The organism is Actinosynnema sp. NPDC020468 (genome assembly GCF_040642015.1).
In the GTDB taxonomy this organism is placed as follows: domain Bacteria; phylum Actinomycetota; class Actinomycetes; order Mycobacteriales; family Pseudonocardiaceae; genus Actinosynnema.
Genome location: NZ_JBFAEO010000024.1, coordinates 1 through 54583 on the forward strand (window position 1 = coordinate 1; position 54583 = coordinate 54583).

Sequence of the window (54583 nt, forward strand, 5' to 3'; positions counted from 1 at the left end):
CCTCCGGCAGGCCATACGGGGAGAACACGACGCCCTTCACCTCCTTGGTGGTCAGCCCGTCCGGCGAGGACGCCCTAAACGCAGGCCAACGCCCACCCACACCCACCCCACGTGCCCCCCACCCCACGTGCCCCCACCCCCACCCTCCACGCGCCCCCTCAAGACGAAATGAACCATCCCGACCCCACACACGTGTCGGTGAACGTCCGCAGTTGTGCAAGAGAGGTCAACGCCGATGATCACCAAGCGCAACCCGTCACCGCTGGGCCACACCCCCCGCGGCTGAGTGGGAAGACCCCGTCCATGCCGGATCCCATCCTCGACCAGGCGCTCTCCCGGGTCCGGGCCGAACAGGCCCGAACCCGCCGCCAACGCCGAACAACCACCACCGCGACGGCAACAGCCCTCACCGCCACCCTCCTGGCGACAGGCATCCACCTGGGCCGCACCACCCCCCAGACCCCCACAGTGCTGACCGCGACCACGGAATCCGGCCTACACCTGACCACCACGATCACCCCGGCCACCGGCTGGATCCGCCTACAAACAACCCTCACCGGCCTCACCACCCCACAGCCATGCCGCCTGGTGGTCACCGACACCACCAACACCCCCTACACAGCCGCGAGCTGGCTCTCCCAAGCCACCACCCCCGACACCCGGATCAACGGCACGGCCATGGTCGACATCACCGACCTCGTCAAGATCACCGTGATCACCACCGACGGGAGAATCCTGATCTCCGCATCCACCTGATCAGCCGGCAAGCTAACCCGGGTGAGGCGGTTGCTACCGCTGCTCCTGGTCCTGTCCCTGACCGGTTGCGGCGCGGGAAACAGGTACGCGGACCCGGACGACATGCCGACCCGTCCCCCACCGGCGAGCCCGGGCCAGGACGCGTCGACCGGCGACTTCACCGTCCCCTGCGGCCGCAACGAGGAACGCCACCTCAACGCCGACAACATCGTGTCCGCGCCGGGCCAACCGTTCGGCGCGCACCACACCCACGAGTACGTCGGCAACCGCGACACCGACGCGTTCTCGACCGACGCGACCCTGGCCACCGCCGCCACCACCTGCGCGCACGACGACCGCTCGACCTACTACTGGCCCGTGCTGCGGCTGACCGACCGCACGGGCGCCGACGCGCACGCCCAGGGCGGCGGCGTGCACGGCAACACCGGCGAGGTCCTGCCCCCGGCCGACGTCGCGATCACCTACACCGGCAACCCGCAGAGCCACGTCGTCCCGCCGCCGAGATTCCTGCGGATGATCACCGGCGACCCGGCCGCGTTCACCAACGGCGGCGGCCGGGCGCGCTGGTCGTGCGAGGGTCGCGAGGACCGGGTCACCGACCGCTACCCGAGGTGCGACGACGCCCGCACGGTCCGCGAGTTCGAGTTCCCGAGCTGCTGGGACGGCCGCAACACCGACAGCACCTCGCACCGCGCCCACGTCGTGTTCCCGGCCGACAACGGCGTCTGCCGCCCCGGCACGTTCCCGATCCCGAAGCTGAAGATCCGCACCTCCTACGCCGTCCCGCCGGGGGAGGAGTACGCGATCGACAGCTTCCCCGAGCAGTTCCGCGACCCCGGAACCGACCACGCGATGGTCGTGGAGGTCATGCCGGACGCGCTGACGGCCACCCTGGTCGACTGCCTGAACGCCGGCCGCTCCTGCCGGTGAGGGAAGAACTTCGCCGACCGCTTGAACCGCCGGCGCGCCACGCCCGTGTCCTCGGTGACGAGTGGCACGAGAGGAGTGGGGTGGATGGCGGCTTTGTGGTCCCGGAAACGGGAGACCGCGGCCGACGAGGCGCTGGTCCGATCCCTCTACGAGGAACACGGCCGGGCGCTCCTCGCCTACGCGACGCGGTTGACCGGTGACAGGGCGGCGGCCGAGGACGTCGTCCAGGAGACGCTCGTGCGGGCGTGGCGGCACCCCGAGGCGTTGACCAACGGCAAGGGCTCGGTGCGCGGCTGGCTGCTGACCGTGGCGCGCAACATCGTCACGGACCGGGTCAGGGCGCGCGCGGCCCGACCGCAGGAGGTCGCCGAGTCGCCGACGACACCGCCGGTGCAGCGCGACCACGCGGACTCCGTGGTGGACTCGGTGGTGGTGCTCGAAGCGCTCGACCGGCTCTCCTCCGACCACCGCGACGTGCTGCTGGAGATCTACTTCCGCGGCCGGAGCGTGACCGAGGCGGCCCAGGCGCTCGGCGTTCCGCCCGGCACGGTGAAATCGAGATCGCACTACGCGCTCAGGGCGCTCCGCGAGACGTTCGCGGGCCAACAGGTCGCGCTGAAGGGGGTGGCCGGATGACCAACCACGACCCACAACTGCTCGGCGCGTACGTGCTGGGCGCACTCGATCCGCGGGAGGGACGTGCGGTGGAGGAGCACTTGGCCACCTGCCCGCGCTGCCGGTCCGAACTGGCCGAGCTGCGGGCCATGGAGGAGGCGATGGGAGGCGTTCCGCCCGAGGCGCTGCTCGACGGACCGCCCGAGGGCGGCGACCTGCTGCTCCAGCGCACGTTGCGCCAGGTCCGGCGGGAACGCGGTGCGCAGCTGACCCGACGCCGGGTGGGTGTCGGGGTGGCGGCCGCGGCCGTGGTCGCCGTCGTGCTGGGCGGCGGTTTCGCGGTCGGCCGGGGCACCGCTCCGGAGCCGGTCGCCCAACCGGGCACGTCCGTGCCGGCACCGCCCAGCGGCACCAAGGTCGGCTCCACGACCGACCCGACGACCGGCGCCCGGATGACCGTCCAGGTCAGGCCGGCGGCGGGCTGGGTCCGGGTGAACGCCTCCGTCGGCGGCATCGGGCAGGGCCGGAAGTGCCGACTGGTCGTCGTGGGCAAGGACGGCAGCCGGCAGGAGGCGGGCAGCTGGCTCGTGTCGCAGCTCGGCGAGAAGGAGGGCACGAACCTGGACGGCTCGGCCCTGATCGCGCCGGACGACGTGGCGGCCGTGGAGGTCGTCGACTTCGACGGTCGGCTGCTGGTCACCGTACCGGTGTAGGACGCACCCCGTCCCGAGGCCTTCGGTTCGCGGCCCTCGGGACGGGGTGGTTCCGTCACGGCTCCAGCACGACCTTCCCGACCGTGTCCCGGTTCTGCAACGCGGTGTGCGCGCGAGCCGTCCCGGCCAACGGGAACACCGTCGTGAGCGGCGTCAGCAGGCCCTCGTCCAGCGCGGCGAGGGCCTGCTCCTCCAGATCCCGCAACGTCACGCCCTTGAGCAGCCGCGGCCCGACCGCGACCGCCGCGGTGAGCCCGCGCGAGTACAGGTCGAGCGTCTCGATCCGGGTGTGCGTGCCGGAACTCCACCCGTACAACACGATCCGCCCGCCGACCCCGAGCAGCTCCAACGCCTGCCGGCCCGCGTCACCCCCGACGCCGTCGAGCACCGCGGTGACCTCGCCGACCCGCGCGCGCACCTCGTCGGCCCAGTCCGGAAGCGTGTAGTCGACCGCGTGGTCCGCCGCGACCCGGTCCAACTTCGCCCCGCTCGCCACCCCGACCACGGTCGCGCCGACCGCCTTGGCGGCCTGGACGAACAACGCACCGAGCCCACCGGCCGCCGCGGTCACCAACACGACGTCCCCCCGCTCCAGCCGCGCCTGCCGCAACACCCCGACCGCGGTCCGCCCGGTCCCGATCATGGCCACCGCCTGGGCGTCGGTGACGTGCCCGGGCACCTCGTGCAGGCTCGCCACGTTCACCGCGGCGAGTTCCGCGTAGCCCCCGTGCGCGCCGCCGAGGTGCGCGGTGACCCGCTTGCCGAGCCACCGTGCGTCGACGTCGGCACCCACCGCGTCCACCACCCCCGCCACTTCACGCCCGGGCGTGTACGGCAAGGGCGGCAACGGAAACGGCCCACCCTCGGCCCCTTCGCGCAACGACGTGTCGAGCAAGTGCACCCCGGCCGCCCGCACGGCGACCCTCACCTGCCCCACCCCGGGCACCACGTCCGGAACCTCTTCGTAGCGCAGGACGTCCGCGCCGCCGAACTCGTGCTGGCGGATGGCGTGCATGTTTCCCCCTCGGTTCTGGTGAAACGAACCTAAAACCTCAGCCTTACTGGAGGTCAACAAAACGCCCCGCCCGGCCCTGCCCGCCCGGCCTGGCCCCGCCGCTCGTCGACGACCAGACCATGGTGCGCCAGAGCTTCCACCGCCCGGCCCTGCCCGCCCGGCTTGGCCCCGCCGCCCTGCCCTCCGGCCCGCCGCCGAATCCGCCCTGCCCTTGTCCGGACCCGCTCCCTTCCGCCCCGCCCGATTCGGCCCAGCCCCTCCACCCCGCCTCCACCCCGCCCCAACCGGCACGTGCAAGCCACACCTCCAGGCCAACGCCCTCACCCGCCACGCGTCCACCGAACGTGAAGCACTTCGACCACAACGCCCACTACCACGACCTCCTGCTGTCCCACGTCCCTCCGACCGCCCGCACCGCGCTCGACCTCGGCTCCGGCCACGGCGCCTTCGCCCGCCGCCTGGTCGCGCACGGCCTCGCCGTCACCGCCGTCGACCAGGCCGTCGACCTCGACGCACCCGGTGTCGACTTCCGCCGCGTCGACGCGATGACCGGCGACCTCGGCGGTCCGTACGACTACGTCTCCTGCGTCGCCACCCTCCACCACCTCCCGTGCGAGGCCGCGTTGGCGCGGATGCGGGACGTGCTCGCGCCCGGCGGCGTGCTCGCGGTGCTCGGACTGGCCAAGGAGGAGAGCCCGCTCGACTGGGCGTTCAGCCTGACCTCCGTGCCGCTGAACCTCGTCCGCCGCCTCCGGCACGACGACCCGCCCCAGGGCGCACCCGTCGCCGCCTGGTCGATGTCGCTGCGCGAGATCGCCGAATCCGCCGAACGGGTCATCCCGGGCGCCCGGATCCGGCGGCACCTGTACTGGCGCTACTCGCTGTCGTGGACCCGCCGGTAAAGCACCGGAAAAGCGCCGAAAATCCTTTGACGAGAAGGGGGTCCGGTCGCGATAGTCGTTCTCGACACCGAGGAGGGAAAGTGCTCGACAGCACCTGGAACGGCTCGCCCACGTTCGCGTTCCTCCCCCTTGTGACCTGCGCGTAGTCCGTAGTGGTCACGGGGCGGGGTATCCTGCCACGGGCTATTCGGAAATGTGATCCGCGTTATCAGGTCCGGTGATCCGCGCATTCGCGCCACCAGACGTCCCGACCTTCATGGGGTGGGTCGGGGTGACCTCGGCACGGCGGGGTTCTCGACTCCTGTCGCACCGGGTGCGGGTCCGTGCGCCCGTGCCCTCGTTTACCCGATGTGGTGAAGGGGTAGCCGGGTGTGCACCGGAGCCCGAAAAAGACGGGCTCGTGGTCCTCCTGGAGGGCGTGATGACCCACCCGACCACTCGCGGTCGCGTCAAGGTCGCGGGGCTTCAGCCCGCCCAGGTCCTCGCGGGCCTGGTCGGCTTGGCGTTCCTCGTCGCCGGTGTCGCGGGCTTCGTGCGCACCGGGTTCGGCGACTTCGCCGGCGAGCAGCACGCGCTGCTGCTCGGCTTCTCGGTGAACCCGCTGCACAACGTGATCCACCTGGCGCTCGGCGTTCTCGGCCTGCTGATGGCCACCGGCTCCGGGCTGTCCAGGCTGTACGGCTGGATCGTCTTCCTCGGCTACGCCGCCGCGCTGGTGTGGGGCCTGATGATCATCGGCGTGGTCTCGGTGAACCCGGTGGCCTCGCTGGGCAACCCGCTGGCGCTCACCGTGAACGACAACTGGCTGCACCTCGGCCTCGCCGCCGTCGGCCTGCTGATCGCGGTCCTGCCCGCACGCCGCCGCGTCGTGGTCCCGGACACCAGCCTCGCGCCCGTCGCGCCGCCGGAGTCCGTCGAGCCGCCCCGCGAGGAGACGATCCGCTCCCCGCGTCGCGAGTCCGACCCGAGGGACCGCGAGCCGGACATGCCGACCCAGCGCACCGCCGAGTTCCCGACCCCCGTCTCCACCCGTCCGACCCAGCCGGTCGACCCGGCCGTCGCCGAACAGCAGAAGGCGCGCCACGCCCGCTGACTCCCACCACACACCGCGGCCCGGTCCACTTCGGACCGGGCCGCGGTCGTGCGAGGCCGCGAAAGCCCGAGTCCCACCAAGCCGAGGAGTGCCACCCCGCGCGCCTGGCATGCTGGTGGTGATGTCGACATTCGCGCAGTGGGCTCCCGCCGCGCTCGCGCTGGTCCTCGTGATCAGCCCGGGCGTGTGGCGGTTGAGCCGGAACGTGATCACGATCGCCCACGAGGGCGGGCACGCGCTCGTCGCGCTGCTCACCGGGCGCAGGCTCAGCGGCATCAAGCTGCACTCCGACACCTCCGGCGTCACGGTGTCGCGCGGCCGCCCCACGGGCCTCGGCATGGTGCTCACCGCGTTCGCGGGCTACGTCACGCCGTCGCTGCTCGGTCTCGGCGCCGCCGCGCTGGTGGTGGCGGGCAACACGCGACCGCTGCTGTGGGCCACGGTCGTGCTGCTCGGCCTCATGCTCGTCATGATCCGCAACGTCTTCGGCGTGCTCTCCGTGGTCGTCACCGGCGGCGTGGTGTTCGTCGTGTCCTGGTACGCCGCCGCCGACGTGCAGGCCGCGTTCGGGCTGTTCGTCGCGTGGTTCCTGCTGCTCGGCGGCGTCCGACCGGTGGGGGAGTTGCAGGCCAAGCGCGCACGCCGGCAGGCGCCCGGCTCCGACGCGGACCAACTGGGCAGGCTGACCGGAGTTCCGGGGCTGCTGTGGGTCTTCGTGTTCGGCGTCGTCGCGCTCGGCTGCCTGTTCCTCGGTGGACGGATGCTGCTCCCGCCGCTCTGGGAAGGGGTTGCGGACCTGGTGGCGGGGTAACCGTGCGTCAGGGTGGCGACGAACCGGTGTCGCCACGGCACGGACGGAGCGAAGTGACATGGGCGAACCGCATCGCAGGCTGCTGAACACGGTCGAGGGAGCCGAGGCCGAGCAGCCCGAGCAGGAGTTGGCGAAGGGCGTCGAGCCGCGCGGGCACTGGGGAGTGGGCGTCGACCACCACCCCGTCCGGCACGGCGAGACGGTGGACGAGTCCGCGGCACGTGAGCAGAGCCGCTGACCCGATCGTGCCCGGCACGTTTGTCCACCCGGGTGCACCGGGTAAGCCCTGACCAGCACCTGATCAACGCCGAAGGAGTCACCCGATGACCAGCACCGCCCGTCTGCCGAAGCCGGTCACCGACGTCTGGGACTGGCAGAAGGAAGGACTGTGCCGCGGCACGGACAGCGCGGTCTTCTTCCACCCCGACAACGAGCGCGGCTCGGCGCGAGCGTCCCGTGAGGACCACGCCAAGCAGCTGTGCGCCCGGTGCCCGGTGCTCGTGCAGTGCCGCGAGCACGCGCTGGCGGTGCAGGAGCCCTACGGCGTGTGGGGCGGGATGGGCGAGGACGAGCGGCGGCGGATCATCGCCGCCGCCCGCCGGGGAAAAGCCGCGTAACTACTGCTCGAGGCCGTCCCGGAGCTGGCGCAACGTCTTGGCCAGCAACCGGGACACGTGCATCTGGGAGATGCCGACCTTCTGCGCGATCTGGGTTTGCGTCATGTTCCCGAAGAACCGCATCACGACGATCTTCCGCTCCCGCTCCGGGAGTTTCTCCAGGAGCGGGTGCAACGCCTCCCGCTGCTCGATGGCCTCGAGCTCCGGGTCCTCCTCGCCGAGCGTGCTGCCCAGCGAGATGGAGCTGTCGTCGGCCACGAGCAGGTCGTCCAACGACGCCGAGTGGTAGGCGTTGCCCGCCGCGAGGCCCTCGTGGATCTCCTCCCGGGACAGGCCCAGGTGCTCGGCCAGCTCGGACGGCGTCGGCGCTCTGCCCAGGTTCTGGGCCAACCGCGCGGTGCCCGCGTTGATCGCCAGGTGCAGCTCCTTGAGCCGCCGCGGCATCCGCACCGACCAGCTGGAGTCGCGGAAGTACTTCCGCACCTCGCCCATGATCGTCGGCACGGCGAACGACAGGAAGTCGCTGCCGCGCTCCGGGTCGAACCGGTCCACCGCGTTGATCAGGCCGACCGTGGCCACCTGCACCAGGTCGTCGTACGGCTCACCGCGGTGCCCGAACCGGCGCGCGATGTGCTTGGCGACCGGCAGGTGCTCGGTCACCAGTTCGTCGCGGAGCCGCTCGCGCTCCGCTCCGGTCTTGCCGGCCAGCTCCACGAACAACGGCGCGAGGTGGTCGTAGTCACCCTGGCCGGAGCGCTTGCCGTCGCCTTCAGTGGCCGTCACGCATCCACCTCGAGCGACCTCTTCACGAGATCGATGTGGACCTCGTACTCGCCGTCCTCCGGCAGCGGCGCGACCCAGGTCGTCACCGAGTCGACCAGCGCGCTGAGCACCCGCCAGCCGAAGCTCTCCCGGTCCGGCGGCGCCGACCGCTGCGAACCCACCTTCGTCGAGACCCGCACCGACCCGTCCACGACCACGAAGTGCGCGGTCAGGACCGCGCCCTTGCTCGCGAGCGAGATCAGGGTGGAGCAGGACTCGTCCACCGCCAGCTTCAGGTCTTCGATCGAGTCGAGGTCGAAGTCCTGGCGCATCGCGATGTCGGCGGCGACTGCCCGCACGATCGACAGCTGCGTGGGATCGGCGGCCATCCGCAGTTCCACCCCGGCCAGGCCGTTCTCCGACTCGCCGCTCTGCGGCTCCGTGTGCGACACGCTCACCTCATCGTCCGTTCTGTCTCAGTGGTGCTGAAGCTATCGATACCCGAACCGATTGCCGCTCACACGTGTAGGCGGGGCGTGTGACGGGAAAACTGACAGGTGCACCACCCGGAGGGCCGGGGAACCGCCCGCTCGCGGTCGAGCCGGGCACGCCCGCCGGCCGGTCCGGCGCGGGAGAACGGGGACGGGGCGTCCGCCGACCGCTCGCCGACGGACCCGACCGCCCGGCTCCCGCGAGGAGCCGGACGACCCCGCGGCGACGTGCGCGCGACGGGAACGGCGAGGACCGGATCGGGGTGCTGCCCCACCCGGTGCCGGTGGACGATCGGGCGCGCGGCCGGGGGAGGACGCCCCGCGGCGCGCGCCGGCGGAAGTCGACCAGGTCGTGGACCTGGCGCCGCACGTCGACTACTGGGCGTCGGCGGCGAGCGCGTCGTCCACCGAGTCGTGCACGCTGAACACGTCGCCGAGGCCGGTCGCCTCCAGCGGCCTGATGACCGCCCGCTTCACCGCCACCACCCGGAACGCCGCGTCGCGCCGCCTGCTGTGCTGGGACGCCTCCACGAGCACCGCGAGGCCGGCGGAGCCGAGGAAGCTCACGCCGGACAGGTCGAGCACGAACGTGGTGCTGGACTCCAGGTGCTCCAGCACCCCCGCGCGGAGTTCGGGCGCGGTCACCATGTCGATCTCCCCGGCCACCGCGACCACCGCGACGCCTTCGGCCACCTGACGGACGGTGATGTCGATCTGCCCGGAACGCTGGGTGGGCGCGGCGGGCTCGGCTCCGGTCGTCGCCACGACGTTCGGATCCTGAACCGTCACTGGGTCTCCTCATTCGGCTCGGTACCGCTGGGTGGGGAGCCCGGGCGTATGGGTGTCCGCGCGCGACGCAGCGTAGCGGCACGAAAGCCCGCAGGCCGGAACTCCCCGGCGCGGCTGTTGGCTCAACCGCTGCGCCACCCACCGTACGGAGCCCCTCGGGACATCACAAGCACGCGGATGGCGTCATGATCAGTTGCAGTGTAGTCGGACGTGCGACGTGCGGCGGGTGACGCACGGTGAACGGTTTGCGCGACGCTCACCCGGATACACCTGAGGTGTGACCCCGGTGCAACTCACCGATCGATCGGGTCCGATGGGCGAGACATCCCGGAAATCGACAGGTGTCGCGCGCCACAGTCCCGCAGAATGCTCCCGTGTCGGGGTTAACGCCGCGAAGGCCGCGCGCGACACCCTGTACGGAGGGATTCACATGAGCACCAGAACGGAAACCGAGGCCGAACCCGCGAAGCGCAGGGCGGCGCGTGCCGGCTCGACCGGCGCGGGAACGCTGCCCACAGCCCCGTGCAGCGTGGTCTGGAGCAAGGGCCACGCCTACGTCCTCGAAGGTTTCCGCGCCCGCTGGGTAGGCGTGGACGACCGCGGTCGACCCCAGGCCCTGACCGGCGACGAACTACAGCGCCGGGGCTGGTCCCGCACCCGCTGACCACCCGCGGGCCCATCCGGTCGGACCTCTGGGGTGGTCCGCCCGGCCGGCGCGCGACCCCTGACCGAGCTGAGCGCCCGCGCGTGCCGCGGTCGACCGGCCGAAATACGCGGTCCGGTGCTGAATCGTGCTTTCCTGCGCTTTCGCGCCCGTTTTCGACACCTGTCGGAAACACCGGCGAAACGTGGTCGACCCGGGTTCACCGCCGGTGAGTGGTGAACCCGGGACGGGTGAGCGGATTCGCCGTCCCGGGTGAATTCCCGCTGCCCGGACGGCCGGCGGTCCCCGCACCCCGGTCGACCTCTAGAGTTCGCCCCGTGGCTACCCACGAGCCCGCCGACCGGTGGCTGACCATCCCCAACGCGCTCAGCGTGCTGCGGCTCCTCGGCGTGCCGCTGTTCCTCTACCTGCTGCTCGGCCCGCACGCCGACGGCTGGGCGGTCGTCGTCCTGGTCGCCGCCGGCCTGTCCGACTGGCTGGACGGCAAGATCGCCCGCTGGCTCGACCAGATGAGCAGGCTCGGCGCGCTGCTCGACCCCGCCGCCGACCGCCTCTACATCCTCGCCACGCTCGTCGCGTTCGTGGTCCGCGACATCGTGCCGCTGTGGGTGGTCGTGGTGCTCGTCGGCCGCGAGGTCGTGGTGGGCGCGTGCCTGCCGGTGCTGCGCGCCCGCGGCTACGGCCCGTTCGAGGTCAGCTACCTCGGCAAGGGCGCCACGTTCAACCTGCTCTACGCCTTCCCGATCCTGCTGCTCGCCCAGGGCACGTCGACGGCGGCGCAGATCGCCCGGCCCATCGCGTACGCCTTCATGGTGTGGGGAGGCGCGCTCTACCTGTGGTCGGGCGCGCTCTACGTCTACCAGTTCGTGCTCGCGCTGCGCCGAAGGCCGGGGGTGGCGGCCGCCTGACGGGGTCGTGGGAGGATTCGGCGGCGAAGATCCACCGTCATGAAGGAGCGCACCGCGGTGATTCCCGAGGAGCTGAAGTACACCGAGGAACATGAGTGGGTGCTGCGCACAGGTGACGACACCGTGCGCATCGGCATCACGGACTACGCCCAGTCCCAACTCGGCGACGTCGTGTTCGTCCAGCTCCCCGAACTCGGCGAGCAGGTCGGCGCCGGTCAGACGCTCGGCGAGGTCGAGTCGACCAAGAGCGTCTCCGACATCTACGCGCCGCTCGCCGGTGAGGTCGTCGCCCGCAACGACGCGCTCGACCAGGAACCCGACCTGGTCAACACCGACCCGTACGGTGAGGGTTGGATGATCGAGCTGCGGCTGAACGACCCGGCCGCGGTCGAGGACCTGCTCGACGCCGTCGCGTACCAGGAGTTGGCGGCGCAGGGGTGACGTCGATCTTCCGGCGGCTCTTCGGTCGGAGGGGGAGCCGCTCCTCAGAGGCCAGCTCGGGCACGATAGGTTCTAGCGGTCCCGACGGTTCCAGCAGCAGGAGGAGAGCTCAGGTGAGCACGAACGACGGGCCAGGCGTTCCGCCCGAGCAGGGCCCGGAGCGGACCTCCGTTTTCCGGGCCGACTTCCTCGCCGAGGTCGAGGGCGCAGAGGCCCCCGCCGGTGAGCCGGCCGTCGCCGGTGTCGACGCGCTGCCGGCCGGGTCCGCCCTGCTGGTGGTCAAGCGCGGTCCCAACGCGGGTTCGCGGTTCCTCTTGGACCGCGACACGACCAGCGCGGGCCGGCACCCCGACAGCGACATCTTCCTCGACGACGTGACGGTGTCCCGCCGGCACGCCGAGTTCCGCCGCGAGGGCGGCGAGTTCGTGGTGATCGACGTGGGCAGCCTCAACGGCACCTACGTCAACCGCGAGCCCGTCGACCAGGCGGTGCTCGCCAACGGCGACGAGGTCCAGATCGGCAAGTTCCGCCTCGTGTTCCTGACCGGTCCGGGCGCCGGGGGGCAGTGACCGCGGCCGGGCGGTCGCAGCGCGGGGGGTTGAGCATCGGAGCGGTGCTCTCGCAACTCCGCGCGGACTTCCCGGACGTGACGATCTCCAAGATCAGGTTCCTGGAGTCGGAAGGTCTGGTCCGCCCGGCACGAACGGCATCGGGGTACCGCCAGTTCACCTCCGCCGACGTCGAACGTCTGCGGTACGTGCTGGCGGCCCAGCGCGACCGGTACCTGCCGTTGAAGGTCATCAAGGAGCAGTTGGACGGCGCTCCGGACGCTCCGCACCCGGTCGGTGCGGAGCAGTTCGGCGCCCCGACCTCGCGCGTGACGCGGGACGACCTGGTCACCCGGGCCGGCATCGAGCCCGGCGTGCTGGCCGAGCTGGAGCGCTTCGGCCTGGTGAAGCCGGGTCCCGCGGGGTGGTACGACGGCGACGCGGTGCAGATCGCGACGACCGTGCGGGCGTTGGCGCGGCACGGTGTGGAACCGCGCCACCTGCGGCCCTTCCAGGCCGCGGCGGACCGCGAGGTCGGGTTGGTGGAGCAGCTGGTGGCACCTTTGTCCCGGCAGCGCGACCCGCAGTCGCGGGCCCGTGCCGAGGAGGTCGTCCGGGAGCTGGCGGCGCTGTCCGTAACGCTGCACACACTCCTGGTCAAAGTGGGTCTTCGCGAGGCCGTCGCGAACCGCGTTTCGCCCAGGTGAACAGGTGTCCGCATGCTGATCCCGGCTACCCGGGCGGTTGCGCAGAAGGCCCGCTTGGCGGGTAGCGTCGGAGATGTGGGTGGGGGATCCTCGTGAGGTAGCGGGGACGCCAGAATTTCAGCGCGCTGAGGGAGGCGAGACCCGATGAGCGAAATGCGTGTCGTCGGTGTGCGGGTGGAACTGCCCGCGAACCAGCCGATCCTGCTGCTGCGCGAAACCGAGGGCGAACGCTACCTGCCGATCTGGATCGGCTCGGTGGAGGCGACGGCGATCGCCCTGGAGCAGCAGGGTGTCCGGCCCGCGCGGCCGTTGACCCACGACCTGCTCAAGGACGTGATCGGCGCGCTCGGCCGGCAGTTGGAACAGGTCCGGATCACCGACCTCCAGGAGGGGACCTACTTCGCCGAACTCGTCTTCGACGGCGACATCCGCGTGTCGGCCCGGCCGAGCGACTCGGTGGCGCTGGCGCTGCGGATCGGGGTGCCGATCCACGCCGAGGAGAGCGTCCTGGCGGAGGCGGGTCTGATCATCCCCGACGAGCAGGAGGACGAGGTCGAGAAGTTCCGGGAGTTCCTGGACTCGGTCTCGCCGGAGGACTTCCGCGGCGCGGACACCTGAACCGCCGCGCGACCTCGACCGGCCCCGTGCACCGCGAGCCCTGACGGCTCCCGTCGGGGCCGTTTCGCGTTTCCGGGTGTCGGGGTGGTCGCGGGTGACGCGCGGTGGTCGACCGGACGGCTCGACGTGCCCGGAGGAGGTCTCGGGGTCGCGTTCACCACGAGGGGTCGGGTTTCGGCCGCGAAGTGAAAGCCGGCCCCTCGTGGTGTGTGCGGTGAGTTGTGGATCAACCCCGTGTGCCACCCCCTGGTGTCACACTTCTGGATTACACAACGTCAACGGTGCTGCGCTAAACGATCACTAAACGCCACCCGAATGGGCTACGTCAGACGGCTTCCTCAACCTCAACCTGAGGTTGAGGTAAGACACGCCCAGCGAGTCGCGTTGACCCGGCCCCTACCCGGTCTTACCGTCGAGCTCAGGTGAATCGGCACGGTGTCATTCGTAGAGCACCGAGGTCGCTTCACGCCGGTCGGCGAGACCGGGTCGAGGGGAGGCAGGCGTGGTCGAGGAAGCGCGCATCCGGGCCGGCACCGGCGAACAGGGTGAGCTGTTCCCGGACTCCTCGCTGCCGGACGAGCTCGTCGGGTACCGCGGGCCCGCCGCGTGCCAGATCGCGGGCATCACCTACCGCCAGTTGGACTACTGGGCGCGCACGGGACTGGTCAACCCGACGATAAGGAGTGCGCACGGCTCGGGGAGCCAACGGCTGTACTCCTTCAAGGACATCCTGGTGCTCAAGGTCGTCAAGCGACTCCTGGACACCGGCGTGAGCCTCCAGAACATCCGCGTCGCGGTCGACCACCTGCGCAGGCGCGGCGTGCAGGACCTGGCCCGGATCACGCTCTTCAGCGACGGCACCACGGTCTACGAGTGCACGTCGCCGGAGGAGGTCGTCGACCTGCTCCAGGGCGGTCAGGGCGTGTTCGGCATCGCGGTCAGCGGCGCGATGCGGGAGATCAGCGGCACCATCCACGACTTCCCGGCCGAGCGGGCCGACGGCGTCGTGCTGGAGGAGACACCGGACGACGAGCTGTCCCGCCGCAGGCGCACCCGCGCGACCGGCTGAGATCCGCGTCGCGCCGACAACCTCGGAGCCCGAGCCGCCGGGTAGGATCGGCGGGTAGTCGCTTTACCCCGCGCGGGAGAGTCCGAGCCCGTCTCGGCGCCGAAGGAGCAACTCCTCCCCGGAACCTCTCAGGCACACGAACCGCGCGGGTGAGACGCCTCTGGAAAGTGGGCCGGGCAACCGACCCCGCCGACGGTGCAAGCCCGGTCCCGGCCGGGTGAAGCTCTCAGGCGCCCGTGTCGGGCGGAAGACAGAGGGGGAGGGCAACGGCAGGAGTCTGTCCGCAGCCCCCCGAAAGGCGCCCCCATGACGCAGGACCGCATCCCTCTCGCCGCGCTCGAACACGGCACCCCGTTCGCGGACCGCCACGTCGGGCCGCGGCCCGCGGAGCTGGCCCGGATCCTCGACGTGATCGGCGTCGGCTCGCTGGAGGAGCTGGCCCAGCGCGCGGTGCCCGAGTCGATCCGCGTGCGCGACCTGGTGCTGGACCTGCCCGCGCCCGCCACCGAGACCGAGGCGCTGGCCGAGCTGCGCGCCCTCGCGGCCCGCAACCGGCCGATGACCCAGATGATCGGCCTGGGCTACTACGGCACCACCACGCCGCCGGTGATCCGCCGCAACGTGCTGGAGAGCCCGGCCTGGTACACGGCCTACACGCCGTACCAGCCGGAGATCTCGCAGGGTCGGCTGGAGGCGCTGCTGAACTTCCAGACCGTCGTCGGCGACCTGACCGGGTTGCCGCTGGCCAACGCGTCGATGCTGGACGAGTCCACCGCGGCGGCCGAGGCGATGACGCTGGTGCGCCGCGCCGGCCGGTCCAAGTCGGCCCGGTTCGTGGTCGACGTCGACACGCTGCCGCAGACGCTCGCGGTCATCGAGACCCGCGCCGAGCCGCTGGGCATCGAGATCGTCACCGCCGACCTGTCCCAGGGCCTCGAGGGGCTCGGGCTGGGCGGCGACTTCTTCGGCGTGCTGCTGTCCTACCCCGGCGCGTCCGGCGTCGTGCGGGACCAGGCCGGGCTGATCGAGGAGATCCACAAGGCGGGCGCGCAGGCGGTCGTGGTCGCGGACCTGCTGGCGCTGACGCTGCTGCGCGCGCCGGGTGAGATCGGCGCGGACGTCGTCGTGGGCACCACCCAGCGGTTCGGCGTGCCGATCGGGTTCGGCGGGCCGCACGCGGGCTACATGGCCGTGCGCCAGGGCCTGGAGCGGCAGCTGCCCGGCCGGCTGGTCGGCGTGTCGGTCGACGCGGACGGCTCGTTGGCCTACCGGCTCGCGTTGCAGACCCGCGAGCAGCACATCCGCCGCGAGAAGGCGACCTCGAACATCTGCACCGCGCAGGTGCTGCTGGCGGTGATCGCGTCGATGTACGCGGTCTACCACGGCCCGGACGGCCTGCGGAACATCGCGACCCGGGCGCACCGGATGGCGACCGTGCTGGCCGCCGGCCTGTGCGAGGGCGGCGTGGACGTCGTGCACGGCGAGTTCTTCGACACCGTGCGCGCGCACGTCGAGGGCCGGGCGGCCGACGTCGTCGCGGCGGCGCGGGACCTGGGCGTGAACCTGTGGCAGGTCGACGCGGACCACGTGCAGATCGCGTGCGACGAGACGACCACGCGCGGGCACCTCGAGTCGGTGTGGAAGGCGTTCGGCGTCACCGTGTCCGACGTCGACGGGCTGGACGGCGACACCGCCGACGGCATCCCGACCGACCTGCGCCGCACCACGGAGTACCTGACCCACCCGGTGTTCCACGCGCACCGCTCGGAGACCGCGCTGCTGCGCTACCTGCGGTCGTTGTCGGACAAGGACGTCGCGCTCGACCGGAGCATGATCCCGCTGGGCTCGTGCACGATGAAGCTCAACGCGACGGCCGAGATGGAGCCGATCACCTGGCCCGAGTTCGCCGACCTGCACCCGTTCGCGCCCGCGTCCGACGCCGAGGGGATGCTGTCCCTGATCGGCGACCTGGAGGGGTGGCTGGCCGAGATCACCGGGTACGACGCGGTGTCGTTGCAGCCCAACGCGGGCAGCCAGGGCGAGTTCGCCGGGTTGCTGGCGATCCGGGCCTACCACCGGTCGAACGGCGACTTCGCGCGCGACGTGTGCCTGATCCCGTCGTCGGCGCACGGCACGAACGCGGCGTCGGCGGTGATGGCCGGGATGCGCGTGGTGGTCGTGAAGTGCGACGACGCGGGCAACATCGACGTGGACCACCTGAAGTCGACGGTCGTGGAGCACCAGGACGACCTGGCCGCGATCATGATCACCTACCCGTCGACGCACGGGGTGTACGAGGACACCGTGCGCGAGGTGTGCGGCTGGGTGCACGACGCGGGCGGCCAGGTGTACGTGGACGGTGCGAACCTGAACGCGCTGATCGGCCTGGCGCAGTACGGGAAGTTCGGCTCGGACGTGTCGCACCTGAACCTGCACAAGACGTTCTGCATCCCGCACGGCGGCGGCGGCCCGGGCGTCGGCCCGATCGGCGTCCGCTCCCACCTGGCGCCGTTCCTGCCGAACCACCCGTTGCAGCCCTCCGCCGGCCCGGCCTCGGGCGTCGGCCCGATCGCGGGCGCGCCGTGGGGTTCGGCGTCGATCCTGCCGATCTCGTGGGCGTACGTGCGGATGATGGGCGCGGACGGTCTGCGGCGGGCGACGTTGACGGCGGTCGCGGCGGCGAACTACGTGGCGCGGCGGCTGGACGAGCACTTCCCGGTCCTCTACACCGGCGAGGGCGGTTTCGTGGCCCACGAGTGCATCCTGGACCTGCGGGCGTTGACCAAGGCGACGGGCGTGACGGTGGACGACGTGGCGAAGCGCCTGGCCGACTACGGTCTGCACGCGCCCACGATGTCGTTCCCGGTCGCGGGCACGCTGATGGTGGAGCCGACGGAGTCCGAGGACCTGGCCGAGATCGACCGGTTCATCGACGCCATGATCGCGATCCGGCACGAGATCGACCTGGTGGGCGCGGGCGAGTGGCCGGCCGACGACAACCCGCTGCGCAACGCGCCCCACACGGCGGCGTCCGTGACGACGGGCGAGTGGACCCACCCGTACAGCCGCGAGGTGGCGGTGTTCCCGGCGGGCACGTCGTCGTCCCCGAAGATCTGGCCTCCGGTCCGCCGCATCGACGGCGCGAAGGGCGACCGCAACCTGGTCTGCTCCTGCCCGCCGATCGAGGCGTACAGCTAGGCACGCGGATCTGCTCGGCGCCCGTTCCCCTCTCCGGGGAGCGGGCGCCGCCGCGTTCCACGCCCCGGACGGACTAGGCGAGGTCGTAGTCCAGGGTGTAGCGGCCCGGTTCGCCGTGCAGCCAGGTGAGGCGGCCGGTTCCGGTGGTTCCGGTCAGGTCTCCCGTGGCGCCGACGATGGTGAAGGTGCCGTCGGCGACGCCGTTCGCGTAGCCGCCGTCGTGGTGCAGGACGAGGGTTCCGGTGCGGCCGGCCAGGGTTCCCGTGACGACCTCGAAGCCGATCGACGTGCAGGTGTCGTCGGTCGGGTAGTGCATCAGGAACCTGGTTTCGGCGGTTCCCTCCAGGTCGCCCGCCCACGTCGACGTCATGCCGCCCGTCGTCTGCTTCGGGGCTTTCGTTTCGTCGTAGTTGCGGCCGTCCCAGGTGTGCTCGTCCCAGGACTTCATCTCGGCGGTGCCGGTGGCGTGCGTGGTCATGGGTGTGAGGGTGCGCCGAGGTGACTGACACCGCCTGTCAGGTTCGAGGGGACAATCGGCGGTATGCGTGCGAGCCGGTTGCTGTCGGTCCTGCTGCTCCTCCAGGCGCGGGGGCGGATGACCGCGCGGGAGCTCGCCGACGAGCTCGAGGTGTCCGTGCGGACGGTCTACCGGGACGTGGAGGCGCTCGGGAGCGCGGGCGTGCCGGTGTACGCCGAGCGCGGACCGGCGGGCGGTTACCGGCTCCTCGACGGGTACCGGACGCGGCTCACCGGATTGACCGGGGACGAGGCCGGGTCGTTGTTCCTGGCCGGGTTGCCCGGGCCGGCCGCGGAACTCGGGTTGGGCGCGGTGGTCGCGGCGGCGCGGCTCAAGGTGCGGGCGGCGCTGCCGCCGGAGTTGCGGGAGCGGGCCGACCGGATCCAGGAGCGGTTCCACCTGGACACGCCGGGGTGGTTCCGGGGGTCCGAGGACGCGCCGCACCTGTCGGTCGTGGCGGACGCGGTGTGGAACCAGCGGCGGGTGTGGGTGCGGTACCGGCGGTGGGGGTCGCGCGGTGGAGAGGTCGAGCGGGTGGTGGAGCCGTTGGGGCTCGTGCTCAAGGCCGGCACCTGGTACCTCGTGGCGCGGGCCGGCGAGCCGCGGACCTACCGGGTGTCGCGGGTGCTGGAGGTCGCGGTGTCCGACGAGGTCTTCGAGCGGGGCTCCTTCGACCTCGACGCGTTCTGGCGGGAGTGGTCGGCGCGGTTCGAGGCGCGGATGTACCCGGTGCGGGTGACGGTCCGGCTCACGCCCGCCGGGGTGCGGTCGGCGCGCTACCTGCTGAGCCTGGTCGCCTCGCGCGAGCTGGAGGGCGTGGAGCCGACCGGCGAGTGGACCACGGTCGAGGTGCCGACCGAGTCGCTCGACCACGCCCACCACGACCTGCTGCGGCTCGGCGCGGACGTCGAGGTGCTGGAGCCCGCCGAGTTGCGCGCGCGCATGGCCGAGACCATCTCGGCCATGGCGCGCGTCTACTGAGCTACCCGTCCGCCGACAGCAGCTGGGCCAACGCCGCGTCCACGCCGCGCCCGTCGGTCGCCACGGACACCGAGCCGCCGTAGGACCGGGCGATCTCCTGGAGCGGAGCGCGGTCGGGGGACGGGCCGATCGCGATGAAGCTGATCTCGACGTCGTGGTCGGCCTGCTTCGCCGCGGCGAGCTTCGCCTTCAGGTCGGCCAGGCTCAGGCCGCCGTCGTTCGGGCCGTCGGTCAGCACGACGATCCGGTTCTTCTTGCCCTGCTGGAAGTTCTTCACCGCGTCCTCGTACAGCGCGGCCACGCTGGAGTACAGCTGCGCGCCGGTGCGCGGCTCGAGGCCGCCCACCCCGTCCAGCAGCGCCTGCCGCTGCACGACCACCGGCCCGGTGCCGACGACCTTGCGGTAGGGCTTGTCGCCGTCGATCGACTGGGAGTACTCCCACAGCCCCAGCGACCCCGACAGCGACCGGCTCACCTGGCCGGACAGCGCCTGCTTCACCCACTGGAGGCGGCTGCGGCCCTCGCCGCCGTCCTGGTTCATCGACTCGGACGAGTCGACCAGCACCGACACGACCTGGCCGTCGTCGGCGGTGGCCCACGTGGCCGAGATCTGCTGCGCGGTGGTCTCGTCGGCGGGCGTGAGCTTGTCGGTCATGGTCGACCACCGGATGCCGGGCGAGGGCTTCGGGCGCTCGGTCGTGGCCGGCACCCGCAACCCGGCCGCCGCCAACGTCTTCTGCTGGTCGGGCTCGGTCAGGAACTCGCGGAACAACTGCGCCGCGCGACCCGGCGCCTCGTCGACCCAGTCGCCGGACAGCGGCACGAACGGGAAGTCGGCCACCGGGCTCGGCCCGCCCGCGGCGACGCCGTACAGCGGCTGGAGCGGCGCGGTGCCGCTGTCCTTGCCGGTGTTGTGCCGGTACAGGTCGACCTCGAACACCGGCACGGCGCTGAAGCCCGCCGCGTTCACCTCGGGCTTGTCGGCCAACGCGGACAGCGCGGCCCACGTGGTCGCGGGAGTGGCGCCGGCGGGCTTGGACGCGACGAGCTTGGTCAGCGTCGCCTTCACCGGCTCCAGCCCGAGCATGTCGGTGGTCACCGGGCCCTTGCCGTCCGGCGACGCGCCCGCGAGCGCGGACTGGATCGCCATCGCGGTGGCCGGGTTCGTCGTCGGGTCGGGCATCGCCACCCGGAACGCGCCCCACTCGGGCTTGCCGAACCGCTCCCAGCCGTTGTCGCCGGTCGTCACGTCCGGCAGGTCGGTCCAGCGGAAGCCGACGGCGGTCTGGAGCGCGGTCGCGCCGTCCTGGGGCAGTGCCAGCAGCACCGGGCTCGCCGCGATCGACACGGGCTGCGCGCCGAGCAGCGCCCGGTTCTGCGCGGCCATCCGGTTGGCCCACAGGGTCGAGTCGGGGATCCACGCCTGCGGCCGGGCGCCGAGCTTGGCCTCGTCCCAGCTCTGGGTCAGGCCCTTGAGCACTTCCTCCGAGTCCACGGACTGGACCTCGACCCGGATGCAGTGGTCGTAGACGACCGGTCGCTGCCGGGCCCACGCCTCGGCGACCTGCTTCACGGCCTCGGCCACGCTGGGCGTCGCGGCGACCCGCAGGGACGCCTCGCCCTGCCGGCAGTCACCCGCCTGCGCGGCGGCGCGCTTGTCCACCAGTGCGCTGACCCAGGTGTACCCGAGGTATCCGAGGACGAGCAGTGCGACCAGGGCCACCAAGGCGACGGGCCACTTGGCGATCCCGCGCTTCACCTTGGTCCGCAGCGCGCGGTGTCGAGACATCGTCTTCCCTCTCAGCGTCCGACTACGGCTGGCGAATCCCGACTGCGCGTCACGCTAACAGGTGAAGTCTGCGGAATGGGTGAAATGACGAGCGGTCATCACAGGATCGTCGGAGCGGGCAGAAAAGTCCGCGTCAGCTCGATTAGCGCAGTCCGCAGCGGTGCCGCTTCCGCGGCGAAAGCGCTTTGTCGCCGTACGTAATCATCGCGACCCTCGGGCGTCTCGATCGGCACCGGCGGGTAACCGAGCGCGGACAGGTCGTAAGGACTCGCCCGCATGTCCAGCTCGCGCACCCGCGCGGCGAACTCGAAGCAGTCCGCGACCAGTTCCGACGGCGTGGCCGGGTCCAGCTTGTACGCCCATTTGAAGCTGTCCATGCCCACGTGCAGGCAGCCCGGCTGCTCCAGTTCGACCTGGGTCTCCCGGACCGGGCGGAGCACGTTGAGCGGCCGGGCCTCCGGGGTGAAGAAGCGGAACGCGTCGAAGTGGCTGCACTGCACCTTCTGCGTCTCCACGACCGCGTCGGTGCCCGCCGGTCCGAGTCGCAGCGGGTACGCGTTGTGCCGCACCTCCTCCGGTCGCTGCCGGTAGACCATCGCCCACTCGTGCAGGCCGAAGCACCCCAGTCGGGGGGTGCGGGACGCGGTCGCGGTGAGCAGCCGGTGCACGAACGCGATCGTGCTCGCCCGGTCGCGGGCGAACGCCGCCACGTCCAGCTCCACGCCCTCGGCGACCCGCCGGTACACCGGCCAGCGCAGGTAGGACAGCGCCTGCTCGCCCTCGAGCACCACGCCGGGCCCGGGGTGCCACCGCTCCATCCGGGACGGGCGGTGGCTGTAGTAGCTGAAGAGGAAGTCCAGCACCGGGTGCTTCACGCCGGCCTTGCGGCGCTCGTGGTGCGGACCGGTCCACGCCCGGACCCGGGTCGTGTGCGCCTGCGCGCGCGCCGTCCACTCGGCTTCGGAAAGGACCACCCCCACCCCTCTACGGTACTTCGCCGCGCACCAGCGCCAGCCCGAGGGCGGTGCGCAGCGACACGACCTCGCGGCCCTGCCGGTGGCTGACCACGAGGCCCGCGCCGCGCAGCACGGCCAGGTGCTGGGACACCGCGCCGACCGTCACGCCCAGCCGCCCGGCCAGCTCGGACACCGCCGTCGGGCGGTCGAGCTCGACCAGCAGCCGCGCCCTCGTGCGGCCGACGAGCCGGGACAGCGCGTGCCACGACGGCGCCTGCGCCCGCTCCCACAGCGAGCCGAAGCCGTGCGCCGGGTAGCACAGGGCCAGCCGCACGGGGCTGTCCCGCAGGTAGGGGCGCGGCCAGACGAACGCGGACGGCACGAGCACCAGGTCCCGCTCGCCGATCGGCACCCGAACCCCGCCGACCACCACCACGTCCGGGGCGTCGAAACACACGTCCGGGTGAAGTTCGGCCAGCACGGTCGGCCCGCCGGCGGCGATCAGTCGTCGACCCCGCCGTTCGACGTCACCCTGGAGGACACCCTCCAGCCGCGGCCACACCGGCGCGATGATCGCCTCGTGCACCGCGCGCAGCCGGTCCTGCACGTCCCGCAACGCCGTTTCCCGCTCCTCGAGCAGCGGCCGGGCGTGCGGCAGGTGCTCGACGGCCGCCGCGATCCGGGCCGGCTTCGCCACCCTGGGCAGCCAGTCCACCTCGTCGGCGAAGTCGATCGTGCGCACCGCGGGCGTCGGGATCAGGAACTCCGGCACCACCGGTCTGGTCACCAGCGCGTGCAGCAGCGACCGGTCCTCGCCCAGGTCGCGCAGCCGTCGCTCGGCCCACGTCGACCAGCGGCGGTGCACCGGCGACGGGTCGCGCGCGGCGAGCACGCGCAGGGCGGCGACCGTTTCCCAGAGCGGGGACACCGAGAAGCGCAGGGCCATGGGTTTGAGCCAACGCTAAAACGTGCGCGGATTCCACGGCCGTTGGCAGGGTGACGACCATGTCCAGGGGGTGGGTGCGGCTCCAGGCCGTCGCGGTGTCCGGTTCGGTCGCGGAGGGGTTGCTGACGACGGTGTTGCCGCTCGTCGCGGTGACGATCACGGTCGACCCGCGCGAGGTGGCGCTGGTCAACGTGGTCGGTCAGCTGCCGTGGTTGTTGTTCTCGCTGTTCGCGGGGGTGCTGATCGACCGGGTGCGGCGGACGGTCGTGCTCGCGGTGGCGTTCGTGGTGCAGGCGTGCGTCGCGCTGGTGCTCGGGGTGGCCGCGACGACCGGCGCGCTGAGCCTGCCGCTGCTGCTGGTGGTGGCGTTCGCGGTGACCTCGGGTCAGGTGCTCGGCGACGGTGCGAGCGGCGCGCTGGTGCCCGAGGTCGTGCCCGCCGAGCGGTACGCGGCGGCCAACGCGCGGCTGATCGTGATCGACCGGGGCGTGGTGCAGTTCGTGGTGCCGCCGCTCGCGGGGTTGCTGGTGGTGTGGGGTTTCGGCGTGCCGGTGTGGCTCGCGCTCGCGGCGGCGCTCGGCGCGGTGCTGCTGACCAGGGGGCTCAGCTCGGCCGAGGTCACGCCGTCGACGCGGCACCCGTTGCGGGACATCGGGGAGGGGCTGCGGTTCCTGGTCGGCACCCGGCTGCTGCTGTCGATCACCCTGGCGGTGGCGCTCGGGTCGTTCGCGGCCAGCGCGGGGATGTCGATGTTCGTGCTGTACGCGCAGCGGATCCTCGGGTTGGGCCCGTTCGGCTACGGCGTGCTGCTGGGGTGCATGGCGCTGGGGTGGGTCGGCGCGTCGTTCGTGGTGAACCAGGTGGTGGCCCGGATCGGCTACGCCTGGTCGATGCGGGTCGCGCAGGTCGGGATGGTGGTGTTCCCGGCGCTGCTCGCGGGCCTGCCGCCGTGGCCGTGGGCGGTCGGGGTGGTGCTGTTCGCGCTGTCCGCGATCGTGATGCTGTGGAACGTGTGCTCGCAGTCGAGCAGGCAGCGGTTCACGCCCGCCGCGCTGCTCGGCCGGGTGCTGACGAGCCACCGGGCGCTCGCGTGGGGGCTCACGCCGCTGGGCGCGCTGGCCGGCGGGCTGGTCGCGGCGCACCTGTCGCTGCGCTGGGTGTGGGTGATGGGCGCGGCCGTGCAGGTGGGCGCGCTGGTGGTGACGTGGATCGGGTTGGCGCCCGACCGGTTCGCCGCCGCCGAGCGGGTGGCCGCCGGGCGCGTGACGCCTACAGCGGGGGGATGAGGCCGGGGAACTTGCGGGCGGCCTGGCAGTGCGGGCACTCGCGGCCGTTGTCGACGGTGCGCGGCGCGCCGCCGATCACCGCGAGCGTCGGGTTCGCGATGAACCCCGCGCCGCCGCACAGGTGGCAGATCGTGCGCGGTTCGGAGGTGACGCCGAACAGGTCGTCCTCGTCTTCCTCCTCCTCGTCCTCGAACTCGTCGTCCTCCTCGCCCTCGAACCCGGCTTCCTCGAACTCGGGGTCGAAGTCGTCCTCGTCGTCCTCGCGCGGCTCCACGGGGGACACCGTAGTCCGGCGTCCCCCGCGGTCGCTCACGGACGCTCGCGCGGCTCGTCGACGACGACCGGGCGGGAGAAGGCGGCCTCCGGCGTGCCCAGGTACTCGTAGGTGTTCTTGTCGAACACCATCCGCTTGAACGGGTCGTCCTTCTCCCGGGTCGGGTCCAGCGGCCACAGCACGCCGATCACGTGCCTGCCGTCGGCGTCGACCAGGTCCGGCACCACCTCGGGGGTGCCGGCGGGGAAGTCGCCCCGGAGCGCGCGCTGCACGACCTGGGGCAGGTAGGAACCGCGCAGCACCTCCGCCATCCCGCCGGACTGCCCGGCCAGCAGGTGGTTCATCGCGGGGTACGGCGTGCAGTCCTGGTACCACGGCGGGTCGGCCTTGAGCTCGAGTTGCATGGCGCGCCTGCCGTCGACGCACCCGCCGGTGATCCGCTCGGTGCCGTCCTCGAGCCGGATGACGGTGTCGTGCTCGTCGTCCACCGACATCCAGGTCTCCCGTCGGAACTGGTGGAGGTAGAAGTACTGGTCGCCGCGGGGCGCCGGGGCGTCGGCGTGCGACTCCAGGAACGCGTGTGCCCGGCTCAGCACGTCGGCGGCGCTTCCCGGCGTGGCGGCCGCGGGTGGTTCGACCCTGGTCAGCGTCACGGTCGCGATCACGGCGGCGGCGGTGGCCAGGGCGGACGCGCCGATGATCGCGAACGGGACCCGGCGGCGACGGGTGGTGGTCAGGCCCGCGACGACCTCGGCGCGGGCGTGGGCGAGGTCGTCGGCGGTGGGCAGGGGGCCGTCGACCAGGTCGTGCAGGAGGGCGAGGTCATCCATCGGTCAGCAACTCCTCGAAGGCTCGGGTGGTCTCGTCCGCGCCCAGGGCGTCGCGGACCTTGCGGCGGGCGCGGCTGAGGCGGGAGCGGACCGTGCCGACGGGGATGGCCAGGGCGGTGGCGACCTCCCCGTAGGTCAGCTGTTCCCAGGCGATCAGCAGCAGGACGTCGCGTTCGCCGCGGCCGAGCGAGGCCAGGGCGTCGGTGAGCGCGGACCGGGTCGAGCGGGCGGTGAGGTCGTGCGCCACCCGGCCGGCGTGGTCGGCGGTGATCTCCTCGGACGGCGGGGTGCGGTAGCGGCGGGTCTCCTGGCGGTGGTGCCGGCGGACGTGCCTGGTCGCGATGCCGTAGAGCCACGGCCTCGCCTCGGGTCGGGCCCGGTCGTAGCGGTCGCGCTTGGCGAACGCGGTCAGGAACGTGTCGGCGACCAGGTCGTCGGCGGTGTGCGCGCCGAGCCTGCGTTCCAGGTAGCGCCGGATGTGCGGCGCGTGCCGGTCGAAGATCTCGGCGAACGCGGCGGGTTCCCGCCGGGACCGCTCGATGATCTCCGCGTCGGTCGGTGTCATGCCCCTTCTCGCCACCCGGGCCGGAAACGGTTCACGGGCCGGTGCGGAGGTGCTCGAGGGTGCTGGTGGTGCGCGGGGCTGGCCTTCGGCCCCCGAGTCCATTGTCCCACGGGGTACCGACAGTTTTGGTGGCCGTGGGACTGGCTGGGGTTGTGGCCGTGGCCGGAGTGGGGGTTGTGGCCAGGCAGGGCGGGCGTTGTGCCGTCGGTGAGCGGGTCAGGGGCGCCACGGGGCGGTGTCGGCCGGGGCGGTGAGGTTCTCGAAGTCCAGGTCGGTCGGGAGGCGGCCGCGGTCCAGTTCGGCCAGGACGTGGGCGTGCCGGCGGGCCAGGGTGGAGATCACCGCCACCGGCGGGCGCGAGGCGTCGGAGTTGTACCAGTTGCCGAGCAGTTCCAGGACCAGGTCGGTGAGCATCACCGCGCCCGCGCCGTGCACGGTGTCCGCGGCGCTGTGGAAGACGCCCGCGTGCAGGGTCAGGTTGCGGGTTGCGTAGAGCGCGTCCAGCACGGTGGTCATGCGGAGTTGGCGGTGGCGCAACCACTTCGCGCACTTGCCCGGCGCGGCCAGCCTGGTGCGCCACGACTGGGCCTGCCGCACGGCCAGCGGGTGCAGGTGGGGCAGCAGGGTGTCCAGGCCGGTGTCGGTGGTGAGCACGGCGACCCACTCGTTGAGGTCCTCCAGGTGGTGCCGGTGGCGGTAGGTGGCGCGTTCGGCGATGTCCTCGAGCAGCCCGTGCAGCAGCGCGTCCCGCTCGTCGGACTCGGCGCGGGCGCGGCGGTGGGTCCGTTCGGCGTCGAACAGGCGCATGCGCAGGTCGTTGCGGCGGTCGATGAGGTCGAGCGGGCACTGGCGGAACGCGCGGGTCGCCTGGGTGACGCCCAGTTCGGCGAGGTCGGCCTGGTTGCGCAGGTAGGCGAGCCTGGTCACGGCGGAGAGCCGCACGAACCGGTGGGTGTGCACGACGGCCTGGCGCAGGCACTGGAGCGCGAGCGCGGCGGCCAGTTCGTCCCGGTTGCCCAGGCCGCACGCCTCGACCGCGGACCAGGACAGCGCGGCGGCGGCGCTCGGCGAGTCGGTGCGGGCCGCGATGTGGGCCATCCGCAGCGAGCGGCGCACCGGTTCGGGCAGCCGCGGGGTGGTGAGGGGCCGGGCCTTCGGCGTGCTGCGGACCTGCGGGCCGAGTTCCTGGGTGCTCGTGGTGCCCGCCTTCGCGACCAGGACGCGCGGGTCGAGTTCCAACTCGGTGTGCCGGTTGCCCGCCATGTACTGGTCGAGGAGTTCGACCAGGGTGCGGCGGGCGAGCCGGCCCGCCGACGGCTTGTCCCGGGCGGTGACGGTGAGCGACACGACGCACGCTTCGCCCGGCGCGGTGACCGCGGTGACGAACTTGTGCAGGCGCCCGGTGCTCAGGCCCCAGCGCAACCGGGTCGCGGTGCGCAGGGGCTGCTGCTCGACGCCGGGGTGGAACTCGGCCAGGCCCGCGAGTTCGCCGGTGCCGCGGACCACGCCCGCGACCCGGTAGTCGGCGGGCGGCGGGAACAGCCGGGCCCACACCGCGTCCGCGCCGATGTCGCCGTGCGCGGCGGCGGTGATCAGGTCGTGCTCCACGGCGGTCAGGTCGCGGTCGGCGAACGCGAGCAGGCAGGCCACCTCGTCGGCGACCACGGCGGCCCGGTCGGGTCGGGGAGGGGTGGTCCAGGCGTCCTTGAACCGGGTCTCGAGGAGGTCCGGCAACGTGTCGAGCAGCTTCTGGAGCCGGGTGGCGAACTCGGCGGCGCGCTCCCGGAAACCGGGTTCGGCGGTCGCGGCCTGCGCCTGGTCCAGCAGGTCGGCCGTCTCGACCAGCAGCGGCTCCGCGGACCACGCCTTGGCGACCGCGCGCACGTGCCGGGCGGTGTTGGCGCACAGCCGGGTCAGCAGGCGCAGCGCGGGCTGACCCTGGGCGTGGTGGTGGTGCAGGGCGGCGTGCACCCGGGGCAGTTCGGTGATCAGGCCGGCGAGGGCGGACGCGTGCTTGCTGAAGATGTTCGCCGGGTCGATGCCGCCGAGCACCCGCTGGAGGAGGTGCACCTGGCCCTCGGTGGCGATGCCCTCCAGCCGTCCGAGCAGCTGAGCGTCGAACCCCCGTTCCCCCACCGGCGCGATCCTAGGCGGCCCGACCGGTCCGGAACGCGCGTTTCGGCGAGACCGGGCACTCCCGTCCCGGCGCGTGCGGGGAACCGGCCTGCGCCCGGCGGGGTGGACTCTCTAAACTGGACAGGCCGTTCGACCACCCCTTTTCTGAGGAGTGATCCCTTCCGTGCACGGAAGTACTGAGCCGGGTCCGACACCCGGCTGCCCTACCGATCCGGCCCCTGTCGGGGGTGGCCGGTGACCCAGACCCTGCTGAGCGTTCTCGGTCTCGTGGCCGTCGCGGCCCTCACCGTGGGCACCGCGATCGCGGTGGCCGCCGAGTTCTCCCTCACCGCCCTCGAGCGCAGCACCGTCGAAGCGCACGTCGCCACGGTCGGCGACGCCAAGGCGCGGACGGTCGAGAAGGCCCACCGGTCGCTGTCGTTCCAGCTCTCCGGCGCGCAGCTGGCCATCACGTTCACCACCCTGATCACCGGCTACATCGCCGAACCGGCCATCGCCGAGCTGGTGTCGCCGCTGATCAGGGCGCTCGGCGTGCCCGACGGCGCGGCCGACGCGATCGGCATCGTGCTGGCGCTGGCCCTGGCCACCGCGCTGTCCATGGTGTTCGGCGAGCTGGTGCCGAAGAACCTCGCCATCGCCAAGCCGCTGGAGACCGCCCGGGCGGTCGCCGGGATGCAGGCGGTGTTCTCCTCGGTGTTCCGCTGGTTGATCACCGGCCTGAACGGCGCGGCGAACTGGCTGGTCCGGAGGTTGGGCGTGGAGCCGGCCGAGGAGCTGGCGTCGGCCCGCTCGCCGCAGGAACTGGGCGCGCTCGTCCGGTCCAGCGCCGAGCACGGCACGATCGACGAGGGCACCGCCACGCTGCTGGACCGCTCGCTGCGGTTCGGCGACCGCACCGCCGACGAGCTGATGACGCCCCGGGTCAAGGTCGAGTCGCTGCGCTCGGACGCGACCGTGCTCGACCTGCTGGCCAAGGCGCGGGAGACGGGCTTCTCCCGGTTCCCGGTCTACCACGGCGACCTGGACGAGGTGCGCGGGATCGTGCACGTCAAGCAGGCGTTCGGGGTGCCGCGCGCGGACCGGGCCACGACGGCGGTGTCGACGCTGGCCCGGTCGGTGCAGACGGTGCCGGAAACCCTGGAGGGCGACGCGCTGCTGGACCGGCTGCGGGCGTCCGGCCTCCAGACCGCGCTGGTCGTGGACGAGTACGGCGGCACGGCGGGGCTGGTCACGCTGGAGGACCTGGTCGAAGAGATCGTCGGCGACGTGCGCGACGAGCACGACCGCAAGGAGACCTCGCCGGTGCGCCCGCTCGGCCGGGACAGCTGGCTCGTGTCCGGTCTGCTGCGCGACGACGAGGTGGTCGAGGCGACCGGGTTCCGGATGCCGCCGGGCGACTACGAGACGTTGGCCGGCCTGGTGCTGGCCCGGCTCGGCCGCATCCCGGACGTGGGTGACGAGATCCGGGTGGACGGCTGGCGCATCACGGTGATGCTGATGGACCGGCACCGGGTGGCCGAACTGCGGGTCGCGCTGGTCGACCCGTCCACGCCGTCCGCGCCGGGCACGCCGTCGCCGGAGGTGTCGCGATGAGCCTGCTGGTGGTGCTGTTGCTGTTGGCGGGCAACGCCTTCTTCGTCGGTGCCGAGTTCGCGATCATCACCGCGCGCCGGGACCGGCTCGAGTCGATCGGCGGCACCCGGGCCCGGACGGTGATCCGGGCCGGTCGCGAGCTGCCGCTGCTGATCGCGGGCGCGCAGCTGGGCATCACGCTGTGCTCGCTCGGGTTGGGCGCGCTCGGCGAGCCCGCGGTGGCCGGGTTGCTGGAGGCGCCGTTCGCGCCGTTCGCCATCCCGGACGCGGTGCGGCACGGCGTCGCATTCGCGTTGGCGCTGGTGATCGTGGTGGCGCTGCACACCGTGCTGGGCGAGATGGTGCCGAAGAACCTGGCCATCGCCGGTCCCGAGCAGGTGGCGCTGTGGCTGGTGCCGGCGCACTACTGGTTCTGCCGGATGGTGGCCCCGGTGCTCAACGGGTTCACCGTGGTGGCGACGGCCATCCTGCGGCTGCTGGGCGTGACGCCGAAGGAGGAGCTGGAATCGGCGTACACCCGCGACGAGCTGGCCCTGCTGATCGCGCAGTCGCGGCAGGAGGGGTTGCTGGAGGACTCCGAGCACCGGCGGCTCGCGCAAACCCTGTCGTCGGCCACCCGGACCGTAGCGGACGTGCTGGTGCCGCTGGACCGGGTCACGTCGGTGTCGGCGAACCCGACCATGGGCGAGGTGGAGGAGGCGGTGGCCGCCACCGGCTTCTCCCGGTTCCCGGTGCGCGACGAGGGTCGGCTGACCGGGTACCTGCACGTCAAGGACGTGCTGGACCTGGCGGACGCGGAGCCGGGCACGACGGTGCCGCGCGGTCGGATCCGGGGGTTGCCCGAGGTGCCGGTGGACGCCCGGTTGGACGAGGCGGTGGCCGCGTTGCGGCGCTCGCAGAGCCACCTCGCCCGCGCGGTCGCGGCGGACGGCGAACTGCGCGGGGTGGTGGCTCTGGAGGACCTCGTGGAGGAGTACGTGGGCACCGTCCGCGACGGCACCCACGTGCGGCGCGAGGCCTGAGGGACGAGGGCCGACCGCGGACGGCGGTCGCGATCGGCTCCCTCGCCACCCCGGCGGACCGGGGTGGCACCTCTCCCCTCGTGGGTAAGGAGTTCCGGGAACCGGGCGGGATACACCGGTTCCCGGTTTTCTTCCCGTCAGTTCTCGGGGCGGTCGGTGCCGGGCGCGGTCCGGGGCGCGGCGGCGGTCCCGCGCACCGCGTCGTAGCACGACCGGCCGAGCGCGGCCCTGGCCCGCAGCGCCGGGTGGGTGGCGCCGTAGTCCTCGAAGTTGCGGGCCTGGTCGCCGCGGAACGCGCCCGAGGCGAACAGCGCGAAGGTCAGGACCGGGACGCCGCGCGCGTCGAACACCAGCCCGGCCTCGTTGCGCCCGTCGTCGTACCAGCCCGCCTTGGTGGCCACGTCCAGGCGTTCCGGCGAGGTCAGGTCGCGGCGCACGCCCTCGGTGAACGAGGTGAGCGAGCGCAGCACGGTCAGCAGGTGGGCGGTCGAGGCGGGGGAGAGCAGGTCGCCCCGGGCGAGCCGGGCGAACAGGGTCGCGGTCTCCCTCGGCGTGGTGGTGCCCAGGTAGAAGCGGTTCGGGTGGTCGACCGGCTCGACCCTGGTGTGGGTGAAGCCCTTCGCGGCCAGCACGTCGTTGAGCTCCAGCGCCGGCACCACCAGCCCGCACAGCCGGACCGCGGTGTTGTCGGACACGGTGAGCAGCGCGGCGAGCGCGTGGCCCAGGGTGACCGAACTCGGGTACGCGCCGTCGAGGGCGAAGATCCCGTCGGTGTCCCGGATGACGACGTCGTGGGTGACCTCGACGCGCTGGTCGAGTCGCAGCAGACCCCGGTCGACCTTGTCCAGCACCGCGACGGCCACCGCGACCTTGTTCACGCTGTAGGCCTCGACCACGCGGTCGGGGTGGTCCTCGACGACGGGGTGCTCGGCGCCGTCCGGGTCGGTGACGGTGATCAGCGCGGACCACGTGCCGCCCGCCTTCGCGGTTTCCCGCGCGTACTTCCGGGCGATCGCGCGGCGCGCGGCCGTCGTGCCGGTACGGGGTGCGATCCCGCGGTCGACGCTCATCCGTCCCCCTGTCGCCGTGCACCCGGGGTGGCCGGGGCACTCCGTGCTGTCACGCACGGTAGTAGGCCGGCGTAGGGGTGCCCGCACCATGGGATTAGTGTCGCTGACATGGGTGAACGGGTTTTCTTCATCACCGGCGCGTCCCGGGGGATCGGGGCCGCGACCGCGCGCTTGGCGGCCGAGGCCGGGTACCGGTTGGTGTTGACGGCCCGGGACGTCGCCGCGCTCGCGGAGTACGCGCCGCGGCTCGGCGGGCCCGAGGACGTGTGGGTCGCGCCGCTCGACGTGCGCGACTGGGAGCAGGTGGCGGCGCTCGTGGAGCGGGTCGAGGACGAGTGGGGTCGGGTGGACGTGGTGTTCGCCAACGCCGGCGTCAGCGTCGACACCTCGTTCGCCACCGACGCCGGTTCCTCGCCCGCCGAGTGGGGCGACATGGTGCTCACGAACGTGTGCGGGCCCGCGTTCACCGCGAAGGCCGCGATGCCCGCGTTGATCCGCTCCGGCGGGCACCTGGTGCTGACCGGGTCGGCGGCCGGGCGCGGGGTGCGGCCGGGGAACCTCTACTCCGCCACCAAGTGGGCGGTGACCGGGCTCGCGGAGGGCATCAGGGCCGAGTGCGTGGGCACCGGGGCGCGGGTGACGATCGTGCAGCCCGGGTTGACCGACACCGGTGGGATTCCCGAGTCGCGCGAGCAGGATCCGAAGCTCGACCCCGAGGACGTGGCGCGCGCCGTGCTGTACGCGGTGTCGCAGCCCGCCGGGGTGGACGTGAACGAGATCGTCGTGCGGCCGGTCGGTCAGGTCCGCTGAGCACGGGATCTCTTGGCACGGCGGGGAGATCGCGGTCGCGTCGGGCGGCGCCGGGGTGTGGGCCGCGCCGGGGTCGACGCGGCCCTGGTTCAGGTCACGCGTCGAGGTAGCCGTTCGCGACGATGTGCTTGGCCATCATCCGGTAGTCCTCGGGGTTGTCGGGCGCCCAGGTGGCCAGGCCGTCGACGTAGCGGTTCATCATCGCGAAGAACGCGCCGATGAGGACCGTGTCGTGGATCTCGCGGTCGTCGGCGCCGTGTTCGCGGGCGGCGGCGACGAGTTCGGCGGTGACGTTCTTGCCGGAGCCGACCGTGGCGGCGGCGATGGCGAGCAGCGCGGAGAGCTTGGGGGACTCCTGGTGGTCCTCGGGGAGCTGGGCCTCGGCGAGCGCGCTGTGCGACGCCGAGCAGAAGGCGCATTCGTTCAACTTCGACACGTGCGCTGCGATCAGTTCGCGCTCGCCCCGGGACAGCGTGCTCTGGCCGCGGAGCAACTCCTCGGCCAACTCCTTGATCTGACCACCGGTTTCGGGGCGGTAGTCCATGAGTCCGGAAATACCGGGCTGCGGCGAACCCAGCGAGATGTGCGGCATGCGGGTGATTCTTCGTGACTGCGAAGGGTTAATCCATAGCCGCGCTCCGCTGATTCACCCGGACAGCACGTCGACTTGGCGCTATCAAGGTTGCCGGGGGCCGAACGAACGGAGTACGCGTGTCGCCAGTCCGAGCACGGCTGATCACGATCGGGATCCTGGCGGTGAGCGCGCTGGGCACGTTCTCCGCGCTGGCGACCGTGCTGGTGCCCGCGCCGGTCGACGCACGGCTCACCGCGACCCGCGCGTTGGCCGCGGCACGGGGGTCCGGTGGCGCGATCGCGGACGACGTCGCGCCGCGGCTGCCCGAGGGTGCGCGGGCCGTGGTGCTGGTGCCGGGTCCGGGCGCGACGCGGGCCGGTACCCAGCAGGTGGCGGTGCTCTCCGGTGACGTGGACCAGGCGGCCGCGGTGCTGCTGGTGTCCTCGGGCGGGGTGGTGGCGTCCGACGCGAGCACGGACGGCTGGTGGGTCGCGGTCTCGGTGCCCGCACCCGAACCACCCTTCGGCGCCGCCTTCGGTCTGCTGGTGTGCGCCGTGCTGCTGGGCGCGATCGCGGCCGAGGTGCCGCGTCGGCGGTGGTAGCGCACGACGAGTTGTGCGCGTTGCGGGCGTTGGTGCGGGCCGAGGCGGTGCTGGCGCGGCGGGCGGAGTTGGTGCGGTTGTTGGACGACGGGGGTGCCGGCGCGCTGCCCCGGGTGGCCGTCGTGGGTGGGGTGGGCGCGGGGAAGTCGACGTTGGTCAACTCGTTGGTCGGGCGGCCGACGGTGAGTCCGGTGGGGTCGGTGTGCCCGGTCGAGTTCGGGCACGCGCGGGTCGACGGGGCTCGGGCGGTGCTCGCCGGTGCCGCGGACCGGGTGGTGGCGCTCGGTGAGGTCGAGCGGTACGCGTTGGGGACGGTGGTGGAGCCCGTGGTCGGGGTGCGGGTTCGGGTGGGTGCGCCGTTGTTGCGGTCGGTCGTGCTGGTGGACACGCCGGGGATCGGGTGTGTGGACGCGGTGCGGTTCGACGCGGTGGTGTTCGTGCGGGACGCGGACCGGGCGTGGTCGCGGGGGGACTCGGCGTTGCTCGCGGCGGTGGTGGCGCGGACGCCGGCGTGCGTGGTGGCGGTGACGAAGTGCGATCTCGTGCCGCACCGGGCGCAGGTCGTGCTGGAGACCGCGGAACGGGTGGAGGCGGTGTTGCGCGGGGTGCCGGTGCACCCGGTGACCGCGCCGTTCGCGGACCGGGCGGGTGAGTTGGCGGACAGCCCGTTCGCGGCGCGGTTGCACGAGCTGTCCGGGTTGGGGGCGTTGGCGCGGGCGCTGGTGGCCCGCGCGCCGGTGGGCGCGGCGCTGGTGCGGGCGGCGGCGCGGGCGCGGGCGGTCGGGTGGGCGGCGCGGGAGTTGGCCGGGCGGCGCGGGGTGGTGGACCCGGCGCGGGTGGAGGTGTTCCGGTCGCGGGTGGAGGACGTGCGCGCGCTGTACCAGTCGGAGGCGGTGCGGGGACCGGCGGCCGCGTTGCCCACGCTCGCGCCGCGCGCGATGGCCGAGCTGGTGGCGGCCGGGGTGGCCGTGTTGACGCACCTGGAGTCCGTGGTCGGGCCGTCCGCCGCGGTCGGTCCGTTCACCGGCACGGGGTTCGCCGCGTCGGTGGCGGTGCACGGCGCGGGCGCGGGCTGGTGGGCGCACCGGGGTCGGCGCAACCGCTCGGGGCTCACCGCGTGGGTGGACCGGGCGGCGCGCGCGGCGGAGTCGGCGGTGCACCGCGAGCTGGCGACCCGGTTGGCGGCCGGTCCGCCGTCGACCACCTCGCCGCGGGCGGCCGAGCTGGTGGCGCTGGCCGCGCGCGCGGACCGGTTGGCGGAGGCGTTCACCGGCGGGGCGTGACAGTCCGGGTGACCGGGGAAAATTCCTTTGTGGATCATGAACCGGGGCGCGATCCCGGCCGTACTACCGGGAAGGCGCTGTGCCGGAAGCGGTTCCGGCCACCGTGTGAGCGCTCCCACGCGCCACCGGAAAAGGACCGGTTGCCACTTGACTGGTGTAGACCAATCCGGTTGAGTGGCCCGAGTCACGTCCGAGGGCGCTCGAACGGAAGAAGAGAGAACTGTGTCGAAGTTCCGCGTAGTGGCGGCTCTCGCCACCATCGTGGTCGGGGCGGCACTGACGGTCGCGGTGGTCAGCACCTCAGCCTCGGCCGCCAACTGCGCCACCGCCTGGAGCGCTGCCAGCGTCTACACCGGTGGTCAGACCGCGTCGTACAACGGTCACAACTGGTCCGCGAAGTGGTGGACCCAGAACGAGACCCCGGGTTCCGCGCAGGTCTGGGCGGACCAGGGCACGTGCGGTGGCGGCACCACGACCTCGAACCCGACCACCACCACGACGACCACGCCGACGGGCACCTGCAACTACCCGAACTGGGTGCAGGGGCAGACCTACACCACCGGCAGCGTCGTGAAGTACACCGACGGCAAGTACTACATCGCCGAGCACGACAACCCGGGCTACGACCCCACGGTGAGCACCTGGTACTGGGACCCGTACACCTGCACGGGCGGCACCACGTCCACCAGCCCCACCACGACCACGACGACCACGCCCAACCCGGGCGGGTTCGTGGTCACCGAGGCGCAGTTCAACCAGATGTTCCCGAGCCGGAACTCCTTCTACACCTACAGCGGCCTGGTCGCCGCGCTGAACGCGTACCCGGCTTTCGCGGGCACCGGCAGCGACACGGTCCGCAAGCAGGAGGCGGCGGCGTTCCTGGCCAACGTCAACCACGAGACCGGCGGTCTGGTCTACGTGGTGGAGCAGAACACGGCCAACTACCCGCACTACTGCGACGCCAGCCAGTCCTACGGCTGCCCGGCGGGTCAGGCGGCGTACTACGGCCGCGGTCCGATCCAGCTCAGCTGGAACTTCAACTACAAGGCCGCGGGTGACGCGCTCGGCCTGCCGCTGCTCACCAACCCGAACCTGGTGCAGACCGACGCGTCCGTCGCGTGGCGCACCGGCATCTGGTACTGGATGACGCAGAACGGGCCCGGCACCATGACCCCGCACAACGCGATGGTCAACGGCGCCGGTTTCGGCCAGACGATCCGCAGCATCAACGGTTCCCTGGAGTGCGACGGCCGCAACCCGGCGCAGGTCCAGAGCCGGGTCAACGCCTACACGAAGTTCGTGGGCATCCTCGGCGTCGCCGCCGGGAACAACCTGTCCTGCTGACGTCGGGCAAGGGGAGGGGACGGGGCTCGTCGGCCGCGACGGGTCCCGTCCCCGTTTTCGTTGCCGCGCGGTCGTTTCAGGCCAGGTGGGCGAGCACGGCCCGGCTGAACGCCGCGGGCTGCTCGACCCACGGGAGGTGCCCGGCGGGCAGCACCACCCGGTCCACCACCGGGAGCGCGGCGGCGAGCGAGTCCACCGCCCACCGCGGCCGCACGTCGTCCGCGCCGTCCACGATCAGCGTCGGCACCCGGAGTTCCCGGCACCGCGCCACCAGGTCGGCCTCGGACCACGCGCGCGACTCGGCGTTCAGCGCGGCGCCCGCCTCCCGGCCGACCTCGAACCACGGCGTGGCCATGGCCTCGGCCGACTCGCGCGCCCTCTCCCGGTCCGCGAAGTCCGCCGACCACAGGGAGATCGCCGATTCCCGGGTGCCGTCGAACCCGCCGGTGTGGCGCTCGGCGAGGTTGCGGTGGAACTCCTCGCGCCAGCCGTCGCCCAGGCCCGTGCCCGCCACGTACACCAGCGCGTCGACGCGGTCCGGGTGGGCGAGCGCGTAGTGCAGCGCGACCGTCGCGCCCCAGGAATGGCCCAGCAGAGCCGTTGTGGCCGCACCGAAGTGCCGGCGCACGGCGTCCAGGTCGGCGATCGTGCGCGCCATCGTGTAGGGCCCGACGCGGTCGGAGCGCCCGCCGCCGCGCTGGTCCCAGCGGATCAGCCGGTGCCGTCGCGCGAGGGCGTCCGGCAACCCGTCGAACATGTCCCAGAGGCCGGGCCCGCCGTGGCACAGCAGCACCGGTTTGCCGGTTCCCACCGCGGTTGCCCAGATCCGCGTTCCGTCGTCGGCGATCACTTCGCACTCGTCCACGTGCGCCAGTGTGCCGATTTCCGGTCGGGTAGACCTTTCGGGCGAGTGCGATTGCGCTGAAAAGTCCAGCGCGGTGCCGTTTTCGTCCACCACCACAAGGTCTACCGCGCTGGGCTGTTCGCCGATAACCTGGCCCCGGGGCGCGCGGCCGACGCGGCCTGCTGATCGTCTTCCCGGTGGTCACGGGCTTGGTGGCGGGGTTTCCGTTCACAGTCAGGGGTACGCCGGGGTGGGCCGCCCGGTTCAAATTCTTGACCCGGTTGACGTTGCCGTTTATGGTCTAGACCACATAACCGGTTGTCCCGACCCTTCCCCGGGACTCCGACCGGTTGCGAGAGATCCGGCCGCCGCGGACCTACCCCTGCAAGGGAACCACGGTTCCCTCCGAAGGAGCTGGACAGAACCTATGGACTTCAAACGGAAACTCGCGGCGGTCGTCGCCGGCGTGGGTGTTGCTCCGTTCCTCGTCGTGGTGGGCGCCGGTTCGGCCAGCGCTCACGGCTACATCTCGTCGCCGCCCAGCCGGCAGGCCTTCTGCGCGCAGGGCACGGTCCCCTGCGGCAACATCAAGTACGAGCCCCAGAGCGTCGAAGGGCCCAAGGGTCTGACCAGCTGCAACGGCGGCCTCGGCCAGTTCGCCGAACTGAACGACGACAGCAAGAACTGGCCCGCCACCTCGGTCGGCGGCACCGTCACGTTCACCTGGACGCTGACCGCCCGGCACGCCACCACCACGTGGCAGTACTTCATCGGCGGCACCAAGATCGCCGAGATCAACGACGGCGGCAAGCAGCCGGGCTCGACCGTGACGCACAGCGTGAACCTGGGTGGCCGCACGGGCCGCCAGAAGGTCCTGGCCGTGTGGAACATCGCGGACACCCCCAACGCGTTCTACTCGTGCGTCGACGTGCAGAACGGTGGCGGCAACCCGCCCACCAGCACCACGACCACCACCACGACGACGACCACGACGCCGCCGACCACCACCACGCGGCCGACCACGCCGACCACCACCACGACGACCACGCCTCCGGCGGGCACCTCGTGGACGGCCGGCACGGCGTACTCCACCGGCGCCTCGGTGACCTACGGCGGCGTGTCCTACAAGTGCCTCCAGGGCCACACCGCGCTCGCCGGCTGGGAGCCGCCGAGCACGCCGTCCCTCTGGCAGCGGCTCTGACCAGCCCGTCGCACCGGTGACGACCCGTCCACGCCGCGCTCCTGACCCGGCGCGGACGGGTCTTCCCGTTGTCCACCAAGGAGGACGACCGTGCACCGACTCGTGGCCCTGGTCGCCGGGCTGTTGCTGCTCGCCGGCTGCTCCGAAGCATCCGACGGGCTGATCACCCCCACCGGGGCGCCGCCGTCGACGGTGGCCGAGACGAACGAGTTCAACCCGACCGACGTGATGTTCCTCCAGATGGCCATCCCGCACACCAAGCAGGGCGCGGAGATCGCCGGGTTGGCCAAGGACCGCCAGGTCCGCACCGAGGTCAAGACCCTGGCCTCGGCCATCGAGGTCACCCAGCTGTCCGAAGTGGACAGCATGACGAAGTGGCTCAAGGACTGGAAGCAGCCCGAGAACGCCGGCGCCGACGCCCAGGTGCACGCGGGCCACGGCGGCGACCACTCGACGCGCCCGGAGGACATCGCCGAGGTCGCCGCGCTGGGTCCCGCCGACTTCGAGAAGGCCTACCTGAACCTGCTGCTCGCGCATCAGCACAACTCCGTCGAGATGGCGAAGATGGAGCGCGAGGGCGGCGTGAACCCCCAGACGAAGGCGTTGGCGGACCGCGTGTTCGAGTCGCGGACCGCGCAGATCTCCCAGATCCTCGGCTACCTGGGCTAGAGCTCCAGGCTCGACGTGCTGTGGAAGCGGCGGTGCTCGCCGGTCACCGGGTCGGTGAAGGCGAGCACCTTCGCCAAGAGCGCCAACGGGTTCGTGAAGTCGTCCAGCGGCTTACCGGTCAGCACCGGGTAGAAGTCGTCGTTGCGGATCGGGATGCCCGCCGAGCTCAGGTGCAGCCGGAGCTGGTGGGTGCGCCCGGTCGTCGGCAGCAGCCGGTACCGGCCCCAGACCCCGTTGTGCTCCACCAGTTCCACGCGCGTCTCGGCGTTCGGCTCGCCGTCGACCTCCTGCGCGGTGATGATCCCCTTGGTCTTCACGATCCGACTGCGGATGGTCGTCGGCAGGTCCAGCGCCGGGTCGTAGCGGGCGATCGCCTCGTACTCCTTGTGCACCACGCGGTCCTTGAACATGGTCTGGTACTTGCCGCGCAACGCCGGGTCGACCACGAACAGCACCAGGCCGGCCGTGACCCGGTCCAGCCGGTGCGCCGGGCTCAGGTGCGGCAGGCCGAGGTCGGTGCGCAGCCGCACGAGCGCCGTCTCCACGACGTGGCTGCCGCGCGGGATCGTGGCCAGGAAGTGCGGTTTGTCCACCACCAGGATCCGCTCGTCGCGGTGCACCACCGTGATGGCGAACGGGACCGGGGTCTCGTCGGGCAGGTCGCGGTGGAACCACACCGAGGTGCCGGGCGCGAACGGCGCGTCCGGCGCGATCGGGCCGTCGAGGTCGTGGATCGCGCCCTGCGCGAACAGCGCGTCGATCCGCTCCGGCGCGACCCGGGGCAGCCGCTCCACCAGGTGGTCGCGGACGGTCGACCACGGGCCCTCGTCGGGCAGTCGCAGCCTGGCCGGGTCGAGGCCGTGCCGCTGGGCCAGCAGCGCGGGCCGTTGTTTGCGCCTCATCGGCGCGCAGCCTAGTCGCCGTCGGTGAAGGTCACCGCGTACCCCAGCGCGCCGAGCAGGCCGGTCAGCATCGACCGGGTGTTGTCGTCGGCCTTGGCCAGGATGCCCGACTCCTTCGCCGCGTCACCGATCTTCTGCTCGGCCGCGACGTAGAACGGTTGCTGGTCCTGGGTTTCCACCAGCGAGGTCAGCCGGTCCCACAACCCGCGCTCCTGGGCGAAGACGTAGCACTTCTCCTGGTGCAGGTTCGGCTTGTCCAGCCGCGCGCCGGGCAGGGCGAGCGCGACCGTCTTCTTCTCCTGGTCGACTTTGAGCGCCTCGTCCTTGAGCCCGCCGAAGTCGACGTAGGCGTTGACGCTGCCCGCCGCGACGAACAGGGTGCGCTTGCCGGCCAGCGCGGCGGGCACGTAGCGGACGTCGTTCTCGATGTCGAGCACGACCTGGAACTCTCCCGCCGCCGCGTGGTACTGGCTCAGGTCGCGGACGGCCTGGAGGATCGGGGGTTGGCTGCGGTCGACCTCGTCGGTGCCGAACCGCGGCACGACGACGGCCACCAGCCCGGCCGCGAGCAGGAGCCCGGCCGCGATCACCGCGAAGATGCGCCACCTCATGGTCGCGCGGGTACCCGCTCCCGTTGCCGGACAACCGGTTCCGGCCGCGGTTGGGCCGCCCGGCGGTGGTCGTTGGGCCGATCGGGCGCGGGGGTGAGAATGTCGGCATGGGACCGCTGCTGCTGGTGGACGTGGACGGGCCGCTGAACGTGTGGGGCGCCTCCGGTCGTCCGGCGGCGTTCGTCGAGCACCGGTGGCGGGTGTCGTGGCGCCGCCGGCGCGGCGCGTGGCTCGACCCGTCGCACGGCCCGCGCCTGCTGCGGGTGGCGGCCGAGGTCGGCGCGGAGTTGGCGTGGTGCACGACGTGGGAGGAGGACGCGAACCGGTTCGTCGGGCCGGCGCTGGGGCTGCCGCCGCTGCGGGTGGTGGGTCTGCGGGCGTGGGAGGGGCGCTCGGACTGGAAGTTCCCGGCGGTCGGCCGGTTCGCGGCCGGGAGGCCGCTGGCGTGGCTGGACGACGACTTCGGCCTGTTCCCCGCCGCGCGGGACCGGTTCGTGGCCCGCCGCCGGGAGCCGACGGTGCTGGTGGACGTGGACCCGGCGGTGGGGGTGACCGACGCCGACCTGGCCGCGGTGGTCGCGGGATTGGGCCGGACGGAGCAGGGGTAACCCGCGTGGCGTGACCAGGAGAACCGAGGGCAGGCGCCCGGAGGGCGTGTCGGACGCAACGGTCGAGGCCGTCGGCGCGGTGACGGAGGCGTTCGAGACCGCGGAGCGGGCGCGCGGGGCGCTGTACGACTTCCACCAGCTGTCGGGCAGCGCGGACGAGAAGGCCGGGCACGCCGTGGAGTTGCTGCGCGCCGCCGGGCACGCCGCGTTGGCCGATCGGCTCGACCGGGAGCTGATCGGGCGCAACGTGCTGCCCGGTCGGTGGACGTTCCAGATCGTGGAGGAGTACGACGACGGCTACCACGAGGTGTTCCGGACCCTGGAGCGGGCGACGCGGGACCTGGTGGGCGGGGTGCGGCACGTCGCCGAGGCGGAGTTGAAGGAGCGCAACACCACTCCCGGTGAGCCGGGGCACGAGCTGAACCCCTGACGCGGGCTCAGCCCGCGGGGTCGCGGGGGGTCGGTTCGGGGGTGTCGCGATGCTCGGACCAGCGGATCTCGCACCGGGGCGCGACGGGCCAGCACGGGAACGGTTGGCCCGCCTGGAGGGTGCGGCCGCCGAGCGTGACGTCGTAGTACCTGCCCGCCGTGCCGATCGCCAGGTAGTACCCGGTGGTGGGGACCGCGGAGTTCGGTGGCCAGTCGATCGGGTCGTCCATGCCGGCCAAGCTAGTGACGGCTCTGCCCGGAGTGGGTCGATTCCACCCGACCGGGTGGCGTCAACCACCGCAGTCGGGGGGTGGTGCGCCGTCCGTGTCGTCCACCGCGCCGCGCGCCAGCACGTCCTGGCGCACCCGCTCGTCGCTGAACACGGCCTCGTGCACCCGCGCGCCGGTCAGCACCGCGCCGGTCAGGTCGACCTCGCGCAGGTCCGCGCCCGTGAGGTCGGCGCCGGTCAGGTCCGCGTCCCGCAGGTGCGCGTGGCCGAGGTCGGCGAACGTGAGGACCGCGCCCACCAGCCGCGCGCCGGTGAGGTTGGCCGCGACGGGGGCCGGGTCGTCCGGGTCCACCCCGTCCAGCCGCGCGCCGCTCAGGTCGGCCCGGCTCAGGTCGGCGTGCGCGAGCCTCGTCGTGCCCTGGAGGTAGGAGCCGCCGAGCGCGGCGCAGGTCAGCGTGGCGTGCGACAGGTCGACGCCGGACAGGCAGGTCAGGCTCAGGTCGGGCGCGGTGAGCAGGCCGCGGGCGAGGACGCGCAGGGCGGCGGCGAGGTCGGAGTGGTCGGGGCCGAACGTGTCGCGGCAGTCCGCGCGCAGCGGCCGGGACCGGCGGACGAACGCGGCCAGCAGCGACCCGACCGACTGGCGGTCGGCGGTCGAGTCGCGCGCGATGCGCTCCAGGGCCAGCACCGCGCCGAGCCGGACGTCCACCCGCGTGTCGCCGAGGTGGTCGACGGCCTTGGTGAACCGGTCGGTGACCTGCGCGGTCTCGGCGATGTCGAGCTGCCGCTGGGTGGCGCGCACCGAGATGCCGGTGAACACCAGCGCTCCCACGGCGGTCAGCGCGGTCAGCAACGTCGGCAGCTGGGACAGGTCGCGCTCGCGCCGGCGCGGTCGCGGTCTCATGCGGCGGTACATGCCGCCGGATCCTGGCCGCACCGGGCCCGGTCCGCGAGCGGAACAGTCCTTTGTGGACGAAACGTCGGTTGGTAGGGTCGGCGGGTGCGCAAGGTGATCCTGATCAGCGGGGCGTCGTCCGGGTTGGGCGCGGGGATGGCCCGGCGGTTCGCGGCGCTGGGCCGGGACCTCGCGCTGTGCGCCCGGCGGGTGGACCGGCTGGAGGCGCTGCGGGCCGAGTTGACGGCGGCCCACCCCGGGATCCGGGTGTCGGTGCGGGCGCTGGACGTGACCGACCACGACGCGGTGTTCGCGGTGTTCGGCGCGTTCGCCGAGGAGTTCGGCGGGCTGGACCGGGTCGTGGTCAACGCGGGTGTCGGCAAGGGGCGGCCGATCGGGACCGGCGGGTTCGCCGCCAACCGGCGCGCGGTCGAGACGAACTTCGTCGGCGCGCTCGCCCAGGCCGAGGCCGCGATGGAGGTGTTCTACCGGCAGGGGCACGGGCACCTGGTGCTGATCTCGTCGGTGAGCGCGGTGCGCGGCATGCCCGGTTCGGTGGCGGCGTACGCGGCGGCGAAGGCGGCGGTGTCGGCGTTGGCCGAGGGGCTGCGCGCGGACACGCTGCGCACGCCGATCGCGGTCAGCGCGATCCTGCCCGGGTACATCCACTCGGAGATGAACCCGGAGGAGCGCGCGCCCCTGCTGGCCTCGACGGAGCGGGGTGTGCGGTCGATGGTGCGGGCGATCGAGCGGGAGGTGGCGAGCGCCTGCGTGCCGGGGTGGCCGTGGCGGCTGCTCGTGCCGGTGATCCGGCACGTGCCGCTGGGCGTGCTGAAGAAGGCGTTCTGAGCGCGCGGGTCAGTCCTCCTTGTCCTCGCCGCGCTTGCGCAGGAACGTGAAGCCGGGGATGCCGAGGATCGCCTGCCGGACGTCGTTCGTGACCTCCAGCAGCTGGTGGATGTCCGGGCCGACCCGGTCCAAAGTGGACAGGATGGGCAGCACGTCCTCGATGAGGTGCTTGGTGAGCAGCGGGAGCTGGTCCACCAGCTTGATCGCGGCGTCGACCTCGTGCGGGGACAGCTCGTCCACGAAGCGCTTCGCGAGCGGTTGGGCCTGGCGGGCCAGCGGGGCGTAGCCGTCGACCAGCTCGCGGGACACCCTGGCGGCCTCGCCGGCGTCGGCGGTGATCGTCTCGGCGGTGGCCGTGACGACGCGGGCCCGGCCGACGATCATCTCGGTCTCGTCCAGCACGCGCTCGGTGCGGGTGACCAGCTCGTCGGCGCGGTGCACCACGGACTCGGCCGCCTCCAGCAGGCCCAGCACGCGTCCGGGCACGGAGAGGGCGGTGTCCACGGTCGAGCGGGCGAAGGCGACCAGCGAGCGTGCGTCCATGCCTCCACTCTGCCCCATGCGGGGCGGTGGCGGGGTGGGCGGCGTGGTCGTTCGCGGTGTCGGGGTGCGGGTTCGGTGGGGTGCGGGGGTGTTTCGCGTGGTCGCGTGCCGGTGTCGGGGGAGGCCCGGCGCGGGGTCTGGTGGTGTGGCGGGGTTTCGGGTGGTGGCTCGCCGGGATGGTGGAAAGCCCGTTCGGTCGTGCTGGGCGCCGGTGGGTTCGCGCGGTCGCGGGTGGGCTGCGGCGGCCGGCTGGTGGTTCGGCGCGGGGTTCGGTGGGGCGGCCGGCGTGGTCCGCCGCGCGTACGGTGGGCCGGGTGGACGAGGTGTTCGAGCTGCTCGCGGCGTTGCGGGCGCTGGAGGTGGCGCGGGACGAGCGGGTCGCGCTGCTCGACACGCGGGCCGTGCTCGGGTCGGTCGCGCGGCGGGTTCGGGTCGAGCACGGGTTCGACGTGAGCCTGCTCGGGCTGGTCGAGGGGCCGGACCTGGTGCTGCGGTTGTGGTCCGGCACCCGGCACGGGCGGTTGCACGACCTCCCCGTGCCGCTCGGGCTCGGTGTCGGCGGGCGGGTGGCCGCGTCCGCGAGTCCGGTCGTGGTCCGCGACTACTACCGGTCCGACCGCATCACCCACGACTTCGACGCCCACGTGCGCACCGAGGGGTTGGGCGGGATGGCGGCGGTGCCGATCTCGACCGACGGCGTGAAGGGCGTGCTGTACGGCGCGTTGCGCGGGCAGGCCGTGGTCGGTGACGACGCGGTCGACGGGTTGCGCGGGTTGGCCGGGCTCGCCGCGCTCGCGGTGGACGTCGCCGACGGCGCGACCACGCTCGCGGACACCGCGGTGGCGCGGGAGCGGCGGCGGCTGGCCGAGTCGTTGCACGACACGGTCGGCGCGATGCTGTTCGGCGTCGGCTCGTCGGTGCGCAGGCTGCGGTCCCGGGCCGGGCTCGAACCGGGGGTGGACGACGAGTTGGAGCGCATCGAGCGGCAGCTCGGTGACGCCGGCGTCGCGCTGCGGGAGTCGATCTCCCGGTTGCGGGTCGGGTCGGAGCGGGCGACGGTGCGGCTGACCGCCGACCTCGCCGAATCGGTGCGGGCGTTCACGGTGCGAACAGGAGTCGCGGCGGACTTCGTGCCGGTCGGCGCGCCACCGCGGCTGGACCCCGCGCGGGCCGCGCTCGTGCTGAAGGTCGTGGACGAGGGTCTGCTGAACGTCGAGAAGCACGCCCGCGCCCGGTCGGTCGTGGTGACGCTCGCCGTCGCCGAGCGGATCACGGTGGCGGTGCTGGACGACGGCGTCGGCGTCGTCGGCGAGGACGGCGGCACGGGCGCCGGGTTGCCCGCGCTGCGCCGGCAGGTCGAGCGGTGCGGCGGCGGGTTGTCGTTGATCGGCGCGGAGGACGGCGGCGCGGTGCTGCGGTGCGAACTGCCTCTCCAGGTGGAGGGGGCAGGGGACGCCTGAGCGGGGGTAGGTTCCGCTGATGGCGCAGCTGAGCTACTCCTCGGGCCCGTCGGACGCACCGCTGCTCGGCGACACCGTGATCGCCGACCTGGACCGCGCGGTGGCCGCGCACGGCGACCGGGAGGCGCTGGTCGAGTGCGCCACCGGCCGCCGCTGGACCTACCGCGCGCTGGCCGCCGAGGTCGACGCCGTGGCGCAGGGGTTGTGGGACTCGGGTGTCCGGGTCGGCGACCGGGTCGGCATCTGGGCGCCGAACCGCGCGGAGTGGGTCGTCGTCCAGTACGCGACCGCGCGGATCGGCGCGATCCTGGTCAACGTCAACCCGGCGTACCGGGTGCACGAGCTGGAGTACGTGCTCAACCAGTCCGGCGCGCGGACGCTGATCGCGGCGCGCGAGTTCAAGACCTCCGACTACGCGGGCATGATCGAGCGGGTGCGGCCGAACTGCCCTTCGCTGAGCCAGGTCGTGCTGCTGGACGGTCCGGAGTGGACGGACCTGCTGGCCGCGGAGCCGACCGGCGACTGGCCCGAGCTGTCCGCCGACGACCCGATCAACATCCAGTACACGTCGGGCACCACGGGTTTCCCCAAGGGCGCGACCCTGTCGCACCACAACATCCTGAACAACGGCTTCTTCGTCGGCGAGCTGCTCGGCTACACCGAGCGGGACCGGATCTGCGTGCCGGTGCCGTTCTACCAGCGAAAGTTGGTAGACCGGTCATGGGGCGCACGGAGAACACCCTCAAGAACTCGGTAAATGCGAAAACCAAAACGCCTGCATTTGCCCCGAAAAGCGGTTATCCTGTAAAGGTGCGCGAGCCTCGGGAGACGGGTGGAATTGCGGTCGGGGCAATCCGCCTTTCATTTCTTACTCAAAACACTTCGTCGCCCGAACGTCAGCGCGAGATCATCCAGGGTGAAGCGGACCTCATCAAAGTCGATGAGCTGATCTTCACTGAAGAACTGGACGTGTCGGCAACCCGGGTTCCGGTTTGGGACCGCCCTGACCTGAAGTACTGGCTTGAGAATCCCCTGAAGTTGGATCACCTGATCTTCTGGAAGCTGGATCGGGTGTGCCGCAATGTTCTGGAAACCGCGTGGCTCATCGGGTGGGCGCTCGAACACGGCGTGAACATCATTTGCAACAGTCCCCGCCTGGATCTGTCCAGTCCGATCGGGCGTGGGATTGCGCTGTTCATCGGGTCGATCGCTGAGATGGAAGCCAACAACATTGCCGAGCGAATCCGTGACGCCCGTGCTTACATGGCCAAGGTTGCTCGCTGGCCCGCCGCGAAACCTGCCTACGGATACGCCAAGGCTCCCCACGGCAGTGGCAAGGGTTACAAGCTGGTTCCCGACCCTGAAACTTCGGTCGTGGTACTGAAATGCTGCGCTGAATATCTGGCGGGGGACTCGTACGAGACGATTGCCCTTCGCCGCGAGGAAGAGGGGGTCCTTCCTCCGGCCCGGACCGCCGAGAAGGGCAAGAAGCGGGTCGACGCTGTCACCTGGCATGCCACCACAATTCAGAAGATGCTTACCAACACCAATCTCCGAAACGTCGTCAAGGTCAAGGGTGAGATCCACCGGGATGACTTGGGCGAGCCTCTAAGGTACGGGCCGCCGCTGATTGAAGACGATGCATGGTTCTTGCTTCAGAAGGAGATCAAGAGTCGTGGCAAGGGGGGATTCAAGCGCGGGGTGACGCGAAGGGACGCGTCAGGCTATCTCGGTATTGTGAAGCACGTGCTCTGTGGAGAAAGCATGTATTACGGAGGTGCTAAGGAGAAGCGCTCCTATCGGTGCTCTCGGCGAGGGTGCCCAGACCACGGCATCCTTGAGGTGTACATCGAAGAGTACGTCGAGGAGCAGTTCCTTGCCGCTGTGGGACATCTTGAGTACACGTTTGTGGAAGAGGACCCGGGCGAGGATCATTCCGCAGAGTTGGCCGAGGTGGTTGCTTCTCTGGATCGCCTCGAGACTGACAGGTACGAAAGGAATCTGTTCCAGGGTGAAGCCGGCGACCGTCGTTTCGGTGAGTTGTACGCCAAGCTTGAGCGCCGGCGAGCGCACTTGGCGGCTAAGCCGACTCGGCCGCCTGGGCGGCGGTTGGTTCACACGGGGATCACGTTTGCGGCCCACTGGGAGACGGCAAGCGTGGAGGTCCGAAGGGCCATGCTCAAAGATGTCGGCGCGGTCGTGCGGGTAGGTGCCGCCATTCGGCGGGGGCATCTGGACTGGCGGTCACGGGTGTCGTTTGAGTTGGCTGGTCCGGAACAGCTTCACCTGGAAGGTACGGACGACCCTCGTGCCGATGAGGTGTACGGCGACCCTGGGAGTGTTCTCAAGAGCCAGGAGGAAGGGCTCGATGTGGGCGAGACCGAAGACCAGGCGTTGAGGGTCGAGCATGAGGAATACGCAATGGCCTTCGCGAGCTAGTCAACGTCGTGGTCCCACTCCGACTTAAGGCCGGGGTGGGACCACGAGGCGGCTACGCCCGAACTAGGCGGACTCGCAGCCCTTGCGCGTTCTCCTCCGTGACCTCGGCGACTTCGTACCCAATCAAGGCCAGGGCCGCGCGAACCTCGGCGACCGCTGATGAGTCGGCGCGACGCATCAGCGCGAAGTGCCCGCCCGTGGGCCGGTCCCGCCACTCGATCACCTCGAACCCCTGTTCGTTGGCTACCTTCTCGGCAACTGCCCGCCAAGCGTTCGCGTTGTTCACCAGACCTGCTGCCCCGGCAAGCAGCCACTGACCTTGCCCGCCGTCGCCCGTTACCTCAGCGAGTGCCGGGGTGCGGAGGTCGAGGTGCATCGTGTGCGTCATTCCTTGAGCGTCCCGGTGCCGATGCTGCCTGGTCAAACCGCGTAGAAAACACCAACAACGCTGGAAGAACTTGATGTGCAACGGATTTGGGCCTTCTCATGCCGTTCCGCGGCCGGTTGGCGTCCGGTGCCGCGTGCTCCGACGTACTCGTGGGCGCGTACCGGTGCTCTGCGGATGTTGGTCACGAGTGAGTAACGATCGGTTCAGGCTTCCGTGAGGGTGGCCGGCGGTGCAGGAAGTGCAGATATGCCGTGTTTTGCAGTTCTTTTATACAACTACTCCTCTCCTCTCTTAAGAGAACCTGGGAAGTTGAGCAGATATGCACTCCCTGCACCTGCCTGGCCGCACCCTCCAGTGAGGCGACCAGGCAGGGTTACAGGTGGGTCACGAATTTCAGGAAACGTGCCGGACCGCCCCTGAGAGGTTGCGGCACGTGGGGTGTACTAGGTGAGCGGGCGGAGCGTCAAGGACACCGTTCCGTTGTCGACCTTCCAAGTGCCGACCGCGTAGCCCTCGGCGCTGAGAATGTCGGTGAGGCGTGCCCGCGTCGAGTCCATGCGGAGCCAGGCGGTGAACACGCCGCCCACTTCCTCTGCGCGATCGATGATCAGACCTTCGGCTCCCGCCAATAGCGCAATGCGGGTCCGGATCTCCTCGGCCGTCGCTCCGTCTGGCAGTTCGGTGCGCCACACGCCATTTTCCCACTCGGCGTAGTAAGGGGCTGCGGTGGAAACGGTCACAATTCGTTCGGTTTCGCTAACGCTGGTCACGAAGGCAAGTGTGCCAGCCCTGCGGGGATACTCATAGTCCGCCGCGCTTGCCGGACGTGTCCTGCGCAGGCTCTACCTCGATCGTCGCGATGCGCGCGATGTGGTGGCACCACGAGGAAGCCGGGGACCGAGGGGGCACGCCGCAAACTGCGGCGCGAGGTCAACGCGGCAGGCATCGCAGTGTGCGCACGTTGCACGGCTCGAGTTGCCGCCAGGCAGGTGCAGGTGGACCACGTCGTCCCGCTCACGGCCGGAGGGCGGGATTCTGCTGCGAACCTGCAACTGCTGTGCACCACCTGCCACGCCAAGAAGAGCGTCGAGGACGAGATCGAGCGTTACCTCGGTGGCTAGCCGAGATCGGGTGCGGGGCCTGCGATGTCCACTACGTCCTCGGCGTCGACCAGTTGAGCCACTCCCACGAACGTGAGCCACGTCCGGTGGCCGAACTCGCCGTACGCCTCGGCGTCGACCTCCGATTCGTGTTCTACCGCGATCATGCGGCTTCCGTCCGTCAGCATGGCGAGGAACCGCGCGGGTCGCGTCACGGGTGAAGCGTATCGCCCGGGGAGGGGGAGGGCGGCTGCGAAGTCCAGCCCGTTCGAGTGGTCAGGGCAGCCCGGCCCCTTTCTGCACGCGCCCTGAGTGGCACTCCGATTTTTGTTGATCTTCGTCGCGTCGGTGCCAGCGGAAACGCTTGGTGGGCTGACGAAGTGCGGACGAAAACTACGGCTCGAAGAGCCTCCGAACGGGTCCGGAGCGGCGGAGAAGCGCCGTGAGCGGGCATGACTCCGGTCCGGGGCAGGTGGATCGGCGGTGCCGCGTGCCTTGCCACGCTGAAGCATGGCCACGAGTCCCCGCCCCGGACCGGGCACTACCGAAAGTTGAAGTTGCAAGGCATCACATGGACTTCGGACCGGGTCGCCGCGCTCACCCCGGGTGAACGCGCCCGGCGCGTGGCCGTGCTCGCGGAGCAGTCACACGCGATCGTGGACGACGCGATCCGCTCCCACGCCGAAGGCAAGAAGGTCGTCGCGAGCGCCGCGTTGTTCTCCGGCGGCAACGACTCCACCGCGTTGCTGCACCTCATGAGGAACCGCGTCACCCACGCGATCCACGCCAACACCGGGATCGGTGTCCCGGAGAGCGGTGCACGTGGGGGTGGGGTGCCCACCGCAAGGGGGCGGCGAGGACGGCCCGGTCGGGTCCGCTCTGCCAGTCCTGTTCTGCCCGAGATGTCGGGGAGTCAGCCGCCTAAGACGGCAGGTTCGGTTCCCCTCCAAGGCAATTCCAACAACGGAGGAACCGCTTGTCCTGGCGTCTTGCTCGAAGCCTTGAGGTTCTGCGTGACCAGGTGAACGCCCGCTACCCCAACCGGAGTCGCGCCTCGGACGGGTCCATCGGCGACGCCGCGCACGCCGCGACCGGATCGGACTCGGACCACAATCCGTGGGTCGGCCCCGGCGTCGTGACCGCGCTCGACATCACCCACGACCCGGCGAACGGAATCGACATCGACAGGTTCAGCGATGAACTCGCCGCGTCCCGTGACCCCCGAATCAAGTACCTGATCGCGAACGCGCTCATCCTGGACAGCCGACCGCAGTTCCATCCTTGGCAGTGGATGGTGTACGCGGGCAGCAACCCGCACACCAAGCACCTTCACGTTTCGGTGATGGCGGACGCCGGGCTGTACGACGACGCCCGCGCGTGGAACCTGCCGAGCCTTGGCGGAGCGCCGACGGCACCGAAGCCCGGCCCGGTCGGGGGTGTCCCGGCGTTTCCCCTCCCGCCCGGCCACTACTTCGGGCTGATCACTGGTCCGGCCGAGTCGCACGGCGGTTACTACGCCGCGGAACGCCCACACGTCCAGCTCATCCAACGCGCGCTGATCCGCAAGGGCTTCGTGACCGGGGTGTCCGATCCTGCAAGCGACTGGGCCGACGGCAAGTTCGAGCGGCCGACCTACGACGCGGTGACCCGCTTCCAGCGGGCGCATATGCCCGGCACCACGCGCTTCGGCGAGGTCTGGGCGGACGACTGGGTAACCCTCGTTGCCTGACTTAGGCCACGGGCGGCGCGGTCGAACCGTTGCCGCCACAGCACTTCTCGTCATGGGTTACATCGGTGCGATCGTCGTGGCGAACACGCTCACCGCACGCTTCGGGTTGGTGCCGGCCGGATTCGGCCTCACGGTGGTCGCGGGCACCTACACCGCAGGGCTCGCCTTGTCGTTGCGCGACGTCGTCCAGGCACAGGCGGGGACGTGGGCGGCGGTGGCCGCGATGGGCGTGGCGGCAGGGCTGTCGGCGCTGGTGTCCCCGGTGTTGGCGGCGGCCTCGGGCGCGGCGTTCCTGCTGTCCGAGTTGATGGACCTCGCTGTGTTCACCCCGTTGCGCCGCCGCGGTTGGCGGCGAGCGGTGGTGCTCTCGAACCTGGTCGGCGCGGTCGCGGACTCGGTGCTGTTCCTAACCCTCGCCGGCCTGCCGGTCACCGGGTCCAGCGTCGGAGGCCAGGTGCTCGCCAAGGCGGTGTGGGTGACGGCCGGCGTCCTCCTCGTGGCCGAGGGGGTGCGTCGTGCTCTACCTCGGAACAGCGAGTTCGTCAGCGATCCGTGAAGCGATGGCGGCCGGCGAACTCGGTCAGATGTGTACTCCCGCAGAAGGGCGGGCACCTCTTCCCGGCGTCGCGTGGGCAGCCGACACCGGTTGCTTCGGCAACGGCTACCCCGGTGACGAACGATGGTTGAAGTGGTTGGAACGGCACAGCGGCCACACCGCAAGGTGCCTGTTCGCCACCGCACCCGACGTCGTGGGCGACAGTGTCGCCACACTCGAAAGGTCGTTGCCGTTCCTCGACGTCATCAGGGAACTCGGGTACCCACCGGCGTTGGTGGCGCAAGACGGGTTGGAACCGGATGCGGTGCCGTGGGACGACATCGACGTCCTGTTCATCGGCGGGACGACGCCGTTCAAGCTCGGTCCGGATGCCGCGCGGCTCGCGGCCGAGGCGTTGCGCAGGGACGTGCAGGTGCACATGGGGAGGGTCAACTCCGGGAAGCGTTGGCGCTACGCGGCTTCGTTGGGCTGCGCCTCGGTCGACGGAACGTATCTGGCGTTTGGTCCGGACGTGAACCTACGCCGTCTCCGGAACTGGGCGGTCTAGCGTCCTTGCGGCTAGGAAGTTTCCTCCGGCTCGCACGTGCGCTGTTGACCGCCCGGATGATCTCCGCTCGGTCGGCTGGCTTCGTCTTGCGCAGGGCCAACCACATGATCAGGACACGGGCTGCTGGGAGGGTAAGTGCACTCACGACGCCGCTTGCAAGGAGCGCGGTTAGCAAGGCTGCCTCCGGCGGTGTGGTCGGTGGGGTGTGTTCATCAGGATGCCTTGGATTTCTTGACGGGTACACAAATTGACCGAACGCGTTTGATCAGGCGCAAGTCAGTGAAGGTCAGGCGCAAGTCCGTGAGGGTCTTCCCGCCGGTTGCCCGCGTAGGTAACCAGTGCGTGTCTCCAGTGTCGGAGGGCCGTCTAGCCACATTGGTCTGAACCAATTGGTAGAAGGTGTGACTCGTTCAAGTTGGTTGACTTGGCCATATCTCGCGTCGGGACGGTTAGGTGAAGCAGTTCGGGCACGGACCACCTGCTTGTCCGGAACCCGTTGCCAACCTTGCACATTGAAGCAGCCGTGAACCATCCGGGCGCGTATGCGCCTGCGAATGACGAACTTATGCGCCTGCGTATAAGTGCAGGTAGATGACGTGAAAGCCTGCCTGATCGTCCAACGCTTGGAATCGAAAAACCCCTTGATTGGGTCATTCTGGAGCCGTCGAGGGGGCGTGGTGAGCAGAGTCAACGCGTCACCCACAGGCAACCCGCGAGGCCCGGCCGTCCCTCCTTCCGCCCCAGTCGTGCACTCCGGCCGCGCACCTCGAACCCCGGCGACGCTCGGCGACACCGGTCGCGAGGTGTGGCGCGGGGTGTGGGCCGCTGGTGCCGGTGCGTTCAACCCGCGCACGGACCGGATGGTGATCCAGCGGTATTGCGAGCTGCACGACCGGCGCGCCGAACTGCTGGCCGTGATCGGCCAGGACGGGTTGATGACCACCGGCAGCATGGGCCAGGCGGTGATGCACCCGGCGTTGCGATTCGTGGAGTCGACCGAGAAGGAACTCCGCGCGATCGAGGCGGTTCTCGGTCTTTCGCTTGAGGCACGGCTGAGGCTCGGCCTCGCGGCCAACGAGTTGGACAAGGTCACGCTCGCGGACATCCTCGGCGGCGGGGAGGACGACGAGTACGACGACTGACCCGGGTCGGGGGTGGTGCGCGTGCGCATTCGCTCCGAGGGAACGAAGGTCCGGCGGTTCGTCCAACACCTGACGCTCGGTGGGTCCTACCTCGGCCGGAGGTTCCGGCTGTTGCCGTGGCAGCGCGAGGTGGTCCTCGACCTGTACCGGTTGAACCCGGACGGCACGAGGAAGCACCGGACCGCGGTTCTCGGCATCGCGAGGAAGAACGGCAAGACCCAGTTCGCCGCCGCCCTCGCGCTGTACCACCTGTGCGCGGACACCCGCGACGCCGCACCGGAAGTAGTTTGCGCGGCCAACACCAGAGAGCAAGCCCGAATTTTGTTCCGTGAAGCGGCCCGCATGGTCCGCATGTCGCCGGTGCTGCGGGAAATCTGCACGGTCCATCGTGACCGGATCACCTGCCACGCCACGGGCGGGACCTTCGTCACCGTGTCGGCCGATGCCGGTCTACAGCAGGGACTCAACCCCACGTTCGTGGTTGTGGACGAGTACGCGCAGGCCAAGAACAGCGACCTGTTCGACGCCTTGACGCTGGGCTCGGCGACCCGCCGCGAGCCGCTGTTCCTCGTGATCTCAACGGCAGGGCCGTACCCGGACGGGGTGTTCGCGAAGCTGGTCGAGTACGGGGCACGCGTGAACTCGGGGGAGGAGGACGACCCGTCGTTCTGGTGCCGGTGGTTCGGCGTCCAGCCCGGCGAAGTAGTCGACCACGCCGCTCCCGAGGTGTGGCAACGGTGCAACCCGTCGTGGTCGATCATGAATCAAGCGGACTTCGCGGCGGCGGTGAAACGAACTCCGGAACCCAACTTCCGGATGTACCGCTTGAACGAGTTCGTTCGCGGCGGCAACGTGTGGCTGCCCCACGGCGTGTGGGACAAGCTCGGTGCCACGTCGGACTTGTTGGCTCCCAACGATGTGATCGTGGTAGGTGTCGACGCGGCTCACCGCAATGACAGCACCGCGGTGGTCGGTGTGCGGCTGCGGGATCTGCACGTGGAAGTCCTCGGACACTGGGAGGCGAATCCCTCCGACCCGCACTGGCGAACCCCGATCTACGAGGTGATGGACCGCCTTCGCGAGGTGTTCGCGACCTACTCCGTGGTGGAGTGCGTCTACGACCCCGCGTGGTTCGCGGTTCAGGCCCAGATCCTCGAGGACGACGGGCACCCGATGGTCGAGTTCCCGAACACGGTGGCGCGCATGGTGCCGGCGAC

61 protein-coding genes, 1 pseudogene and 1 riboswitch (1 of these 63 cut by a window edge) are annotated in these 54583 nt (G+C 71.4%); of the genes and pseudogenes, 39 read left to right on the forward strand and 23 right to left on the reverse strand.

The genetic code is table 11. The annotated features are described in order from the left end of the window. Window positions 1–303 precede the first annotated feature (303 nt). The 4 genes from AB0G50_RS18500 (at window position 304) to AB0G50_RS18515 (ending at window position 3014) form a co-directional block, all read left to right on the forward strand. A complete protein-coding gene (locus AB0G50_RS18500; RefSeq protein WP_360109616.1) occupies window positions 304–756 on the forward strand; it encodes a hypothetical protein in 453 nt (150 codons plus the stop codon). 21 nt (window positions 757–777) lie between these two features. Next, the gene (locus tag AB0G50_RS18505) at window positions 778–1686 is read left to right on the forward strand and encodes a DUF1996 domain-containing protein (RefSeq protein WP_360109619.1); all 909 of its coding nucleotides are present in this window, start codon (window positions 778–780) and stop codon (window positions 1684–1686) included. Window positions 1687–1770: 84 nt separating this feature from the next. After that, a complete protein-coding gene (locus AB0G50_RS18510; protein ID WP_360109622.1) occupies window positions 1771–2322 on the forward strand; it encodes a sigma-70 family RNA polymerase sigma factor in 552 nt (183 codons plus the stop codon). Next, window positions 2319–3014 carry a zf-HC2 domain-containing protein gene (locus tag AB0G50_RS18515; RefSeq protein ID WP_360109625.1) on the forward strand — a complete coding sequence of 232 codons (696 nt, stop codon included), beginning with the start codon at window positions 2319–2321 and terminating at the stop codon, window positions 3012–3014. The genes AB0G50_RS18510 and AB0G50_RS18515 overlap by 4 nt, the downstream gene beginning before the upstream one ends. 55 nt (window positions 3015–3069) lie before the next feature. Here AB0G50_RS18515 and AB0G50_RS18520 read toward each other — a convergent pair whose 3' ends face one another. Then, window positions 3070–4029 (reverse strand): zinc-binding dehydrogenase, encoded by a 960-nt coding sequence (locus AB0G50_RS18520; protein ID WP_360109628.1) that lies wholly within the window; start codon window positions 4027–4029, stop codon window positions 3070–3072. A gap of 344 nt (window positions 4030–4373) precedes the next feature. Here AB0G50_RS18520 and AB0G50_RS18525 point away from each other — a divergent pair, with 344 nt between their 5' ends. From AB0G50_RS18525 to AB0G50_RS18545, 5 genes are all read left to right on the forward strand, one after another. Then, a complete protein-coding gene (locus tag AB0G50_RS18525) occupies window positions 4374–4931 on the forward strand; it encodes a class I SAM-dependent methyltransferase (RefSeq protein WP_360109631.1) in 558 nt (185 codons plus the stop codon). Window positions 4932–5331: 400 nt separating this feature from the next. Then, window positions 5332–6024: a DUF4383 domain-containing protein gene (locus AB0G50_RS18530; RefSeq protein ID WP_360109634.1), complete on the forward strand. Its 693-nt coding sequence runs from the start codon at window positions 5332–5334 to the stop codon at window positions 6022–6024. 121 nt (window positions 6025–6145) lie between these two features. Next, window positions 6146–6835, forward strand: coding sequence for a M50 family metallopeptidase (locus tag AB0G50_RS18535; protein ID WP_360109637.1), 690 nt, complete (start codon window positions 6146–6148; stop codon window positions 6833–6835). Window positions 6836–6893: 58 nt separating this feature from the next. Continuing rightward, window positions 6894–7073 carry a hypothetical protein gene (locus tag AB0G50_RS18540; RefSeq protein ID WP_360109640.1) on the forward strand — a complete coding sequence of 60 codons (180 nt, stop codon included), beginning with the start codon at window positions 6894–6896 and terminating at the stop codon, window positions 7071–7073. Between the two features lie 85 nt (window positions 7074–7158). Beyond that, on the forward strand, window positions 7159–7452 hold the full coding sequence (locus AB0G50_RS18545) for a WhiB family transcriptional regulator (protein WP_360109643.1): 294 nt from the start codon (window positions 7159–7161) through the stop codon (window positions 7450–7452). Here the strand turns inward: AB0G50_RS18545 and AB0G50_RS18550 are convergent, their stop codons facing one another. The 3 genes from AB0G50_RS18550 to AB0G50_RS18560 form a co-directional block, all read right to left on the reverse strand. Further along, complete coding sequence (locus AB0G50_RS18550) at window positions 7453–8235, reverse strand: SigB/SigF/SigG family RNA polymerase sigma factor (RefSeq protein WP_360109646.1); 783 nt, start codon at window positions 8233–8235, stop codon at window positions 7453–7455. After that, window positions 8232–8666 (reverse strand): anti-sigma factor, encoded by a 435-nt coding sequence (locus tag AB0G50_RS18555; protein WP_360109649.1) that lies wholly within the window; start codon window positions 8664–8666, stop codon window positions 8232–8234. Before AB0G50_RS18555 ends, AB0G50_RS18550 begins: the two co-directional genes overlap by 4 nt. A gap of 414 nt (window positions 8667–9080) precedes the next feature. Next, window positions 9081–9494, reverse strand: coding sequence for an anti-sigma factor antagonist (locus tag AB0G50_RS18560; protein ID WP_360109652.1), 414 nt, complete (start codon window positions 9492–9494; stop codon window positions 9081–9083). A 430-nt stretch (window positions 9495–9924) separates the two neighbouring features. Here AB0G50_RS18560 and AB0G50_RS18565 point away from each other — a divergent pair, with 430 nt between their 5' ends. The 8 genes from AB0G50_RS18565 (at window position 9925) to gcvP (ending at window position 17647) form a co-directional block, all read left to right on the forward strand. Beyond that, window positions 9925–10158: a hypothetical protein gene (locus tag AB0G50_RS18565; RefSeq protein WP_360109655.1), complete on the forward strand. Its 234-nt coding sequence runs from the start codon at window positions 9925–9927 to the stop codon at window positions 10156–10158. A gap of 317 nt (window positions 10159–10475) precedes the next feature. Beyond that, window positions 10476–11066, forward strand: a complete 591-nt coding sequence (locus tag AB0G50_RS18570) for a CDP-alcohol phosphatidyltransferase family protein (RefSeq protein WP_360109658.1) — start codon at window positions 10476–10478, stop codon at window positions 11064–11066. Window positions 11067–11105: 39 nt separating this feature from the next. Then, entirely contained in the window at window positions 11106–11507 is a 402-nt protein-coding gene (gene gcvH, locus AB0G50_RS18575) for a glycine cleavage system protein GcvH (protein ID WP_360109661.1), read from the forward strand. Between the two features lie 113 nt (window positions 11508–11620). Then, window positions 11621–12076: a glycogen accumulation regulator GarA gene (gene garA / locus AB0G50_RS18580; protein ID WP_360109664.1), complete on the forward strand. Its 456-nt coding sequence runs from the start codon at window positions 11621–11623 to the stop codon at window positions 12074–12076. Beyond that, on the forward strand, window positions 12073–12762 hold the full coding sequence (locus AB0G50_RS18585) for a MerR family transcriptional regulator (protein WP_360109668.1): 690 nt from the start codon (window positions 12073–12075) through the stop codon (window positions 12760–12762). Before garA ends, AB0G50_RS18585 begins: the two co-directional genes overlap by 4 nt. Window positions 12763–12906: 144 nt before the next feature. After that, window positions 12907–13380, forward strand: coding sequence for a bifunctional nuclease family protein (locus AB0G50_RS18590; protein ID WP_053720858.1), 474 nt, complete (start codon window positions 12907–12909; stop codon window positions 13378–13380). 502 nt (window positions 13381–13882) lie between these two features. Next, window positions 13883–14449 (forward strand): MerR family transcriptional regulator, encoded by a 567-nt coding sequence (locus tag AB0G50_RS18595; RefSeq protein WP_360109671.1) that lies wholly within the window; start codon window positions 13883–13885, stop codon window positions 14447–14449. Window positions 14450–14512: 63 nt separating this feature from the next. Further along, a riboswitch (glycine riboswitch) is annotated at window positions 14513–14603 on the forward strand. A gap of 152 nt (window positions 14604–14755) precedes the next feature. Then, entirely contained in the window at window positions 14756–17647 is a 2892-nt protein-coding gene (gene gcvP / locus AB0G50_RS18600) for an aminomethyl-transferring glycine dehydrogenase (RefSeq protein ID WP_360109674.1), read from the forward strand. Between the two features lie 73 nt (window positions 17648–17720). Here gcvP and AB0G50_RS18605 read toward each other — a convergent pair whose 3' ends face one another. Further along, window positions 17721–18125 (reverse strand): DUF3224 domain-containing protein, encoded by a 405-nt coding sequence (locus tag AB0G50_RS18605; protein WP_360109677.1) that lies wholly within the window; start codon window positions 18123–18125, stop codon window positions 17721–17723. A 63-nt stretch (window positions 18126–18188) separates the two neighbouring features. On the opposite strand from AB0G50_RS18605, the gene AB0G50_RS18610 reads away from it, so the two are divergent. Continuing rightward, window positions 18189–19145 carry a YafY family protein gene (locus tag AB0G50_RS18610; RefSeq protein ID WP_360109680.1) on the forward strand — a complete coding sequence of 319 codons (957 nt, stop codon included), beginning with the start codon at window positions 18189–18191 and terminating at the stop codon, window positions 19143–19145. Window position 19146: 1 nt separating this feature from the next. On the opposite strand, the gene AB0G50_RS18615 is transcribed toward AB0G50_RS18610, so the two are convergent. The 3 genes from AB0G50_RS18615 to AB0G50_RS18625 form a co-directional block, all read right to left on the reverse strand. Then, window positions 19147–20934 carry a substrate-binding domain-containing protein gene (locus AB0G50_RS18615; RefSeq protein ID WP_360109683.1) on the reverse strand — a complete coding sequence of 596 codons (1788 nt, stop codon included), beginning with the start codon at window positions 20932–20934 and terminating at the stop codon, window positions 19147–19149. Window positions 20935–21032: 98 nt separating this feature from the next. Then, window positions 21033–21914 carry a 3-methyladenine DNA glycosylase gene (locus AB0G50_RS18620; protein ID WP_360109686.1) on the reverse strand — a complete coding sequence of 294 codons (882 nt, stop codon included), beginning with the start codon at window positions 21912–21914 and terminating at the stop codon, window positions 21033–21035. 4 nt (window positions 21915–21918) lie between these two features. Beyond that, a complete protein-coding gene (locus tag AB0G50_RS18625) occupies window positions 21919–22836 on the reverse strand; it encodes an ArsR family transcriptional regulator (protein WP_360109689.1) in 918 nt (305 codons plus the stop codon). Window positions 22837–22895: 59 nt separating this feature from the next. On the opposite strand from AB0G50_RS18625, the gene AB0G50_RS18630 reads away from it, so the two are divergent. Then, entirely contained in the window at window positions 22896–24122 is a 1227-nt protein-coding gene (locus AB0G50_RS18630; RefSeq protein ID WP_360109692.1) for an MFS transporter, read from the forward strand. On the opposite strand, the gene AB0G50_RS18635 is transcribed toward AB0G50_RS18630, so the two are convergent. The 4 genes from AB0G50_RS18635 to AB0G50_RS18650 all read right to left on the reverse strand — a co-directional run bounded on the left by AB0G50_RS18635 (window position 24106) and on the right by AB0G50_RS18650 (window position 27927). Further along, window positions 24106–24396, reverse strand: a complete 291-nt coding sequence (locus AB0G50_RS18635; protein WP_360109695.1) for a hypothetical protein — start codon at window positions 24394–24396, stop codon at window positions 24106–24108. The two genes, AB0G50_RS18630 and AB0G50_RS18635, sit on opposite strands and share 17 nt — an antisense overlap. A 35-nt stretch (window positions 24397–24431) precedes the next feature. Then, window positions 24432–25226, reverse strand: a complete 795-nt coding sequence (locus AB0G50_RS18640) for a hypothetical protein (protein ID WP_360109698.1) — start codon at window positions 25224–25226, stop codon at window positions 24432–24434. Then, window positions 25219–25791: an RNA polymerase sigma factor gene (locus AB0G50_RS18645; RefSeq protein WP_360109701.1), complete on the reverse strand. Its 573-nt coding sequence runs from the start codon at window positions 25789–25791 to the stop codon at window positions 25219–25221. The genes AB0G50_RS18640 and AB0G50_RS18645 overlap by 8 nt, the downstream gene beginning before the upstream one ends. 216 nt (window positions 25792–26007) lie before the next feature. Continuing rightward, window positions 26008–27927 carry a hypothetical protein gene (locus tag AB0G50_RS18650; protein WP_360109704.1) on the reverse strand — a complete coding sequence of 640 codons (1920 nt, stop codon included), beginning with the start codon at window positions 27925–27927 and terminating at the stop codon, window positions 26008–26010. Between the two features lie 234 nt (window positions 27928–28161). Here AB0G50_RS18650 and AB0G50_RS18655 point away from each other — a divergent pair, with 234 nt between their 5' ends. Together AB0G50_RS18655 and AB0G50_RS18660 are read left to right on the forward strand one after the other, a co-directional pair. After that, the gene (locus tag AB0G50_RS18655) at window positions 28162–29520 is read left to right on the forward strand and encodes a hemolysin family protein (protein ID WP_360109707.1); all 1359 of its coding nucleotides are present in this window, start codon (window positions 28162–28164) and stop codon (window positions 29518–29520) included. Beyond that, a complete protein-coding gene (locus tag AB0G50_RS18660; protein ID WP_360109710.1) occupies window positions 29517–30542 on the forward strand; it encodes a hemolysin family protein in 1026 nt (341 codons plus the stop codon). The genes AB0G50_RS18655 and AB0G50_RS18660 overlap by 4 nt, the downstream gene beginning before the upstream one ends. Before the next feature lie 137 nt (window positions 30543–30679). On the opposite strand, the gene AB0G50_RS18665 is transcribed toward AB0G50_RS18660, so the two are convergent. Further along, window positions 30680–31612: a serine hydrolase gene (locus AB0G50_RS18665; protein ID WP_360109713.1), complete on the reverse strand. Its 933-nt coding sequence runs from the start codon at window positions 31610–31612 to the stop codon at window positions 30680–30682. A gap of 108 nt (window positions 31613–31720) precedes the next feature. On the opposite strand from AB0G50_RS18665, the gene AB0G50_RS18670 reads away from it, so the two are divergent. Further along, entirely contained in the window at window positions 31721–32422 is a 702-nt protein-coding gene (locus tag AB0G50_RS18670; RefSeq protein ID WP_360109715.1) for an SDR family oxidoreductase, read from the forward strand. A gap of 94 nt (window positions 32423–32516) precedes the next feature. Here AB0G50_RS18670 and AB0G50_RS18675 read toward each other — a convergent pair whose 3' ends face one another. Continuing rightward, window positions 32517–33014, reverse strand: coding sequence for a carboxymuconolactone decarboxylase family protein (locus AB0G50_RS18675; RefSeq protein WP_360109718.1), 498 nt, complete (start codon window positions 33012–33014; stop codon window positions 32517–32519). Between the two features lie 119 nt (window positions 33015–33133). Here AB0G50_RS18675 and AB0G50_RS18680 point away from each other — a divergent pair, with 119 nt between their 5' ends. The 3 genes from AB0G50_RS18680 (at window position 33134) to AB0G50_RS18690 (ending at window position 36225) form a co-directional block, all read left to right on the forward strand. Further along, window positions 33134–33598 (forward strand): hypothetical protein, encoded by a 465-nt coding sequence (locus AB0G50_RS18680; RefSeq protein WP_360109721.1) that lies wholly within the window; start codon window positions 33134–33136, stop codon window positions 33596–33598. Next, a complete protein-coding gene (locus AB0G50_RS18685) occupies window positions 33592–34881 on the forward strand; it encodes a hypothetical protein (protein WP_360109724.1) in 1290 nt (429 codons plus the stop codon). The genes AB0G50_RS18680 and AB0G50_RS18685 overlap by 7 nt, the downstream gene beginning before the upstream one ends. A 240-nt stretch (window positions 34882–35121) precedes the next feature. Continuing rightward, on the forward strand, window positions 35122–36225 hold the full coding sequence (locus tag AB0G50_RS18690) for a glycoside hydrolase family 19 protein (RefSeq protein WP_360109727.1): 1104 nt from the start codon (window positions 35122–35124) through the stop codon (window positions 36223–36225). A gap of 76 nt (window positions 36226–36301) precedes the next feature. On the opposite strand, the gene AB0G50_RS18695 is transcribed toward AB0G50_RS18690, so the two are convergent. Continuing rightward, complete coding sequence (locus AB0G50_RS18695; protein ID WP_360109730.1) at window positions 36302–37090, reverse strand: alpha/beta hydrolase; 789 nt, start codon at window positions 37088–37090, stop codon at window positions 36302–36304. A gap of 406 nt (window positions 37091–37496) precedes the next feature. Between AB0G50_RS18695 and AB0G50_RS18700 the strand changes: the two genes are divergently transcribed. Continuing rightward, window positions 37497–38270 (forward strand): lytic polysaccharide monooxygenase, encoded by a 774-nt coding sequence (locus AB0G50_RS18700; protein ID WP_360109733.1) that lies wholly within the window; start codon window positions 37497–37499, stop codon window positions 38268–38270. A gap of 90 nt (window positions 38271–38360) precedes the next feature. Beyond that, the gene (locus tag AB0G50_RS18705) at window positions 38361–38939 is read left to right on the forward strand and encodes a DUF305 domain-containing protein (RefSeq protein ID WP_360109736.1); all 579 of its coding nucleotides are present in this window, start codon (window positions 38361–38363) and stop codon (window positions 38937–38939) included. Here AB0G50_RS18705 and AB0G50_RS18710 read toward each other — a convergent pair. Together AB0G50_RS18710 and AB0G50_RS18715 are read right to left on the reverse strand one after the other, a co-directional pair. Continuing rightward, a complete protein-coding gene (locus tag AB0G50_RS18710; protein WP_360109739.1) occupies window positions 38936–39841 on the reverse strand; it encodes an RluA family pseudouridine synthase in 906 nt (301 codons plus the stop codon). The two genes, AB0G50_RS18705 and AB0G50_RS18710, sit on opposite strands and share 4 nt — an antisense overlap. A gap of 11 nt (window positions 39842–39852) precedes the next feature. Beyond that, window positions 39853–40452, reverse strand: coding sequence for a DUF4230 domain-containing protein (locus AB0G50_RS18715; protein ID WP_360109742.1), 600 nt, complete (start codon window positions 40450–40452; stop codon window positions 39853–39855). A 107-nt stretch (window positions 40453–40559) separates the two neighbouring features. Here AB0G50_RS18715 and AB0G50_RS18720 point away from each other — a divergent pair, with 107 nt between their 5' ends. Both AB0G50_RS18720 and AB0G50_RS18725 read left to right on the forward strand, forming a co-directional pair. Further along, window positions 40560–41060: a hypothetical protein gene (locus AB0G50_RS18720; RefSeq protein WP_360109745.1), complete on the forward strand. Its 501-nt coding sequence runs from the start codon at window positions 40560–40562 to the stop codon at window positions 41058–41060. A 10-nt stretch (window positions 41061–41070) separates the two neighbouring features. Beyond that, window positions 41071–41490, forward strand: a complete 420-nt coding sequence (locus AB0G50_RS18725) for a hypothetical protein (protein WP_360109748.1) — start codon at window positions 41071–41073, stop codon at window positions 41488–41490. Between the two features lie 7 nt (window positions 41491–41497). Here AB0G50_RS18725 and AB0G50_RS18730 read toward each other — a convergent pair whose 3' ends face one another. Next, on the reverse strand, window positions 41498–41719 hold the full coding sequence (locus AB0G50_RS18730) for a hypothetical protein (RefSeq protein ID WP_360109751.1): 222 nt from the start codon (window positions 41717–41719) through the stop codon (window positions 41498–41500). Between the two features lie 60 nt (window positions 41720–41779). Then, the gene (locus AB0G50_RS18735) at window positions 41780–42634 is read right to left on the reverse strand and encodes a pentapeptide repeat-containing protein (protein WP_360109754.1); all 855 of its coding nucleotides are present in this window, start codon (window positions 42632–42634) and stop codon (window positions 41780–41782) included. A gap of 84 nt (window positions 42635–42718) precedes the next feature. On the opposite strand from AB0G50_RS18735, the gene AB0G50_RS18740 reads away from it, so the two are divergent. Further along, window positions 42719–43462, forward strand: coding sequence for an SDR family oxidoreductase (locus AB0G50_RS18740; RefSeq protein ID WP_360109757.1), 744 nt, complete (start codon window positions 42719–42721; stop codon window positions 43460–43462). Between the two features lie 9 nt (window positions 43463–43471). Here the strand turns inward: AB0G50_RS18740 and AB0G50_RS18745 are convergent, their stop codons facing one another. Further along, window positions 43472–44005, reverse strand: coding sequence for a hypothetical protein (locus AB0G50_RS18745; RefSeq protein ID WP_360109760.1), 534 nt, complete (start codon window positions 44003–44005; stop codon window positions 43472–43474). Between the two features lie 314 nt (window positions 44006–44319). Here AB0G50_RS18745 and AB0G50_RS18750 point away from each other — a divergent pair, with 314 nt between their 5' ends. The 3 genes and pseudogenes from AB0G50_RS18750 to AB0G50_RS18760 all read left to right on the forward strand — a co-directional run bounded on the left by AB0G50_RS18750 (window position 44320) and on the right by AB0G50_RS18760 (window position 47904). Beyond that, complete coding sequence (locus tag AB0G50_RS18750) at window positions 44320–45465, forward strand: GAF domain-containing protein (protein WP_360109763.1); 1146 nt, start codon at window positions 44320–44322, stop codon at window positions 45463–45465. A 19-nt stretch (window positions 45466–45484) separates the two neighbouring features. Next, a pseudogene (locus AB0G50_RS18755) lies at window positions 45485–46162 on the forward strand (AMP-binding protein); the annotation flags it as partial. A 113-nt stretch (window positions 46163–46275) separates the two neighbouring features. After that, a complete protein-coding gene (locus tag AB0G50_RS18760; protein WP_360109766.1) occupies window positions 46276–47904 on the forward strand; it encodes a recombinase family protein in 1629 nt (542 codons plus the stop codon). A gap of 52 nt (window positions 47905–47956) precedes the next feature. Here AB0G50_RS18760 and AB0G50_RS18765 read toward each other — a convergent pair whose 3' ends face one another. After that, a complete protein-coding gene (locus AB0G50_RS18765) occupies window positions 47957–48292 on the reverse strand; it encodes a hypothetical protein (RefSeq protein ID WP_360109769.1) in 336 nt (111 codons plus the stop codon). A gap of 443 nt (window positions 48293–48735) precedes the next feature. Continuing rightward, window positions 48736–49062: a hypothetical protein gene (locus AB0G50_RS18770; protein WP_360109771.1), complete on the reverse strand. Its 327-nt coding sequence runs from the start codon at window positions 49060–49062 to the stop codon at window positions 48736–48738. Between the two features lie 180 nt (window positions 49063–49242). Between AB0G50_RS18770 and AB0G50_RS18775 the strand changes: the two genes are divergently transcribed. Next, window positions 49243–49413 (forward strand): HNH endonuclease signature motif containing protein, encoded by a 171-nt coding sequence (locus tag AB0G50_RS18775; protein ID WP_360109774.1) that lies wholly within the window; start codon window positions 49243–49245, stop codon window positions 49411–49413. Here the strand turns inward: AB0G50_RS18775 and AB0G50_RS18780 are convergent. Continuing rightward, window positions 49410–49607 (reverse strand): hypothetical protein, encoded by a 198-nt coding sequence (locus AB0G50_RS18780; RefSeq protein ID WP_360109777.1) that lies wholly within the window; start codon window positions 49605–49607, stop codon window positions 49410–49412. The genes AB0G50_RS18775 and AB0G50_RS18780 overlap by 4 nt on opposite strands. Before the next feature lie 806 nt (window positions 49608–50413). Between AB0G50_RS18780 and AB0G50_RS18785 the strand changes: the two genes are divergently transcribed. The 5 genes from AB0G50_RS18785 to AB0G50_RS18805 all read left to right on the forward strand — a co-directional run. Then, the gene (locus AB0G50_RS18785; protein ID WP_360109780.1) at window positions 50414–51121 is read left to right on the forward strand and encodes a peptidoglycan-binding domain-containing protein; all 708 of its coding nucleotides are present in this window, start codon (window positions 50414–50416) and stop codon (window positions 51119–51121) included. 52 nt (window positions 51122–51173) lie between these two features. After that, window positions 51174–51677: a VUT family protein gene (locus AB0G50_RS18790; protein ID WP_360109783.1), complete on the forward strand. Its 504-nt coding sequence runs from the start codon at window positions 51174–51176 to the stop codon at window positions 51675–51677. After that, on the forward strand, window positions 51637–52224 hold the full coding sequence (locus AB0G50_RS18795; RefSeq protein WP_360109786.1) for a hypothetical protein: 588 nt from the start codon (window positions 51637–51639) through the stop codon (window positions 52222–52224). The genes AB0G50_RS18790 and AB0G50_RS18795 overlap by 41 nt, the downstream gene beginning before the upstream one ends. A gap of 746 nt (window positions 52225–52970) precedes the next feature. Beyond that, a complete protein-coding gene (locus AB0G50_RS18800) occupies window positions 52971–53366 on the forward strand; it encodes a phage terminase small subunit P27 family (RefSeq protein ID WP_360109789.1) in 396 nt (131 codons plus the stop codon). A gap of 15 nt (window positions 53367–53381) precedes the next feature. Next, window positions 53382–54583, forward strand: the 5' portion of a protein-coding gene (locus tag AB0G50_RS18805; RefSeq protein ID WP_360109792.1) for a terminase large subunit. It continues 280 nt past the right edge of the window; the window shows 1202 of its 1482 coding nt (coding positions 1–1202); it begins with the start codon at window positions 53382–53384; its stop codon lies off the right edge, out of view.

Bases quoted from the DNA above. Each gene is read 5' to 3' on its own strand.
- AB0G50_RS18500 (WP_360109616.1), top strand. From the start codon at position 304: ATGCCGGATCCCATCCTCGACCAGGCGCTCTCCCGGGTCCGGGCCGAA.
- AB0G50_RS18510 (WP_360109622.1), top strand. From the start codon at position 1,771: ATGGCGGCTTTGTGGTCCCGGAAACGGGAGACCGCGGCCGACGAGGCG.
- AB0G50_RS18515 (WP_360109625.1), top strand. From the start codon at position 2,319: ATGACCAACCACGACCCACAACTGCTCGGCGCGTACGTGCTGGGCGCA.
- AB0G50_RS18520 (WP_360109628.1), bottom strand. From the start codon at position 4,029: ATGCACGCCATCCGCCAGCACGAGTTCGGCGGCGCGGACGTCCTGCGC.
- AB0G50_RS18535 (WP_360109637.1), top strand. From the start codon at position 6,146: ATGTCGACATTCGCGCAGTGGGCTCCCGCCGCGCTCGCGCTGGTCCTC.
- AB0G50_RS18540 (WP_360109640.1), top strand. From the start codon at position 6,894: ATGGGCGAACCGCATCGCAGGCTGCTGAACACGGTCGAGGGAGCCGAG.
- AB0G50_RS18545 (WP_360109643.1), top strand. From the start codon at position 7,159: ATGACCAGCACCGCCCGTCTGCCGAAGCCGGTCACCGACGTCTGGGAC.
- AB0G50_RS18565 (WP_360109655.1), top strand. From the start codon at position 9,925: ATGAGCACCAGAACGGAAACCGAGGCCGAACCCGCGAAGCGCAGGGCG.
- gcvH (WP_360109661.1), top strand. From the start codon at position 11,106: ATGAAGGAGCGCACCGCGGTGATTCCCGAGGAGCTGAAGTACACCGAG.
- AB0G50_RS18590 (WP_053720858.1), top strand. From the start codon at position 12,907: ATGAGCGAAATGCGTGTCGTCGGTGTGCGGGTGGAACTGCCCGCGAAC.
- gcvP (WP_360109674.1), top strand. From the start codon at position 14,756: ATGACGCAGGACCGCATCCCTCTCGCCGCGCTCGAACACGGCACCCCG.
- AB0G50_RS18605 (WP_360109677.1), bottom strand. From the start codon at position 18,125: ATGACCACGCACGCCACCGGCACCGCCGAGATGAAGTCCTGGGACGAG.
- AB0G50_RS18610 (WP_360109680.1), top strand. From the start codon at position 18,189: ATGCGTGCGAGCCGGTTGCTGTCGGTCCTGCTGCTCCTCCAGGCGCGG.
- AB0G50_RS18615 (WP_360109683.1), bottom strand. From the start codon at position 20,934: ATGTCTCGACACCGCGCGCTGCGGACCAAGGTGAAGCGCGGGATCGCC.
- AB0G50_RS18625 (WP_360109689.1), bottom strand. From the start codon at position 22,836: ATGGCCCTGCGCTTCTCGGTGTCCCCGCTCTGGGAAACGGTCGCCGCC.
- AB0G50_RS18630 (WP_360109692.1), top strand. From the start codon at position 22,896: ATGTCCAGGGGGTGGGTGCGGCTCCAGGCCGTCGCGGTGTCCGGTTCG.
- AB0G50_RS18640 (WP_360109698.1), bottom strand. From the start codon at position 25,226: ATGGATGACCTCGCCCTCCTGCACGACCTGGTCGACGGCCCCCTGCCC.
- AB0G50_RS18645 (WP_360109701.1), bottom strand. From the start codon at position 25,791: ATGACACCGACCGACGCGGAGATCATCGAGCGGTCCCGGCGGGAACCC.
- AB0G50_RS18660 (WP_360109710.1), top strand. From the start codon at position 29,517: ATGAGCCTGCTGGTGGTGCTGTTGCTGTTGGCGGGCAACGCCTTCTTC.
- AB0G50_RS18665 (WP_360109713.1), bottom strand. From the start codon at position 31,612: ATGAGCGTCGACCGCGGGATCGCACCCCGTACCGGCACGACGGCCGCG.
- AB0G50_RS18670 (WP_360109715.1), top strand. From the start codon at position 31,721: ATGGGTGAACGGGTTTTCTTCATCACCGGCGCGTCCCGGGGGATCGGG.
- AB0G50_RS18675 (WP_360109718.1), bottom strand. From the start codon at position 33,014: ATGCCGCACATCTCGCTGGGTTCGCCGCAGCCCGGTATTTCCGGACTC.
- AB0G50_RS18700 (WP_360109733.1), top strand. From the start codon at position 37,497: ATGGACTTCAAACGGAAACTCGCGGCGGTCGTCGCCGGCGTGGGTGTT.
- AB0G50_RS18710 (WP_360109739.1), bottom strand. From the start codon at position 39,841: ATGAGGCGCAAACAACGGCCCGCGCTGCTGGCCCAGCGGCACGGCCTC.
- AB0G50_RS18715 (WP_360109742.1), bottom strand. From the start codon at position 40,452: ATGAGGTGGCGCATCTTCGCGGTGATCGCGGCCGGGCTCCTGCTCGCG.
- AB0G50_RS18720 (WP_360109745.1), top strand. From the start codon at position 40,560: ATGGGACCGCTGCTGCTGGTGGACGTGGACGGGCCGCTGAACGTGTGG.
- AB0G50_RS18730 (WP_360109751.1), bottom strand. From the start codon at position 41,719: ATGGACGACCCGATCGACTGGCCACCGAACTCCGCGGTCCCCACCACC.
- AB0G50_RS18735 (WP_360109754.1), bottom strand. From the start codon at position 42,634: ATGTACCGCCGCATGAGACCGCGACCGCGCCGGCGCGAGCGCGACCTG.
- AB0G50_RS18745 (WP_360109760.1), bottom strand. From the start codon at position 44,005: ATGGACGCACGCTCGCTGGTCGCCTTCGCCCGCTCGACCGTGGACACC.
- AB0G50_RS18765 (WP_360109769.1), bottom strand. From the start codon at position 48,292: ATGACGCACACGATGCACCTCGACCTCCGCACCCCGGCACTCGCTGAG.
- AB0G50_RS18790 (WP_360109783.1), top strand. From the start codon at position 51,174: ATGGGTTACATCGGTGCGATCGTCGTGGCGAACACGCTCACCGCACGC.